At 57.0% G+C, this 57,671-nt stretch carries 33 protein-coding genes and 1 tRNA gene (2 of these 34 cut by a window edge); 27 read left to right on the top strand and 7 right to left on the bottom strand.

Annotated elements, in window-relative coordinates:
• The 4 genes from G547_RS0111785 to G547_RS21180 form a co-directional block, all read right to left on the bottom strand.
• Positions 1–1,273, bottom strand: partial view of a TonB-dependent receptor gene (locus tag G547_RS0111785; RefSeq protein WP_027330032.1) — the 5' end (the start) only. Its footprint begins 1,793 nt before the window's first position; 1,273 of the gene's 3,066 nt are visible here — the first part of the coding sequence; the start codon lies at positions 1,271–1,273; the stop codon falls past the left edge of the window.
• A 357-nt stretch (positions 1,274–1,630) separates the two neighbouring features.
• A complete protein-coding gene (locus tag G547_RS21185) occupies positions 1,631–2,569 on the bottom strand; it encodes a glycoside hydrolase family 43 protein (protein WP_051235345.1) in 939 nt (312 codons plus the stop codon).
• A gap of 108 nt (positions 2,570–2,677) precedes the next feature.
• A complete protein-coding gene (gene manD / locus G547_RS0111775) occupies positions 2,678–3,886 on the bottom strand; it encodes a D-mannonate dehydratase ManD (RefSeq protein WP_027330031.1) in 1,209 nt (402 codons plus the stop codon).
• Positions 3,887–3,936: 50 nt separating this feature from the next.
• Positions 3,937–6,807 (bottom strand): glycosyl hydrolase 115 family protein, encoded by a 2,871-nt coding sequence (locus tag G547_RS21180; protein ID WP_036188275.1) that lies wholly within the window; start codon positions 6,805–6,807, stop codon positions 3,937–3,939.
• Positions 6,808–7,322: 515 nt separating this feature from the next.
• On the opposite strand from G547_RS21180, the gene G547_RS0111765 reads away from it, so the two are divergent.
• The 4 genes from G547_RS0111765 to G547_RS0111750 all read left to right on the top strand — a co-directional run bounded on the left by G547_RS0111765 (position 7,323) and on the right by G547_RS0111750 (position 14,483).
• The gene (locus G547_RS0111765) at positions 7,323–10,442 is read left to right on the top strand and encodes a TonB-dependent receptor (RefSeq protein ID WP_245573472.1); all 3,120 of its coding nucleotides are present in this window, start codon (positions 7,323–7,325) and stop codon (positions 10,440–10,442) included.
• A 56-nt stretch (positions 10,443–10,498) separates the two neighbouring features.
• Positions 10,499–12,055 carry a tryptophan halogenase family protein gene (locus G547_RS0111760; RefSeq protein WP_027330029.1) on the top strand — a complete coding sequence of 519 codons (1,557 nt, stop codon included), beginning with the start codon at positions 10,499–10,501 and terminating at the stop codon, positions 12,053–12,055.
• Complete coding sequence (locus tag G547_RS0111755; RefSeq protein ID WP_051235326.1) at positions 12,052–13,614, top strand: tryptophan halogenase family protein; 1,563 nt, start codon at positions 12,052–12,054, stop codon at positions 13,612–13,614. The genes G547_RS0111760 and G547_RS0111755 overlap by 4 nt, the downstream gene beginning before the upstream one ends.
• A gap of 152 nt (positions 13,615–13,766) precedes the next feature.
• Positions 13,767–14,483: a GntR family transcriptional regulator gene (locus G547_RS0111750; protein ID WP_027330027.1), complete on the top strand. Its 717-nt coding sequence runs from the start codon at positions 13,767–13,769 to the stop codon at positions 14,481–14,483.
• 142 nt (positions 14,484–14,625) lie between these two features.
• On the opposite strand, the gene G547_RS0111745 is transcribed toward G547_RS0111750, so the two are convergent.
• Positions 14,626–15,363 (bottom strand): NUDIX hydrolase, encoded by a 738-nt coding sequence (locus tag G547_RS0111745; RefSeq protein ID WP_425411499.1) that lies wholly within the window; start codon positions 15,361–15,363, stop codon positions 14,626–14,628.
• 572 nt (positions 15,364–15,935) lie between these two features.
• Between G547_RS0111745 and G547_RS0111735 the strand changes: the two genes are divergently transcribed.
• The 8 genes from G547_RS0111735 to G547_RS22715 all read left to right on the top strand — a co-directional run bounded on the left by G547_RS0111735 (position 15,936) and on the right by G547_RS22715 (position 29,104).
• Positions 15,936–19,244, top strand: coding sequence for a TonB-dependent receptor (locus tag G547_RS0111735; protein WP_342664691.1), 3,309 nt, complete (start codon positions 15,936–15,938; stop codon positions 19,242–19,244).
• Positions 19,245–19,317: 73 nt separating this feature from the next.
• Complete coding sequence (locus G547_RS0111730; RefSeq protein ID WP_027330024.1) at positions 19,318–20,856, top strand: tryptophan halogenase family protein; 1,539 nt, start codon at positions 19,318–19,320, stop codon at positions 20,854–20,856.
• Positions 20,846–22,318, top strand: a complete 1,473-nt coding sequence (locus tag G547_RS0111725; RefSeq protein ID WP_027330023.1) for a tryptophan 7-halogenase — start codon at positions 20,846–20,848, stop codon at positions 22,316–22,318. Before G547_RS0111730 ends, G547_RS0111725 begins: the two co-directional genes overlap by 11 nt.
• A 5-nt stretch (positions 22,319–22,323) precedes the next feature.
• Complete coding sequence (locus tag G547_RS0111720; protein ID WP_027330022.1) at positions 22,324–23,835, top strand: tryptophan halogenase family protein; 1,512 nt, start codon at positions 22,324–22,326, stop codon at positions 23,833–23,835.
• Positions 23,836–23,983: 148 nt separating this feature from the next.
• Positions 23,984–25,015 carry an ABC transporter substrate-binding protein gene (locus tag G547_RS0111715; protein ID WP_027330021.1) on the top strand — a complete coding sequence of 344 codons (1,032 nt, stop codon included), beginning with the start codon at positions 23,984–23,986 and terminating at the stop codon, positions 25,013–25,015.
• Entirely contained in the window at positions 25,012–26,919 is a 1,908-nt protein-coding gene (locus G547_RS22720; RefSeq protein WP_051235321.1) for a sensor histidine kinase, read from the top strand. Before G547_RS0111715 ends, G547_RS22720 begins: the two co-directional genes overlap by 4 nt.
• 34 nt (positions 26,920–26,953) lie before the next feature.
• Complete coding sequence (locus G547_RS0111705; protein ID WP_027330020.1) at positions 26,954–27,364, top strand: response regulator; 411 nt, start codon at positions 26,954–26,956, stop codon at positions 27,362–27,364.
• Between the two features lie 72 nt (positions 27,365–27,436).
• Positions 27,437–29,104 (top strand): diguanylate cyclase domain-containing protein, encoded by a 1,668-nt coding sequence (locus G547_RS22715; protein WP_051235319.1) that lies wholly within the window; start codon positions 27,437–27,439, stop codon positions 29,102–29,104.
• 77 nt (positions 29,105–29,181) lie between these two features.
• On the opposite strand, the gene G547_RS0111695 is transcribed toward G547_RS22715, so the two are convergent.
• Positions 29,182–29,268, bottom strand: a tRNA-Leu gene (locus G547_RS0111695).
• A 317-nt stretch (positions 29,269–29,585) separates the two neighbouring features.
• On the opposite strand from G547_RS0111695, the gene rnr reads away from it, so the two are divergent.
• From rnr to G547_RS0111645, 10 genes are all read left to right on the top strand, one after another.
• Entirely contained in the window at positions 29,586–32,177 is a 2,592-nt protein-coding gene (gene rnr / locus G547_RS0111690) for a ribonuclease R (RefSeq protein ID WP_027330019.1), read from the top strand.
• A 61-nt stretch (positions 32,178–32,238) separates the two neighbouring features.
• Positions 32,239–32,979, top strand: coding sequence for a 23S rRNA (guanosine(2251)-2'-O)-methyltransferase RlmB (gene rlmB / locus G547_RS0111685; RefSeq protein WP_027330018.1), 741 nt, complete (start codon positions 32,239–32,241; stop codon positions 32,977–32,979).
• A 262-nt stretch (positions 32,980–33,241) separates the two neighbouring features.
• On the top strand, positions 33,242–34,984 hold the full coding sequence (locus G547_RS0111680; RefSeq protein WP_027330017.1) for an IlvD/Edd family dehydratase: 1,743 nt from the start codon (positions 33,242–33,244) through the stop codon (positions 34,982–34,984).
• A gap of 149 nt (positions 34,985–35,133) precedes the next feature.
• Positions 35,134–36,801 (top strand): ribulokinase, encoded by a 1,668-nt coding sequence (locus tag G547_RS0111675; protein WP_027330016.1) that lies wholly within the window; start codon positions 35,134–35,136, stop codon positions 36,799–36,801.
• The gene (locus tag G547_RS0111670) at positions 36,798–37,490 is read left to right on the top strand and encodes an L-ribulose-5-phosphate 4-epimerase (protein ID WP_027330015.1); all 693 of its coding nucleotides are present in this window, start codon (positions 36,798–36,800) and stop codon (positions 37,488–37,490) included. Before G547_RS0111675 ends, G547_RS0111670 begins: the two co-directional genes overlap by 4 nt.
• A 32-nt stretch (positions 37,491–37,522) precedes the next feature.
• Positions 37,523–39,025 (top strand): L-arabinose isomerase, encoded by a 1,503-nt coding sequence (gene araA / locus G547_RS0111665; protein ID WP_027330014.1) that lies wholly within the window; start codon positions 37,523–37,525, stop codon positions 39,023–39,025.
• A 91-nt stretch (positions 39,026–39,116) separates the two neighbouring features.
• Positions 39,117–40,487, top strand: coding sequence for an MFS transporter (locus G547_RS0111660; protein ID WP_027330013.1), 1,371 nt, complete (start codon positions 39,117–39,119; stop codon positions 40,485–40,487).
• A gap of 81 nt (positions 40,488–40,568) precedes the next feature.
• Complete coding sequence (locus G547_RS0111655) at positions 40,569–41,519, top strand: glycoside hydrolase family 43 protein (RefSeq protein ID WP_027330012.1); 951 nt, start codon at positions 40,569–40,571, stop codon at positions 41,517–41,519.
• A gap of 34 nt (positions 41,520–41,553) precedes the next feature.
• The gene (locus tag G547_RS0111650; RefSeq protein ID WP_036188270.1) at positions 41,554–42,594 is read left to right on the top strand and encodes an arabinan endo-1,5-alpha-L-arabinosidase; all 1,041 of its coding nucleotides are present in this window, start codon (positions 41,554–41,556) and stop codon (positions 42,592–42,594) included.
• Between the two features lie 122 nt (positions 42,595–42,716).
• Positions 42,717–45,104 (top strand): glycoside hydrolase family 127 protein, encoded by a 2,388-nt coding sequence (locus G547_RS0111645; RefSeq protein ID WP_027330010.1) that lies wholly within the window; start codon positions 42,717–42,719, stop codon positions 45,102–45,104.
• Positions 45,105–45,229: 125 nt separating this feature from the next.
• Here G547_RS0111645 and G547_RS0111640 read toward each other — a convergent pair whose 3' ends face one another.
• The gene (locus G547_RS0111640) at positions 45,230–45,895 is read right to left on the bottom strand and encodes an SDR family oxidoreductase (RefSeq protein WP_027330009.1); all 666 of its coding nucleotides are present in this window, start codon (positions 45,893–45,895) and stop codon (positions 45,230–45,232) included.
• A 425-nt stretch (positions 45,896–46,320) separates the two neighbouring features.
• Here G547_RS0111640 and G547_RS0111635 point away from each other — a divergent pair, with 425 nt between their 5' ends.
• The 5 genes from G547_RS0111635 to G547_RS0111615 form a co-directional block, all read left to right on the top strand.
• Positions 46,321–49,029: a TonB-dependent receptor gene (locus tag G547_RS0111635; protein ID WP_027330008.1), complete on the top strand. Its 2,709-nt coding sequence runs from the start codon at positions 46,321–46,323 to the stop codon at positions 49,027–49,029.
• Positions 49,030–49,372: 343 nt separating this feature from the next.
• Positions 49,373–52,153, top strand: coding sequence for a TonB-dependent receptor (locus tag G547_RS0111630; protein ID WP_245573471.1), 2,781 nt, complete (start codon positions 49,373–49,375; stop codon positions 52,151–52,153).
• A gap of 189 nt (positions 52,154–52,342) precedes the next feature.
• Entirely contained in the window at positions 52,343–53,422 is a 1,080-nt protein-coding gene (locus G547_RS0111625) for an aldose epimerase family protein (RefSeq protein WP_027330006.1), read from the top strand.
• Positions 53,423–53,774: 352 nt separating this feature from the next.
• Positions 53,775–56,561: a TonB-dependent receptor gene (locus tag G547_RS0111620; RefSeq protein WP_036188266.1), complete on the top strand. Its 2,787-nt coding sequence runs from the start codon at positions 53,775–53,777 to the stop codon at positions 56,559–56,561.
• A 64-nt stretch (positions 56,562–56,625) separates the two neighbouring features.
• Positions 56,626–57,671 carry the 5' portion of a glycoside hydrolase family 97 protein gene (locus tag G547_RS0111615; RefSeq protein WP_027330004.1) on the top strand. The gene runs 901 nt beyond the window's last position, so only the first 1,046 of its 1,947 coding nucleotides appear in the window; its start codon is at positions 56,626–56,628; its stop codon lies beyond the right edge, outside the window.

Below are 57,671 nucleotides of genomic sequence, written 5' to 3'. Positions count from 1 at the left end.
CCATATAGCTGTTCAACTGGGACTGCTCGGCGCTGCCGCTGATCAGGCGAGCGCTCCCGGTAAAGGCGCCACCGTTGTCGTAGTTGAGCTCCACGTTGACATTCGTGGAGTTGGCTTCGTTGGCGGCGACCGAAGCGTAGGATTTAAAGCGGCGGCCATTGCCGGTGTATTCCTGCACGGTGTGCAGGTCGCGCTCGTTGGCAATGGCGTCTTTGGCGGTGTACTGGGTGGGGTCAAACCAGCCCCAGCGCTGCCACTTGTCCGAGTGCGCCATGCCCATGATGCGGTCGAAGCCTTCCATGTCGGTGTAGAAGGCTTCGGTCACCAGCTCGAAACCGTTGCCCAGGTCCGCCTGGAAGGCCAGGTTGATGCCGTTGCGCTCGCGCTCTTCAAAGCGGTTATAGGCCACGTGCCCCTGGTAAGCCCAATAGGCGTCGCCCAGGTCACCGTCCTGGTTAGCGTCGACGCCGCCATCAACCACCTGGCCACCCAGGTCCCCCAGAGAGGCGTCAGGAGTGACCCAGCCGTAGGACCAGTCTTCCCCGGCAAAACCCGTCCAGCCGGCACTGCTGCCACCGCCGGCCATACCGGAGTAGTAGTTGGCGAGGTTGGCGGACTGGTGGGACACCGCTGCCAGGAAGCCGATGCGGTCATTCTGCCAGTTGATCAGGCCGTTCATGGACGGGTCGGTTTCACCGCTGTCCACGCCCTGGCTCGCCTGAACGGCGCCGGAGACGGTCAGGCCCTGGTCAAAGGAGAAAGGCCGGTAGGTTTTCAGGTCGACCACCCCGGTAATACCGCCGGAGTGCTGGGTGGCGGTCTGGGATTTGACGACTTCCGCACCGGAAAACAGCTGCGAAGGGATGTCGGTAAAGTTGGGCTGAACAGTGGTCAGGGAGTTCGCTCCGAGGTAGGACTCCCCATTCAACATGGTCAGCACCTGAGGCATGCCGCGCACGTTGATCGCGGCGCCTTCACCGGCGGAACGACGGACCTGGACCCCGGTGATGCGTTGCAGGGAGTCGGCAATGGTGACGTCCGGCAGCTTGCCGATGTCCTCGGCGGAAATGGCATCCACAATCGAGGTGGCATCGCGCTTAACGTTCAGCGCGGTCTCCTGTGCGCTGCGGATGCCGACGACCACGACTTCTTCAAGCATCGACATATCGTCATTTTGTGTTTGAGCCGAGGCGGTGGTAGCGGCCAGCGCCAAGGTGCAGGCGGAAATGCTGCTGGCGAGTAGCTGCCGTTTGAACAGGCGAGGGTTTTTCATGGTTCATTCTCCTAGTATTTCATTATTGCTTTAGGGGCGGGTATTGGCCGCCTGTTTGTAACCGGTTACTTTCTTGGTGACTATTAGCCCCTACGCGAAATAATGATTGAAGGGGGTAAAACGCGGATAAATCAGACAAATGAGGGGATCTTTATCGAGATGGGCCTCTCAAAAGCCTGTTTGAGATCGTCACCTTATTAGTGGTTTGAGCATTTTTGTAATCGGTTACAGGGAAAATAATGCAAATCTCGGGCGATTGCAAGAGGGGGAGAGGTTTCTTTACTGGTGGGCGGAGGGGCCTGAGCCCCTCCGGTGCGTCGAAATGACCCACCCTAGGCAAGCGTGTGCCAGGGCGGTTTACTTTTCGAAAGCGCTGATGGTCTGGATGGTGCCGTCATCGTTGTGAATCAGTTCGGCCATCTTGATGTTGCGCAGGTGGGTGACCCCTTCAGACAACTCGCAGTCGTGGTAGAACAGGTAATACTTCCCGTCCTTTTCCACCACAGAGTGGTGGTTGGTCCAACCCAATACCGGCTCCAGCAAGGTGCCACGGTAGGTGAAGGGCCCGTAGGGGCTGTCACCGGTGGCGTAGGCGATGCAGTGGGTATCGCCGGTGGAGTAGGAGAAGTAGTAGGTTCCGTTGTGGGTGTGGACCCACGGGCCTTCGAAGTAGCGGCGCTTGTTGTCACCGGTTTTCAAAAGCTCGCCGTTTTCGTCCAGCAATTCGATATCGCGGGGTTCTTCCGCAAACTCCAGCATGTCATCCCGCAGCTTGGCGACTTTGGCGCACAGGGCCGGTTCGTCGTCGGCCGGGTACTGGTCTTCCTGGCTGAATTCACCCGTGGTCCAGCGCTGCAGCTGGCCGCCCCAGATACCACCCCAATACAGGTAGTAGTCATCCCCGTCTTTATAAACGGCCGGGTCGATACTGAAGCTGCCTTTGATGGCTTCGGGTTGCGCGGTGAACGGGCCCTCGGGGCGATCGCCCACAGCCACGCCCAGCTTGAAGACGCCTTCGGCGGTTTTGGCCGGGAAGTAGAAGTAATACTTGCCGTCTTTTTCGGTGCAGTCCGGCGCCCACATCTGGCGTTCGGCCCAGGGCACGTTCTCAACGGTCAGCGCCACGCCGTGGTCGGTGACTTTGCCGAAGGGCTCGTCCATGGAGAAGACGTGGTAGTCCTTCATCTGGAAGTGCGCACCATCGTCGTTGAAGGCAACGCCGCCCTCCACATCGTGCGAGGGGTAAATGTAGATTTTACCCTCGAAGTTGTGGGCCGAGGGGTCGGCGGTGTACATGTGGGTCACCAGTGGGGAACTGGAGAATTTGTGCTGGGTTTTTGGGTTGCTTTCTGTCACGTTAACTCTCGCTTTTTCCAGTCAAACGTTGAATAGGGTGGGGCACGGTCACCAGTGCCATAAGGTTCCATCTTCGAGCCGGTTCACCGGCAGGCTGGCTCGTTTGTACGGGTGCTTCGCCGCTTCTTCTTCGTTGATATCCACCCCATGGCCAGGCGCGTCGCCGGGGGTGAAAAAACCTTGCTCGAACCGATAGTCGCGGGTGAATACGGACTCCATCAGTTCGCTGTGAGGCATATGCTCCTGAATGCCGAAGTTGGGCACCCAGTAATCAAAATGCAATGCGGCGCCCATGCACACGGGGGAGAGGTCGGTGGCACCGTGGCTACCGGTACGTACGCCCCAGAGGCTGGCAAAATCTGCAATGCGACGCATTTGGGTGATGCCGCCGGCGTGAACCACGCTGGTACGGATATAGTCGATCAGTTGGTTCTGAATCAGCTCCCGGCAGTCGTGAATGCTGTTGAACACTTCGCCCACCGCAATGGGTGTGGTGGTGTGCTGGCGGATCAGCCGGAACATTTCCTGATTTTCGGCTGCTACGGCGTCTTCCATCCAGAACAGGTGGTAGGGTTCCAGCTCTTTGCCCAGCCGGGCCGCCTCGATGGGCGTCAGCCGGTGGTGCACGTCATGCAGCAGGTGCAGGTCCGGGCCGAACTCCTTGCGGATGGCTTCGAACACCGACGGAATAAAGTTCAGGTACTTGTGGGTGGACCAGCTTTCTTCCGAGGGCAGGTCGGCATCGGCGGGCTCGTAGTCTTTGCCGCCCTTAGGCACGCCGTAGACTTTGTCGATGCCGGGAATGCCGCACTGGACCCGAATGGCCTGGTAGCCCTGCTTCCGGGCCTTTTCTACGGCTTTCAGGGTGGCGTCCAGGTCTTCCCCGTTGGCGTGGGTGTAGGTCATGATGCGGTCGCGGCTGCGGCCGCCGAGCAGTTGGTACAGGGGCATGTTGGCCGCTTTGGCTTTGATATCCCACAGTGCGACGTCGACCCCGGCCAGGGCGGTCATGCCGATGGGGCCCCGGCGCCAGTAGGGCCCGCGATAGACGAACTGCCAGATGTCTTCAATGCGGCGGGCGTCCCGGCCGATCAGTGCCGGCAGGACGTAGTCCTCCAGATAGGAGACGACGGATTTCTCCCTTCCGTTGAGGGTGGCATCGCCAATGCCATAGAGGCCGTCTTCGGTCGTGATTTTCACGGTCACGAAGTTGCGGCCCGGGCAGGTAACGATGACCTTGGCGTCTGTGATTTTCATATCAATCCTACTTACCGTTGTCCTACTTGATCGTTGCCATTTACTGTCGCTTAGCGCCGCTGGCTTTCCGGCGGTCCCAGGTAGCTGGGCTTCAAGTTGCCGGTGTCGATCATGATTTTTTGCAGAGTCACCGCCGGGTCGACTCGGTAGATCCTGAGGGTGTGAAGCCCCGGTTTCTCAATCGTGTGAGTGCTTACAGACTGGCGAACCCCGTCACTGACCGCAGTTTCCCAGGCTTTCTGGCTCTGGTCTTCGAGGATGTCGATGACTTGAGGTTCCTCGCCGTCGAAGGCGATGCCGTAGCGTAAGCCGCGACCTGGCACTATATTCAGGCTGGGCGCGAAGAGCGAGTGTACCTCGAACGCCCCGGTAGAGAAAAAGTAAATGTCATATTCAACATAAGGACCGTGGGTCGGATCTTCAAACGTTCTGTCTGTGACCGGAAAGCTGCTGATGGAGGAGAGGGTGCGACCGTGCTGGGGGATCACTGCCCAGTGGTGGCCGTTCCGGTCCTCTTTACGGTCAAAATGCGCGGCCTCGATGCTGACATAACCGTTGGCTTCCAAGAAGCCTTTCACCTTGCGGGCGACTTTGTCCGTGGGCTTGAACGTTTCTACTTGAACGCGGGCGCCGCCCCAGCCGGTGCCTTGCACAAAAACATGGCCACTATGGTTGCCCGCTGGCGCTTTGTTCCAATCGATGCTGACGTCGATGGTGGCTTCGCCGTCTACCGTGCCTTCGCTCTGGCTGAGCTGAATCCAGTCATGGCTGGGCTCGGCGGAAAAATCGAAGGGCGCCTCGCCCTTGGTGTAGACGGTGATTTGGCGGCTTTCGCGCCCGTACGGGCTGAAGGTGGGCAGCCGGTAGGTGCCGGGGGTGGGCCAGGCGCTTGCCATGCCTTCTACCGCGACGCCCATATCGGGCTTGCTGTGAGGCTTGTAGTCGTAAATCAGCGGCGCGGTGTTTTCCGGCGGATTGTTCCAATGGGTGTAGCCGATGCGCGGCTGGGACATGAAATGGTTCCACTTCCCGTCACTGATCTCGGTGTGGTAGTGCTCCTCCAGCATGCCGTCTTTCTCAAAACGCTCGCGTGCCAGCGCGCCGATGTCGTTGGCATAGGAACGCCCCTGCTTGGCGTAGAGCTGGTTACGGGCCTGGGCGATGTACATCTGGGTAATGTTGCCGCTGGCGCGCACCGGGTGGCGCACCAGTTGGTCAAAAGCGTCCCGCTTGGCCTCGGGCATTTGCTCATAAAGCGCATTGGCGCGCTCGATCATGTCTTCCATTTCCGCCTCAATGCGGTCCGCCTCACGGTAGTTGAGCAGGCGGTAGGTGTCAGCGCTCTGTTGCTCCGGCTTGCGCCGGCCGTTGTGGCGGGTGTAGTCGGTCATCAGCTGGGCAATGGCGTCGGCGTGTTCGGGGCCAAATTCGCGCTCGGCCCAGCGGGGGCCGAATTCAGCCATGCGCTCGCGGTTCCAGTACTCAGGATCCCAGGCCATACGCAGGAAGAACTCGATCGGGTACTCCATGGGCTTCAGGTCGCCCACGTTGACGACCCAGATGCGATCGGCTTCGTACTCATAGGCGAGGTTCATCTGTTCCCAGATTTTGGCCACGGGTACGGTGTTGATCCAGCGGTAGGAGCGGGGGCCTCCGACGTAATCGAAGTGATAGTAGACTCCGGCGCCGCCAGCGCGGTCGCGCTCTTCGGGCGTGGGCAGCCGACGAATGTTGCCCCAGTTGTCATCGGCCCAGAGCAGGGTGACATCGTCGGGCACGCGCATGCCGCTTTCGTAAAAGCCCTGCACCTCTTTATAAAGCGCCCACACTTGGGGCACCTCTTCAATCGGCTTGTCGAAGACGGTATCGAGAATTTCGCGTTGGTCGTGAACGACTTTTTCCAGCAGCCCGATGTTCTGGCCCTCGCTCATGGGGGTGTCTTCCTGGCCGCGCATGCCCAGGGTGTAGATACTTTCGTAGGGCTTGTTGCGCTGGGCGCCGTCGAGCCAGAAGTCGTAGAGGTTTTCCGGGTTGGTGGAGTATTCCCAGGCCCCTTTGCCATAGCGGTTCCACTCTTTATCGGCCCGCATCATGGGCTCATGGTGAGAGGTGCTCATGACGATGCCGTACTCGTCCGCGAGAATCATGTTCTGTGGGTCGTCGTCGGCAAAGGCGTTGTTCCACATGGCGGGCCAGAGGAAGTTGCCTTTCAGGCGCAGAATCAGTTCGAAGACGTGTTCGTAGAATTCGTGGTTGTAGTCGCCGTAGTTTTCCTTCACCCAGCCGGTCAGCGCTGGCGCTTCGTCATTGAGGAAGATGCCCCGGTACTTCACCTTGGGCTTGTCCTGAAGCTTCAGGTCCCCGTCCACATACAGGTGCTCCTGCTGGTCCGCAGGCACGTCGGCCCACCAATACCAGGGAGAGACGCCGATCTCTTCGGATAGATCGTAGGTGCCATAAATAGCACCGCGCTTGTTGCTGCCGGCGATGATCAAAGCCCGGTCGAGTCCGGGGGTGGGGTTTTCCACCACTTCCATATGGTAGGCGTCCCACTCGCCTTCAATGGCGCTGGGGTCGAGCTTGCCACTTTCCACCAACTGATCGAGTAACTCGCTTTGACCCAGCACCCCAATGATGACGCCCTGGGAGCCGAGACCGCCAGCGGTGCGCACAATCTGTGGTTGCTGACCGGTGACCCGCTCGATGTCGTCTCGCAAGTCGTGCACCGCCCGGATGACGCCTGGGTCATCTTGTGGGTCCACATAGAGGTTGGACAGGTGCTCTTTGCCCACCAGGCTCAAGGCGTTCGTCGATACGCTGGATTGAACGTAGTTCGGCCCTTCCAGTGCCGACGAAAGGGCGGGAACTGCGACAAGGAAGCTTCCCAGTAGGGCGCACGTCAGATTTCGGTGAAAAGACATACAAAAACCATTTATTAAAAATGTAGAGTTCGCCGCTCAATCATCTTCTAGTCAAATAAACAATAAGATTAAATGAGTCGACCCTGGATTACAAGGGGGTGAAAAGAGAATCAGGGGTGAAAGTATCTTGCGAGCGCTGGCTCAAGAACCCACCTCCGCCTGTGCTTCACCCCTTGTTGCTCAGCAGTGGCTTCACCGAATGATCGATTGATGATGGTCGGGAGAGTCACGTTAATTATCCTTTAAATGCTGCCATCTTCTGCGAAATTGTTGCAAAGTATCAAAAATGTCAATTTTTTTGGCTGGCAAAGGCTAGTATATCCACCTTGCATACAAGAGTACAAGAGCACAAGTATGTTGACTTGCAGAAATAGTCTGTGCAACTATTTGCTGGTCGCAGTATCAAGGCCCGGGCACTCCGGTAAATCACTAATAATTACGCCGCCACGACGTCCTCCCCAGGCATTTCATAATGGCGAATGGCGGCGAACAGCGAAGAGGAGGAGCCGTCAATTGTGGCGGCTGTAGAAATAATGAAAGCGAACCCCTTTTACTCTCGTATAAGCCAAGCCAGTGTCAATCGCACCAGCCCTGCCTTCCGGCGCTCCATGCTGGCGGTTGCCATCATGAGCTGCTCTTCACCGTTATTGGCCCAGGAAACTGAAGACCCGTCTACGCGCCTGGAGGAAATCACGGTTACAGGACAGCGAAGCGCGCTGGAAAGCGCGGCACAATTGAAGCGTGCATCGGATACCATTGGGGACTCGATCGTTCTGGATGAGGCGGGCAAGGTGCCCAGTACCTCGCTTCTCGAAATTCTGGAGCGAACGCCAGGGGTTACCATGAATCGTATCCGCGCCGGTAGTGAAGGTTCCCCGGACGGCTTTGCGTTCGAAGGCTCGGGGGTTCAGGTGCGCGGTCTGAACAAGACCAAGACACTGATCAATGGGCGTGAAGTCTTTTCCGCAAATGGCGGGTCAGGTCTCAGTTGGGCGGATGTCGGGCCGGAACTCCTTTCGGCGGTTACCGTTTACAAGGCGAGTCGTGCGGACCTGATCGAAGGTGGGGTGTCCGGCACTGTCAACCTGCAGACGCACATGCCGTTCGACTTCGATGGCTTTCAGGCCAACGCGGCGATTTCAGGTAGTTATGGGGATTTCTCGGAGGAGTTTACTCCCGCTGCTTCGGGTATGATTTCGAATCGTTTCGATACGGATATGGGCGAATTTGGTGTTCTTCTCGATGTGGCTTACTCGAAGATCGCCTCTCACGACAGCAACATTATTGTTCCGCCTTACTACGCAACCGAGTATAACGACGAGCGGGTCTACGCGCCTGGCGGCGTTCGCTATACGCAGGACCAGTTCGAACGCGTACGGGATGGATATTACGGCGCCCTTCAGTGGCGGCCGAACGACAACCTGGAGCTCTTCCACACTACTTTTATCTCAGAGCGTGAAAGCAACCGCCACAGCCAGATCCTGTCATTGGCAGAAGCCCCTGTCGGCGTTATGCCCGGCGCCGTATTCGATAACGGGGTATTCGTCCGGGGTGCAATCTCGAGCCCGAACCTTACGTCCGGTCTTAATGTGTCTCCGAACTCAAGCTTCACGCCCTCCTTCAGCCGGACTGCGGATTACAGCACAGGTTTCAAGTATGAGGATGAGGGTTGGGATCTGAGTGGTAGCTATCAATATGTTGAAGCCGAGTCGCGCTCGGGTAAGTATAGCCTTGGCGGCACGGTTATCCCGGCAATCGTTCAAACCAACCTGGATATGTCCGGTGACCGGCCGGTAGCCAGCTTCCAAACTCCGCTTTCGACAGATCCGGCGGATACTGGGCTTTCCCGAATCAACTGGTTGAATATGTCGAACGAAGGCGAGGCGCACGCGGCCCAACTGGACGCAAACTTCGAAATTGGTGACGGCTTCTTTAAAAAGCTTGCTATCGGCGGACGCGTCGCGGACCGTGAAGAATCTGATAGTTTTGTCGGGACTTGGTGGTCGGCGACTGGACGCGGTTGGAATGGCGTGCCAAGACCTTTCGTGGATACGGCTCCTGACGGTGATTTTTATCTCGAAGAGTTTTCGGATTTCTTTAAAGGAGATATTCCACCGCTCGGTGGTGTCTGGGTTGGAACCGATCAGGTCAATTCAGACGAGCAGTTCGAGCGCGTCGTCAACACCTACGCGGCTTGCGCACCGGACCTTTACTATCAGTGCAGCGACCCGGAGGCGAGCACATACATCTATGGTAACCCCCCTGACCGGAACTTCGATCAGTTGCCGTCCTTCTACGAGACAAACCACAAAACGCAGTCGGCCTATGCCATGCTGGGTTTCGAGAACTTTGGCGACTCGTGGTTCCAAAGTTTCAGCGGTAATGTCGGCGTGCGTTGGGTCAACTACGACATTGAAAGTGAGGGTAACTTCACCTTCAGTGGTGGTTCTCGCTACTACGCGAGCCTGGCCGATGCCGAGGCCTCTGTCGACGCAATGGGCGGCATTGAGAATGTAGCCACCTGGCAAGAAGAGAACGAAGGCCAGCAGCCTCCGTTGACTCAAGAGAGTGTTGGTTACGAGAAACAACGCATGGGAAGTCTGGAGAAGGATTACTTCCTGCCGTCGTTCAATATCAAGTTCGAGCCAGCCGAGGACTGGGTGTTGCGCTACGCTTTGACAAGAACACTTACTCCGCCACGATACCCCGATATCAGAGCGCAGGGGACGGCGGGCGTTCAGACGACGGAAAACCCCATCAACGATGAGTTGGCCGCGGAATACCCTGACGAGGACGTGTCGATCCCCGCGCTGTTCTCTGGCTACACCAATACAACGGGCAATCCGTTCCTTGAGCCAGAAATATCATTGAATCACGACATCTCGCTCGAGTGGTATCCACGCAAGGGGGCTTCGATGCACCTTTCGCTGTTCCACAAGACGATCGACAACTACATTACCTTCAACAACTTCTCGGCCCCAGCGAGTGAGTTCTTTTCTGAGGAGGATTACCCGCAATCGGCATCGGTGGACGGAAACGGTACCACCTTCCTTGAAGGGGCTGTTTCCAGCCGGACTAACTTCAATGCCGGGGAAGACACGATTATTAGCGGCTTTGAGTTCGGCGGGAGGACGTATTTCGACACGCTCCCAGGCTGGTGGAGTGGATTCGGTGTCGATGCGAACCTCACCTACATCGACAACGACTCGCCGGACGCCTTTGCCCAGGACATCAATGGGGGCGAGCTCAACGTGCCGGTCATAGGGCTGTCGGAATGGTCTTACTCGACGACCCTGCTGTACGATTGGGACAAGTTCAGTGCGCGTCTGGCGTGGAATTGGCGTGATCGCTACTTGACGACCACGAACGATTCGGGCACTACTAACGTCTATACTGATCCGTTTAGCGGCAATGAGGTTCAATTTGGATTGCCGGTCTATGCGGCGGAGTCTGGCCGGCTTGATGGTAGCATCTCCTATCAATTGACCGATTCGGTCAATATCAAGCTGAATGTACAAAACATCACCGATGAGGATCAGAGAACCGAGATGGAAATCCTGGACGGACGGTATGTTGACCGTGCGGTCTTTGTGACGGACCGCCGCATCAGCTTGCACTTGGGGGTTGACTTCTAAGCGAGCGGTGAAGGACGCTCTTGAACAGACTTGACTATATATAAAGAGGAGCCGAGATGAGCAAGAGTGTCCTGATCGTCGGGGGTGGAACCGCAGGATGGATTACCGCGGCCTACATGGCGCGGATGTTAGCGGCGGACACCCCGGGCGGGGTTTCCATTACCCTGGTTGAATCTGATGAGATTGGTACTGTCGGCGTAGGCGAGGGTACCTTTCCCATCATCCGTAAAACGATGGGCCGGATTGGCCTTGATGAAAGCGAATTGATTCGTGAGGCGGATGCCACCTTTAAACAAGGCATTCGGTTCAATAATTGGAAAAAGAATCCGGCGGATGAGCCGGATGACACCTATTTTCATCCTTTCCAGGTCAGCTCCCAGCACACGGATATGGACCTCTTGCCCTATTGGCTTCTCGGCGTTGCCGGGGACGTACCGTGGGCGGAGGCGTGTACGGTTCAGGAGCGGGTCGTGGATGCGAAACTTGCTCCAAAACTCATTACCCATCCCAATTACAATGCGCCGTTGAACTACGCCTATCATTTCGATGCCGGAAAGCTTGCCCAGGTCGTTCGCCGCCGCGCAATGGAAATGGGAGTGAAGCGGCTGATTGATACAGTCGATGATGTGAAACTAGACGAACACGGCGCTATCGCCTCCGTGCAGGGTCGTGATCATGGAGCGCTCAAGGCCGACCTGTACATCGATTGCACCGGTTTCCGGGCGCGGTTGATCGGGGAGACTCTGGGGTCTGAGTTTACCTCGTACAAGGATCAGCTGTTCTGCGACCGCGCTGTGGCCATGCAGGTGCCCTACGATCGGCCCGATGCGCCGATTCCCTCCTGCACCTACGCCACTGCGCAGGAAGCCGGGTGGACGTGGGATATCGGCTTGCATAATCGCCGCGGCGTCGGTTACGTCTATTCGTCCCGCCACTGCAGTGACGATGCGGCGCTGAACACTTTGAAGCGTTATATCGGGCCGGCGGCGAACGAACTGAAGCACCGGCAGCTGTCATTTGAGGCCGGGTTTCGAAAGGTCCAGTGGCACAAGAACTGTGTGGGAATAGGCCTTTCGGTAGGGTTTATTGAGCCGCTGGAAGCGACCGGCATCAGCTTTGCTGAGGTGGCTGCGCTCATGCTCTGCAATCTTTTTCCCTGGTCCGGGGATACCGAGCGCTCGGCCAAGCAGTTCAACGAGGCCATGACGAAGCGCTTCGAGCATGTTGTCGACTTTATCAAGCTTCACTATTTTTTGAGCCAACGGACGGACACCGGTTTCTGGCGAGACAATCGTGACCCCGCGTCGGCGTCCGACTACCTGAAAGGAAAGTTGGAGCAGTGGCGGCACAGGCCCCCATCTTTTCTCGATATTGATGCCAGTCACGATATCTTTGATGAGAATAGCTGGCAGTACATACTGTACGGCATGGAGTTCAAGACCGACATCACGGCACGCGCCGGTGCGTTGCGTTTTTACGAAGATGCGAAAAAGGAATTCGAAAGTATTCGCCAACAGAGCCAAAATGCCATGAATGCCGTCCCGCCCCATCGGGATTTGGTGCGCGAGGTGGTTGAGCGGGGCTTTCGCCCCAAGAGCACCGCGCGCGCATGAAACCTGACACCGAGTCCAAGTCCGCGAAGGCAGGTGACACGCCGAGGATGAACAGCGTTGTTATTGTTGGTGGCGGCACATCGGGCTGGATGAGCGCGGCGGCCATTGCCCGCATAGCGCCGCCAAATGCGTCCGTCACGCTCGTTGAGTCCGATGAGGTCGGTGTCATCGGTGTCGGCGAAGCGACCATCCCGCCGCTGATCGAGTTCAACGAATTTCTTGGTTTGAAGGAAAACGACATTCTGCGTGAGTGTCAGGGGACCTTTAAGCTTGGTATTGAGTTTGTTGACTGGCTGAATATCGGTGAGCGTTATTTCCACCCGTTCGGCTTTTACGGACGCGATACCCCGGAGTTTGCCTTTCATCAATTATGGCTTCGCTTGAAAGCACTATCTGATGAAGGTAAAACGCCCTCTGACCTTCCCGGAGATATCAATCAGTACAACCTCTGCGCGGTTGCCGCCGGCCTTGGGCGCTTTTCTCCTCCGCAGGGTGGTGGTGAGGCGATTTTGTCTACCATGCGTTACGCCTATCATCTGGACTCCAAGCGTTACGGTCAGATGCTCCGCCGGTATGCGGAGCAAAGAGGCGTTCGTCGTGTAGAAGGTCTGGTGGAGAGCGTTCAACAAAACCCGGATCATGGCACGATCCAGTCCGTAACGTTGCGCAGTGGTGAGGTACTCGCGGGCGATTTGTTTATCGATTGCAGCGGCTTCAAATCGCTGCTGATTGAGGGTGCTATGGGAAGCGGCTTCGTGGACTGGAGCCACTACCTGCCCTGCGATCGGGCGCTTGCCCTGCCCACAGCCGGAATTGGGCCGACAAAGCCTTTTACGCGCGCTACCGCCGACGTGGCGGGCTGGCGTTGGCGCATTCCTTTGCAGGAGCGCCAAGGCAACGGTTATGTGTACTCAAGTGCTTTTGCCGAAGAGGACGATGTGCACCGGCGACTCGTACAGGGGGTCGACGGGGAGGCTTTGGCCGACCCTTTGCCGTTGCGCTTCCGTACCGGTCATCGCCGCGCCTTTTGGGAGAAAAACTGTGTCGCTATTGGCCTGGCAGGCGGCTTTATCGAGCCGTTGGAGTCCACCAGTATCCACCTTGCTCAGGTGGGCATCCAGCGACTGATTAACTTGTGGCCGGGTCGTGGTTGCAATTCGGCCGAGATCGCCCATTACAATAAAGCAATGACGGCGGACTATGAGAGGCTTCGGGACTTTATCGTCCTGCATTACAACGCCACGCAGCGCGAGGATACGCCTTTCTGGCGTTATGTAGGCAATATGGAGATTCCGGAGACTTTGGCCGCAAAGCTGGAGATGTTCCGTGGTAGTGGAAGGATTATTGCCTCGCCGGAGGACTTGTTCACCCCTCATAGTTGGTTGGCGGTTATGCTGGGGCAGGGGGTACGCCCGCGCAGCTACGATGCATTGGTCGACCGTGTTCCTGAGGACACGCTGATTCAAAATATGCGCCTGCTGAAACAGGCTGTGGCCAAAACAGCGGCCGCCCTGCCGCCCCATGAAGACTACATCAGGCGTCGATGCGCTACCCAATGACGTGATACCGGCTCAGTGCCCGGGCCCGATGTGTCAATCGATCTTTACCGTTGCCGTGCTTGGCTTTTCACCTTGTAATCTCTGGATGCTCCGTGGTGTTAAATCCATTAGAATGGGTTTAACCGAATCGATTTAAAGAAGGAGATGCGGTTTTGTCTGAAGAATCCGTTCCATTTTTAGAAAAAGCCGCAGAGTACGGGAAGCAAATAGACTATAACCGACCGGCCAGTGGCCAAATTTATGGTTTTATTCGCGACGCCATCGTCAGCATGCAGTTGCAGCCAGGCCAGCTTATCTCGGAAACCGCATTGGCAAACAAGTTTGGCGTCAGTCGCACGCCAGTGCGTGAAGCGCTGATTAAATTATCCAATCTGGGGTTCACCGAGGTTCGGCCGCAACGGGGTACTTATGTGTCTCGCTTCAGCTTGGACAAAATACTGGAAGCGCGGTTTATAAGAGAGGCACTGGAAGTTTCTGTGGTTAGTGCTTTGGCCGAAAAGCCCAGCGCCTCTCTGGTCCTCGAAGCTGAGGAGGTCGTTGCGAAGCAAAAAATGGCGGCCGAAGCAGACGATGCACTTCTATTTCAAGCACTTGACGACGAGTTTCATCAATTGTTGGTGGGTTCTACCGGCTACCTAAGGGTGGCAGCCATGATTGACCAAGAAAAAGCACATATGGACCGCGTTCGCAATTTGAGTTTGCATATGACCGGACAATATACAAGGGTGCTCACGCAGCATCGGGCCATTATTCAGGCGATTAAATCCGGCTCGGTTAGTGATGCTGTAGCGGCAATGAGTACCCATTTACGGGAAATCTATAAAGTGCTGGATACTTTGCCCTCAGATCACCCTGAATACTTCCAATAGCTCCTATGAAACACCGCTAAATTAGGATGAGTTGTCTAGGCCCTATCCATCCTCACTGCTCTTTCCAGAACGCCAGGGGTTTAACCGCTGGTCTGGTCTGTCTAGTAGGCGAACCGTTTTGGTCGGCTAAGAACGCTTCGGTTCAGAATTCAAACGAGAACCCTTTCTCTGTAAGCCGCTCGTAGGCCGCTGAGTCAAACCGGTACAGGTTGGCGGCCCGGTGCGGTACGCCCTTCTGCTTTTCGTTGCACGGCGCCAGCAGGTTCATCTTCATCATCTTTCGGCGGAAGTTGGGCTTGTCCAGCTTCACGTCCAGTATGGCCTCATACAGCTCCTGAAGCTGCAGCAGAGTGAACTTCTCGGGGAGGAGGTTGAAGCCGATAGGCTCGTGACAGACTTTGTGGCGCAGGAAGTGTAGGCCGTGATCCACGATTTCCGAGTGGTCGTAGATTAGTTCCGGTAGGTCCTGAGCGTCAAACCAGACGGCATCGGTGGTGTTGCGGCCAGCCACGACGGTGTAATCCTCGGCGCTGACCAGAGCGTAATAGGCGATGGTCACCACCCGCTCGTTGGGGAAGCGGTCCACCCGGCCGAAGGTTTTGAGCTGCTCCAGAAACAGGTCGCGCACCCCGGTCAGCTCCTCCAGCAGGCGGGAGGCGGCGTCGCGCAGGTTCTCATCCCGGTGGATAAAGCCCCCCGGCAACGCCCAGTGGCCTTTGCCGGGACCGACGTTATGTTTGACCAGAAGGATTTTCAGCTGGCCATGGTCCAGGCCGAAAATCACGTTGTCGATGGACAGTCCCGGCAGGACGTCTTCCGGCTGGTTCAGCGGCTCGACCCGGCTGTGTGGTCGCTTGGAGGGCGATTTATTAGAGGCCACGGCGCACATCCCAATGTTTGAGTTGAAAGTTTGGCGATCTTCCGAAAACAGCCCGTGATTCGCTCAGAACCTGACGCGCTAATGGAAGCGGCGATTATATCGATGCTGACCATAAAGGTCGAGCCTAGCCATAATTTGTATGACATTTTCTATGTGAAAGCCCGTTTTTGCCCCAGGGACAGCCGTCAGCAGGCGGCGTGAAAAATGTTGGGTAAGACGACAGTTTTTCGTCTAATTTACTATTTGACTATTAGTTGAACATGATGCACTATCAATATAGTGGTCTGAATGACTATTACAGGACAGGGGTCGCCGTAGTGGCACTTATGGTCCAGGCTGAACAGTAATGATAAAGCCGTAATGGGATTCAGGTGCTTTTATGACTCACGAGTCAGGTAATACCAATAATTAGGTGAGTGTTTACAGGCAGTTCCTGCATAACACGTGTGGAAAGCTGCCGGTCGATGCTGTGTTACATAATAACAACGGGGTAAAGCGCTATGGTTTATCGCGACAACGTTAAGAAAGGTGTCACTTTTAAAAAGTCGATGCTTGCCATGTGTGTTATGGCAATGGGATCCCCTTCCCTTGCGCAGGATGCGTCTGAACAACAACCGCTTCTGGAAGAAATCGTCGTCAGCGGCGTGCGTCAGAACCTGGAGAACGCCCAGGACATCAAGCGCAATGCAGACACCTTTGTGGATGCGATCTCCGCCGAGGACATCGGTTCGCTACCGGACCGCAGTGTGCTCGAAGCCATGCAGCGTATGCCCGGTGTCTCGATCGAGCGCTTCCAGGCACCTGAGGACCCGGATCACTTCGGGGTTGAGGGCAGCGGCGCTGTTATCCGTGGTATGAGTGCGACGCGGAGCGAATTCAACGGCCGCGACTCCTTTACCGCCAACTCCGGGCGGGGTCTGAACTTCCAGGACGTGCCCCCCGAGTTGATGGCCGGTGTAGACCTGTACAAAAACCAGACCGCCGACATGATTGAAGGTGGTATTGGCGGTACCGTGAGTCTGCGCACCCGCAAGCCCTTTGACCAAGACGGCCAGATGATCGCCTTCACCGGCGATGTCTCTTACGGCGATATGGCCGAAGAGAGCTCCCCGACCTTCTCCGCGCTGTACAGCAACCGCTGGCTGACCGAAGACATGGGCGAGTTTGGCTGGCTGCTCAACGCCTCCTACTCTGAGCTGATTGGGGAATCCAACGGTATTCAGAGTGACGCCTTTGTGAAATACAATGCCGATACTCTGGGCGCGCCCTCCAGCGTGGCTGATGCTGATAACCAGGTGTGGATGACCAACGGCTCCAACTTCTTTACCAAAGAAGATGAGCGGATCCGTAAGGGTTTCGCAACCTCCTTCCAGTGGGCAAGCCCCAACGAAGAGTGGGAAGCCACCGCAGAATTTATCCGCTCCGACGCCCGCTTGAGCTGGAAAGAAAATGCCGTCAAGTACCAGGGTGGCTACGGCGAAGAGAACGATGATGGTTCCGTCAGCGAAACCCGTCGGGCTCGTCCGTACCCCGGCACCGAGTTTGCTTTTGATGAAATGGGAATCTTTGAGTCTGGCTACATTACCGATGGTGGTGGCTGGCGCGGCGGTGAAGGTCGTGTGCCACGCGGCTGGTCCGGCGAAGGTGACGCTCCTGAAGATTACGTAACCCAGAACGATTACTTTGGTCAGAAGTACCAGGCAGATACCCGCTATAAGGATACTCGCACCATCGTTGATGACCTGAGCTTCAACGTGAAGTGGACCCCGAGTGACGCCTGGGAATTCGAGGGTGACTTCCAACTGGTGGAAGCGACCACCGAAGACGACGATCTGCAGGTCGCCAATGGCTTCTATGCCCTGCAGAACTTCGACATGTCGGGTGACGACACTCCGCGCCTGGCGGTGGTTGAGCCCTGGGACGGCCGTCGTGATGCCAACCCCGAGTACTATACCGAAGATTTCCCCGGCTTCTCCAATGACCCCAATGGTGACAGCAACTACTTCCAGGACCTGGACTCCTACTGGTGGCGTTCGGCGATGGACCACTACGAGCGCTCCGAGGGTGAGTCCAAAGCCGCCCGGTTCGATGTGACCCATTTCCTGGATAACTCGGATTTCTTCCGCTCCGTGAAGGCTGGTGTTCGCTTTGCGGATCGTAATCAGATCGTTCGCACCACGCCTTATAACTGGGGTAGCATCGGTGCGGAGTGGGCTCCCAATGGGGGTGAAGGCGCGCTTTGGCTGTCTGAAACCGAAGAGTTGCGCGATGCCTACGAGTACGTGGACTGGTCCGACTTCCATCGCGGTGATGTGGTTAACATTCCCGGTGACGGTTTCATCTTCCCGAAAGAAGAGTTTCTGAAGGAAGTGATTGCCGGTCGCACCGTGCCGCAGAACAACCCCGGAGCCGAAGGCGCCTGGGATCCGGCCAACCTGCGCCCGGAAGTAGATGGCAATAACACCTACTTCACCGACGCGGAGATCTACGATACCACCGAGACCAACAAGGCGGCCTACGTTCGTGTGGACTTCGGTTCCGATGCCACCGCCCTGCGCTTCTCGGGTAACGTCGGTCTGCGTTATGTCGAGCTGACTCGTGATGCCATCGGTTCTATTCAGTATCCGGACATGATCGGCCAGGCGTACCCGGAAGGGGCGCCCACCGACTTGGCCGACAGCGGTGCCATTCGCAAGTGGGCGGAAGAGGAAGTGGGTCCGTTTGATCCCGGCCTGTTCCCCAGCGAGCAGGACTGGCTGGATGAGGTGAACGACCTCATGTCCTACTCCCGCGATGCCAATAACTGGTTGTCCGAGACTGAACAGAACTTTGGCAACAACGTGGACGAGTATCAGGAAGACAGCGCGTCTTGGGACGGCGTTCTTCCCAGCTTCAACCTGAAGGTTGAGCTGACCGACGACCTGATTTCCCGTTTTGCGGTTGCCAAGGCCATCGCTCTACCGGATATGTCGGAGGTTCGTAACCAGGCGGTGCTCGGCGCTCGGCAGTTGGTGGTGACTCGTGAAACCGACACCAGCGAAACGGTTGAGCCCGGTCCGGTGGATGACGGTGTCAACATTCTGGATGTGAATGACGTGGTCTGGACCGGCAGCGGTGGCAACCCCGCGCTGCAGCCGATGGAGTCCATTCAGTACGACGCGTCTCTGGAGTGGTACTTCGCACCGGTCGGCTCCTTGACCGCCAGCATCTTCTATAAAGATCTGAGCAACTTCTTTATTGAGGGGGCGCTGCCAAGAACCTTCACTAACCCGTCAACCGGAGTGAGCCAGACCGTGGACTTCACTACCACCCGTAACGGTGAAGAAGGCACGATGCAGGGTATCGAAATTGCGTACCAGCAGTTCTACGATATGCTGCCCGAGCCCTGGGATGGTTTTGGTGTTCAGGCGAACTACACCTTTATTGATTCAGAAGGTGTACCGAACTTCTCCGGAAGCGGTATTGCCACCGAAGCGGAAGAGGAAACGGAAACTCCTCAGCCCGGTCTGGAAGTGGTTGACTTGAGCCTGCTCGAAGGCCTGCCGCTGCGCGGTCAGTCCGAGCACACGGCCAACCTGGTGTTGATGTACGAGAAGAACGACTGGGCAGCCCGTCTGGCCTACAACTGGCGCTCCAAGTATCTGGTGACCACTCGTGATGTGATCAGTGGCCAACCGATCTGGAACGACGATGCCGGCTTCCTGGACGGTTCTGTGTCCTACAACCTGACCGATGAGATCACTCTTGGGTTGCAGGCCACTAACTTGCTCAACACCGAGACGAAAACATTGATGACACTGGACGAAAATGGTCGCGAGACCGGTCGTTCCTGGTTCGTCAGTGACCGTCGCCTGGCCTTCACGGTGAAATACGTCTACTAAGACGGATTGATCTGAGGCCAAGAAAGGCGCAACCTCCGGGTTGCGCCTTTTTTTTGGAAAAGCAGAGACGCCCATGGTGACTTCACTCGAAAAGCAAGTCGTGATTGTTGGAGGCGGCACGGCCGGCTGGATGACGGCCGCCGCATTCGCCCGCCTGCTTCCCTCGGGCTGTTCGATTACGCTGGTGGAGTCCGAACAAATTGGCACGGTGGGCGTCGGCGAAGCCACCATTCCCCATATCCGCTACTTCAACCAGCTACTGGGTATTGACGAGCGGCAATTTATCGAGGCGACGCAGGCCACTTACAAGCTGGCCATCGAGTTTGTCGGCTGGGGCGAGGCCTCGAGCCGTTACATGCATCCCTTCAGCGCTTTTGGCCCGGATATGGGCGGCGTTGATTTTCATCATCACTGGCTGAGCGCCCGAGGGGCGCTGCCCAATCTCAGCCTGGATTCCTTCTCGCTGGCCGCCCAGCTTGCGCGCGCCGACCGTTTTGCGCCACCGCCTCCGGATTCTGACCTTGGCTACGGCTATGCCTTTCACCTGGACGCTTCGCGCTATGCGCTGTTTTTGCGCCGCTATGCCGAGGCGCGCCATGTGACCCGTCGGGAGGGCAAAGTCAGTCGCGTTGTTCAGGCCCCGGAGGACGGTCGCATTGAAGCGGTGGTGCTTGAGTCGGGAGTGCGAGTTGAGGGCGATCTGTTTATCGACTGCTCCGGTTTTCGCTCCCTGCTGCTGGGCCAGACGCTGGGCGTGCCTTTCGAGAGTTGGAAGCGATGGTTACCCTGTGACCGCGCGGTGGCCATGGCCAGTGAACCCCTCGACACCCCGCCGTCGTATACCCGCTCCACGGCGACCGCGACCGGCTGGCAGTGGCGCATCCCTCTGCAGCATCGCACGGGTAACGGTCAGGTCTATGCCAGCGATTTTCTCGGCGACGACGAAGCCTGCGAGCAACTGCGCCAGTCGCTCAACAGTCACCCCCTGTCAGAGCCGAACCTGATTCGCTTTGAGGCGGGGTGCCGGGCCCGCAGTTGGGAGAAAAATTGCGTTGCCATTGGGCTGTCCAGCGGCTTTCTGGAGCCGCTGGAATCCACCAGTATTTACTTGATACAAATGGCGATTATCAAGTGTGTGGAGTTTTTTCCCGCAGCGCGGGATCAGACGTTCAGTCGCGAGGCCTTTAACCGGTGGATGGGGTTGGAGTATCGACGGGTCCGGGATTTTTTGATTCTGCATTATCATCTGAACCGCCGCACTGACTCGGCGTTTTGGAACGGCTGTGCGTCAATGGACATCCCTGACGGACTGAAGCGGAAAATCGACCTCTTTCGGGAGTCCTCCACGGTGGAACATTACGAGCAGGGGTTGTTCGCTCAGCCGAGCTGGTTGGCAGTATACCTCGGACAAGGGTTGTCGCCAGAGGGGTGGGATTCCCGCGCGATGCCGGCGGCGCAGACGACCATGGTTCGTTCGCTTGAGGCCATGGCCGCTCGATTACGCGAGCTGGCGCGGGGTGCCCCCGAGCACCGCGAGGTCATTCTCCGCGGCGGCTTGAAGCGGGAGCCACCAGCGGCGATGAATCTATACGGAGAGCGCCATGGGCAGTGAACCGAGAGCGCTTCAGCGCCTTGTGGTGGTCGGCGACGGGCTTGTGGCCGCCGGCGCTGCCGTCACACTCGCGCGCCTGCTGAGGCCGCACGCCTGCCAGGTGATGTGGGTACGCCCCGAGACCGGGCGAGGCTCTCAGGAGGGCGGCGTCGAAGTGGCCGATCCCGCCCTGGGACGCTGGTTGGCCATGATGGGGTATCCCGAGAGCGAGTTGGTTCGGGCCTGCGAGGGGCTCTACAGTCTGGGCACAGAGTACCGGACGGGAGCGGGAACCTTCTTCCTGCCCTATGGTACCCACGGTATCCGGCCCTCGCCCGCGCCTTTCGAGCAGGAGTTTTTCAAGCGGTTTCAGGGCGCGGAGCAGCGTGCGTTCGCCAATCACTTCCTGGCGACTCAGGCGGCCCGAAGAGGGCGGTTTGACTTCCCGGTGGATGACCCGCGCTCGGCAAAATCGACCTTGCGCTACGGCTTACACCTGGACCGCGCGGCACTGGCTCGGTGTCTGGGCGAGTTCGCCCGCTCGCTGGGGGTCGAGTGTCTGCACTGCAAAACGTTTGAGGTTAATGGAGACCCTGACAGCGGCATCCGGCATTTGAGTGTTGATGAAGGCACCGAAGTCGCGGGTGACTTTTTTGTGGATGCCACCGGGGAGTCGGCCTTATTGCTGGGCGAGGCGCTCGGGGTTCCGTTCGAGCAGAGCGGGGTAGCCCCTTGGCGCTACCGCCTGACCTATCAGGAGGCCGCGGAGCACCCGTGGCAACCGCGCGCGCAGATGAGCCGTGAGCCCTGGGGGTGGCGGCGCCGTGCCGGTTTGCAGGGTCGCCGGGTGGTGGACTGCTGGGTGCGTGATGAGGCGGCGCTCGAGCAACTCCAACAGGAGCTGGGAGCCTGCGGCGAGGCGGCGACGGTGGAGGTGCTCGGAGCCGGTCGTCGTGCCAGTGGTTGGGCTCACAATTGCCTGGCGTTGGGTCACGCCGATGCCCTTCCGGGGGAGTTGGCTCTGTCGGAATGGTTCTGGGCCTCTCGCTGTCTGTTGCTGTGGCTGGAGTTGTTACCGGACGCTACCGGCCGGCCGGCACTGAGAGCGGAGTACAACCGACGCCGGCAAGGGCTCTATGAGATTCTGAACGAGGTGCACTGGATGCACGCGGCGAACGTCGAATGCGACGAGGCGTCACTGCCCGAGTCGTTGCAGTGGCGCCTGTCGGTGTTTCGTACTTTCGGCCGACTTTGGCGTCGGGACGACGAAGTACTCAGCGACGAAGCCTGGGTGGCGCTGGCGCTGGGTCTGGGGTGGCACCCCAAGGGTTACGACGTGACCCTGGCGGATATCGGGGTTGAGCGCTTGCAAGACAAACATGACACAATTTATCGGACGCTGGTGAAAGTGGCCGAGACGATGCCGACACTGACGTCGGTGTTAAAAGGCTCTGACAAAGGCTTGGGCAACGAGGTTAAATAGGTGTAATGACAGACAACCGAATTCGAAAAATTTTGATCGTCGGCGGCGGCACCGCCGGTTGGATGGCGGCCGCGGCGATGGCTCGGGTGCTGAAGAATCAGTATTGCGACATTCAACTGATCGAGTCTGATGCCATTGGCACTGTCGGTGTCGGTGAGGCGACCATCCCGCAGATCCAGCTGTTCAATCAGATGTTGGGGCTGGATGAGAACGAGTTCGTTCGCAAAACCCAGGGGACCTTCAAGCTGGGTATCCAGTTCGTGAACTGGGGGCATCTTGGTGAGAAGTATCTTCATGCTTTTGGCGGTGTCGGCAAGGATATGGAGGGCATTTCCTTTTATCATTATTGGTTGAAAATGCATCAGGCGGGCGAAGCGCCGGATATTGATCAATATACGCTCAACTGCCTGGCGGCCGAGCAGGGGCGTTTCATGCGGCCCGTGGATGCCGGCAATTCGCCGTTGTCGGACATCGCCTACGCCTTTCACTTCGATGCCGCCCTCTACGCCATGTTCCTGCGGGACTTCGCCATGGAGCGGGGGGTGCGTCGGCGCGAGGGGAAAATTGTCGATGTACAACTGAACCCGGACGATGGCTTTATCGAATCCGTTACTCTGGAAGACGGCGATACCGTCGATGCCGACCTGTTTATCGACTGCTCCGGTTTCCGGGGGCTGTTGATCGAGGGGGCGCTCAAAACCGGCTACGAAGACTGGACCCACTGGTTACCGTGCGACCGAGCCGTCGCCGTGCCGTGCACCAAAGTCGCGGACCCCACCCCCTATACCCGTTCCACCGCTCACAAGGCCGGTTGGCAGTGGCGTATCCCATTGCAGCATCGCACCGGCAACGGTCACGTCTATAGCAGCCAGTACATCAGCGAGGACGAGGCCACCCATGTTCTGCTGAATAATCTCGATGGAGAGCCCCTGGCGGACCCTAAACCCTTGCGATTTACCACCGGAAAGCGCAAACGCTTCTGGAACAAGAACTGTGTCGCCCTTGGGCTGGCGGGTGGTTTTATGGAACCGCTGGAGTCCACCAGTATCCACTTGGTCCAGTCCGGCATTGCGAAATTGATGAGCCTGTTCCCCAACCGCCACTTTGATCGGGAAGACATTGACGAATACAACCGCCAGGTCAATTTTGAGTACGACCGTATCCGGGACTTTCTGATCGCCCACTACTGCATTACGCGGCGGGATGATTCCGAGTTCTGGAACTACTGCCGCACCATGTCGATTCCCGACACGCTCCAGCAGAAAATCGACCAATATCAGAAAAACGGCCGCATCTTTCGCACCAACGAGGAACTGTTCAACGATCTGAGCTGGCTTGAAGTCATGCACGGCCAGGGCCTGCGCCCCCGCGCCTATCACCCGCTCGTGGATGCTCTGCCCAAAGAGGAGATCGCTCATCGCCTGAAGAACATCCGCCAGGTCATTCAGCGCTCAGTGGAGTATATGCCTTCGCACGCGGACTTTATCGCCCGTCACTGTCCAGCGGAGAAAGGCTAGAGCTCGTGTATCCGTAAGGCACGTGGGACCACTGCCACGCGTTTGGACTCATTGCGGTATTTGTTCTACGCTGAAAGCATGGCAGTAGGTCTCGTGGTTCTTGGTTTCTGTTGAACCATGTGTCAGCGTTTTGAGGGGCAGGTTCAGCATGACTAAAAACACCAAAATAGTCTCATCGGTGTTGGCCGCCGTCGGCGCGGTGATGGCACTTGCCCTTTTGTTGTCTTTCCCCTTTCAGGGAGCGGAAAGAGCCCAGTCCAAAGACCCCATGCGCATTGCCACCTATTACTGGCCCGGCATGTACTGGATAGATATCGCGCGCTATAAAGGCTGGTTCGAAGAGGCCGGCTTGGAGGTCACTTTTATTGATGCCAACCAAGACTATTATGGGGCCGTGGCCGGTGTGGTGGACGACCGCGTAGATACGCTGGCGGTCTGGCTTTTTGACGTGATGCAGATGAGTCAGGAGGGGGCGGAGGTGGTTATGGTGTTGGCCACAGACGAATCCCGGGGATCGGAGTCTCTAGTGGGGTCTTCCGCCATCAATACCGTCGAGCAGCTCAGGGGCAAGCGTATTGGCGTACCTGAAGAAACGGCCCTGGTCTATGCCCTCGACGTTATGCTGTCACGCTTCGGCATGGGCGTTGAGGACGTAACGTTGGTGGATATGGACGCGGAAGAATCCGCGGAGCGCCTTTCCGCCGGAGATGTGGACGCAGTGATGACCTGGGAGCCCTATGCCACCGCCGCCGCGAAGAATGGCAACCCTCTTTACGACACTGCGCAGACACCGGGTCTGATCAGCGCGGGCATGATCTTTCGCCGGGAATTTATCAAAGAAAGGCCGGAAGACATCAACCGCCTGCTTCAGGTTTGGTGGCGCGCCACGACCTTCATTCACTCCCACCCTGAGGCGGCCTTTGAAATTGTGGCGGAGGCTCAGAAAGTGTCGCCGGAGGAGGTCAAAGCTTTTGCCGAGCTCAATCAGATTCTGGGGCTGCGTGATAATGTGCAGGCCTTTACTTATGCCTCTGGCCTGGAGTCGCTATTCGGCTCTGCCCGAAAAATCCAGCGTTTTCTGACCGAACGATACGGGGAGGGCGCGCCGGTCCAGACGCCGGAAGATGTTCTGGAGGGGCGGTTTGTGCGGGAGCTGGCTCGCGAAGAGAATTCACCGTGAGACTGGGTTTTACTCATAAGTTGATCCTGATAACGGCTCTGGCCAGCGGGCTGGTGTGGCTCGTTTTTGGCGGCGTGTTTTATCAGGTCGCCAAACACAGCCTCGAAGACCAGCTTGCCAAGCAACAGGTTGCGAAGGCACGGGACCTGATGCAGGACGTCGATCGCAGCCTGTTTTCGGCCCGTCAGGGCATCCAGGTAGTGGCTCAGGAGCGCCCGCTGATTCAGTTCCTGTCGGCGGGTGGTACTGAGTCGACACCCCAGGCTTCAGAAATGTCAGATGATCTGGAAAGCATCAGCCTTCTCACGGGACCCTGGAAAATTGTCAGTGTTCTGAGCGATCAAGGTCGTCTGCTGGTTTCCAATATGCCTGAAAGAGCCGGGCGCCTGGTTCAGGAGCACCCCGAGTTCAATGCCGCTTTCCAGGCGGCCAAAAAGGGAGAGATTTACTCCTCTGAACTGAGGTTCGTGGGCGAGGGGGCAGCAGCGTCTCTTATATTCACCGCGCCCGTTTATTCCGGCGGCCTGGAAGAAAGTGATGTTATCGGCGTTGCGCTGGGCAAATATGCGTGGCCCGCCGTTAACCAACTGCTCGATGACGTGGATCGTGATGTGGGGGCGCAGCTGCTGCGCTCGGATGGCGTCGTTATTGCGGCCTCATCGCACTACCGTGACCGGGTCGGTTCAAAAGCCTCGGAATGGCCGATTTTGCAAAAAGCCGGCTTCAGCTCCCGTTCGGGCAGTATCGTGCTGGACAATCGGGATGAGCCCGAGGAAGTTTCGAGCATAATGGTAGCGGTCCACCAGAAGGGCCATCTGGGTTATGAGGGCCAAGACTGGACCCTGGTCTTGGAGGTGCCTTTTGAGTCAATGTTGGCGCCGGTTTATCGGCTTGCTTACCAGCTGGCGTTGCTGGCACTGGTGGGCGTGTTGGTTCTGTGCGGGGTGCTGTACGTCAGTGTCACTTACCTGATGCGCCCCCTGGTTGAAATGAGTGGCAAGGTGAGAGCCTTTGCTCAGGGAGACTTCTCGGCCAGGCTGGATCTGGGCTCCAGGCCCGACGATGAGATCTCCCGCGTGGGCGAGACCTTCAACACCATGGCGGAAGACATCAGTTTCTATATAGAGCAGGTTCAGGAAAACAGCGAGGAGGTACGTGCTTTCGCCTACATTGTGTCTCATGACCTGCGGGCCCCGCTCGTCAACCTGAAAGGCTTCGCCACCGAGCTCGGTTACTCCAACGATGAACTCAGGGCGCTTTTGGAGCCAACGCTGCAAACACTGCCACAGGCAACTCGGGATGAGGCGGCCGTTATATGGGAGCAGGACATTCCCGAAGCATTGCAATTCATGCACTCCTCCGTTGCCAGTATGGATCGTCAAATTCAGGCCATTTTAGCGCTGTCGCGGTTGGGTCGTCGGGAGCTGGTGTGGGAGTCAGTCGATAGCAAAGCGGTAGTCACTGAGCAGCTCGCCTCCCTCAAGCATCAACTGGAAGCCAAGGAGATTGAGGTGGACATCGGCGAACTGCCCGTCGTCACGGCAGATGTATTCGCGCTGGAGCAGGTTTTCCGCAATCTCCTGGACAACGCTGTTAAATACATGGACACGACCCCGGGGCATCTGGTCATTCGAAGCGAGGACAACAACCTCTACTGGACCTTCCATGTCAGTGATAACGGGCCGGGAATTGACCCCAGTAACCTTACCAAGGTATTTGAACTGTTCCGACGCGTCGGTAATACGGAAGTCGCTGGCGACGGTATGGGGCTGGCGTATGTCAAAACATTGGTGCGCCGTCACGGGGGGCGAATCTGGTGTGAATCCGTGGTCGGCGAGGGCAGCACCTTTAGCTTTACTCTGGCGAAGAACGCGAGCGAACGGGCGGCTCGCAGCCACGGCTGATGGCTACGAGTGACCAAAACACAGGAGAAGCTCTATGCACGATGTAACGATTGCCATTGTCGAGGACGATGATGGGCATGCTCATCTCATCAAGAAAAACCTCCGCCGGGGAAATATCAACAATACGGTGGAGCGGTTTTCTAATGGCCAGCTCTTTCTGGACTACCTGAAAACCGAGCAAGCCAAGGCGCGGCATCATCTGGTTCTGCTGGACCTGAATATGCCGGTACTGGATGGCTATGAGGTTCTTAACCGGATGAAGGCGGACGAACGTTTCAAACGCATCCCGGTGGTGGTTCTGACTACCACCGACGATCCCCGGGAAATCGAGCGTTGTTACGATGCCGGCTGCAACGTTTACATTACCAAGCCGGTGGAATACGAGAAGTTTTCGGCCGCGATCCGTGAGCTGGGGTTGCTACTGAATGTCATGGCGGTGCCCTGAGTATGACTATGATCTCTCGCCAGAAGAGTTTGGCCAGAGGCCAGTAAATGCATCATTGGAGTCATTTCCGAGATGAGTGATCGTAAAATCCGCATACTCTGCATGGAGGATGATGCTGGGCTTGCGCAACTGATGAAGAAGCGCTTGCACCGCAGTGGCTACGAAATGGAATGGGCCACGGATGGTGGAGCCGGGCTGGAGCGCTTGCAGCGGGATGCGTTCGATGTGGTCGCCATTGACTACGAAATGCCGGTAATGAACGGTCTTGCGGTACTGGAAAAAATACAGGCCACCGGGGATACGCCCCCTGCCATCATGATATCTGGCGCTGGAGATATGGATACGGCCATCAAGGCCATGAAAGCCGGAGCCGCCGATTATGTCGTGAAGACAGTGGATGGCAGCTACCTTGAGTTGTTGCCCCGCACGATTGAGAAAGTGCTTGAAAAGCAGCGGCTGCGGGAAGCGGCGGCAACCGCACAGCAAGAGTTGCAGGAGAAAACTGAACTCCTCTCCCTTACTCTCGCCAGTATTGCGGAAGGGTTAAGTGTATTTGACCGGGATCTTCGGCTAAAGGCCTGGAACCAGGTTTTGGTGGACCTGCTGGGGTGCCCAGAGGATCTTGCCGTGGTGGGCACGCCTTTGTCGTCATTCCCTTTACTGAACGCCCGATCTATGAGCCGAAGAGATGGGCCCGGCGTGGCTGAAAATATCCTGCTGGCTCGCGACGGCAAGGAGCAGAGTGGCGAATACGTCCTGGCCGACGGCAGGGCTCTGGAAGTTCGCTCCGGGCCGATGCCCAACGGTGGTGTGGTCAGCACGTATACCGATATTAGTGCAAGAAAGGCCGGAGAAGAGGAGCAGCGTGTGGCTGCCGCTGTGTTTCAGACATCGGCCGAGCCAATGCTGATCATGGACCCGCAGATTGGAATCCAGCGTTGCAACCCGGCGTTTGAAGCGTTGCTCGGGTACTCGATGGATGAACTGTACGGCAAGACACCGGCGCAGCTCGCCTCGGACCGTCATAACAACGCGTTTTTCGAAGAGCTCGCGTCGACATTGCGAAAAGAGGGTCGTTGGCGCGGAATCATCTGGAATCGCCAGAAGAATGATGCGCTATCGGCTCAGCAGGTCTCCCTGTCGGCAATCACCGATGACATGGGCCAAGTAGAGCATTTCGTGGCGGTGTATACCGACGTCACAGAGCAGATCGAGCGCGAGGAAGGGGCCCGCTACGAAGCGTACCATGACGCCCTGACGGGATTGCCCAACCGCAGCCTCCTGTTTGACCGGATCGGTCATGCCATTGAGGTAGCCAAACGGGACAAAAAGGGGTTTGCGATCCTGTTTCTGGATCTGGATGGATTCAAACCTATTAATGACAACTATGGTCATCGGGTTGGCGACCTGCTGCTGCAGGAGGTGGCAAAGAGATTGAGATACCGGTGCCGTGACAGTGATACGGTTGCTCGTTATGGCGGCGACGAGTTCGTCGTACTACTGCGAGATTCCGATAGCGCCCATGCGGTTGGCGGTGTCGCGCAGTCGTTGATTGATGATGGGGCCGAGTCCGTGACGATTGATGGAGTGGACCATAGCATCAATCTCAGTATCGGCAGCGCGCTTTACCCTCACCATGACACCACGCCTGAGGGACTTCTCAAGAAGGCCGATGAAGCCATGTACGATGCCAAGGCCGCGGGCAAGGGCTGCCATAGACTTTATCACGAACCGGATTAAGGTCGGCCGGTGCGCTCTTCGGTACTGAGTAGATCCGACATAAAAAAAGCCGAGCGAATGCTCGGCTTTTTTAAAGATGGTGCCCAGGAGAGGACTTGAACCTCCACGGCCTTGCGGCCACTAGCACCTGAAGCTAGCGTGTCTACCAATTTCACCACCTGGGCATATAGCGGTCAGCGTCTTTAGCTGAGCTGTGCTTTTCTCGGCTGTCGTGAGCTGAGGCCGCGCACTATAATGTCAGATTGGAACCTTGTCAACGGTTCGGTTGTCGGATTTTCAGAATATTTTGAGGGAATTCCGGGCCATCCATGGGTTTATTGGTTTAACTGGCCTATAATGTCCGCGAAAGATCAACTAACGGTCCCAAAAAGGGCCCTTCCAACGCCTACCTTTCTTATTCAGATGTCCTTCAAACTTCGCGGTAGGCGAACACGAAGCCCTCAAAAGGGGCTCACATTTTCCGTTACAGGACAGATACGTTTTGAGTAAAGAGAAACATCCCAAGCAGGACCCCCACGCCGAGCGCGAGGCGCAAAAATACGACAATCCGGTTCCGAGCCGAGAGTTCATTCTTGAACTGCTCGATAGCGCCCAGGGCCCTGTCACCCATCCCGAAGTCTGCGACATGCTGAACATTCAGGATGAAGACCAGGTAGAGGCCGTGCGCCGGCGACTGATCGCCATGGCGCGCGATGGCCAACTGGTCAGCAACCGGCGCGGCGCCTTCGCCCGCCTGGACAAAATCGACGTCATCCGCGGGCGCGTACAGGGGCACCGGGACGGTTACGGCTTCGTCATTCCCGCCAAGGGCGGCAATGACCTCTATCTGCACAACCGGCAGATGCGCCGGGTTTTCGATGGCGATGAGGTGCTGGTCCGGGTGACGGGCTCCTACCGCGGTAAGGACGAGGCGGCGATCGTTGAGATCCTGGCCCGCAACACCCAGCAAATCGCGGGTCGTTTTTTCCGGGAAGACGGCGTTCAGTTCGTCTCCCCCGAGAATGCCCGCATTACCCAGGATGTGATGATTCCTCCCGGCGCCGAGGGCAAGGCGGAACCCGGGCAGATCGTGGTGGTGGAAATTACCCAGCAGCCGGAGAAGAAGCGGCCGCCCACCGGTCGTGTCATTCAGGTGCTGGGCGACCATATGGCGCCGGGCATGGAGATTGAGCTGGCGATCCAGTCCCACGGCATCCCCAATATTTGGCCGGAATCCGTCACGGAGGAAGCCAAAACCCTGTCGGACAGCGTTCGGGAGGAAGACAAGCTCAATCGCATCGACTTGCGCGATCGGCCGTTTGTCACCATTGATGGTGCCGACGCCCGGGATTTCGATGATGCGGTGCTGTGTGAAAAACGTCGTGGCGGCGGTTGGCGCCTGTTTGTCGCTATTGCCGACGTGTCCCACTACGTGCCCTGCAACAGCGCGCTGGATACCGAGGCGCGCAAGCGTGGCAATTCGGTGTACTTTCCCGATTATGTGGTTCCCATGCTGCCTGAGGCCCTGTCCAACGGTCTCTGCTCGCTGAACCCGAGCGTCGACCGGCTGTGCATGGTGTGCGAAATGACCCTGAGCGCGGATGGCACCATCACCGGTTACAAGTTCTTTGAAGGGGTCATGCACTCCCACGCGCGTCTGACCTATAACCAGGTCTGGGAGATTCTCGAAGCCGAGGGGGATGATCAACACCCCTTGCGCAAGGAGTTTTCCGAGGTTCTGCCGCAGCTACACAACCTGCACAAGCTGTACAAGGTGCTGCGTCAGGCTCGGGATGAGCGCGGCGCGATCGATTTTGAAACCACCGAAACCCAGATTGTCTTCAATGAAGACCGGAAAATCGACCGAATCGTGCCGGTCAAGCGCAACGATGCCCACAAACTGATTGAAGAGTGCATGCTGTGCGCCAACGTGTGTACCGCGCGCTTTCTGGAAAAGCACAACCTCACCTGTCTGTACCGTGTGCACCAGGGGCCGACTGAAGAAAAGCTGGCCAACCTGCGCGAGTTCCTGGGCGAGCTCGGACTGGGATTGGGGGGTGGCTCGGAGCCGACCTCGGCGGATTTCCAGGCCCTGATGCAACAGATTCAGGACCGCTCGGACAGCCATCTGATCCAGATGGTCATGTTGCGTACCCTGAAGCAGGCGGTTTATCAGGTGGAGAACCAGGGTCACTTCGGCCTTGGCTTTGACGCCTACACCCATTTTACCTCCCCCATTCGCCGTTACCCGGACCTGCTGGTTCACCGGGCTATCCGCTCGGTCATTCGCAGCGAACGGCCCTCGAGCCACGTGGCCCGTGTGGAAGGCGCCAAGCCGCTGGCGGTGAAAGACATCTACCCCTACGAAACCGGCGATGTGGTCGCCCTGGGCGAGCACTGCTCCATGACCGAGCGGCGCGCCGACGACGCCACCCGGGATGTGGTCAGCTGGCTCAAATGCGAGTACTTGCAGGATCATGTCGGGGAAGTGTTCGATGGCGTGGTGGCCTCTGCCGTGGGCTTCGGTCTGTTTGTGGAGCTGAAGGATCTGTACGTCGAGGGCCTGGTACACATTACCGCGTTGCCACACGACTACTACCGCTTTGACCCCGCGCAGCACCGCCTGGTGGGTGATCGCACCCGCAAGGTGTTCGGTTTGGGGGATGAGTTGCGCGTTCGGGTTGTTCAGGTCGACCTGGACAGCCGAAAAATCGACTTTGAGCTGGAGTCCGTCACGGCCACCCGTCGCGGAAAGGGGAAGGCAAACGCCAAGCCACCGGCTGAGACTAAAGCTCAAGGCAAAGGCAAAGCCAAAACCCAAGGCAAAAACCAGGAGAATGCCCAGGGTACAAAAGGATCCGGCAAACCCGGTCAGGGCCGTAAAGGCCGAGGCAGAGGTCGAGGCCGTCGGGACCAACAGGAGGCACCGTCGAAACGTTATGATCAAACACAAGGCTCGAACACTTCGGAGTCGACGAAAGCTGGAGCAGTTCGATCGGAGAAAAAGGATGTGGCGCCTGCGGGCCGCTCTCTATTTGCGACGGCGGCAGCTGGTGTCAAAAAAGCGCTGGCTAAATTTAAAAAGAAGAGATAAAGGTTGGTTTGAAACCCCGGGAGCGGTCTGTGCCGCTCGCCAACAGGAACAGGATTGATGGGTGAGTAAAAAAGAGTGGCTATTTGGCCTGCACTCGGTGCAGGCCTTGTTGAAAAGCTCGCCACAGCGAGTGCTTGAATTGTACTGTTTGCAGGGTCGCGACGATCAGCGTCTGAGTAAGGTGCTGAAACTCGCCGAAGGGCAGGGGATTTCCGTTCAGACCATGGGGCGCGCAAAGCTTGACGCTATGGTTGAGGGAGAAAATCATCAGGGAATTGTAGCGGTTTGTCGCCCGGGTCCGGTGCAGGATGAAGCGTTTTTGCTTCGTCATATCGAAGCTCTGGACCACCCGCCATTACTGTTGGTACTGGATGGCATTACTGATCCCCACAACTTGGGGGCTTGCCTGCGCAGTGCCGAGGCTGCCGGGGTTGATGCGGTCATTGCCCCCAAGGACAAGTCCGCTGGCCTCAGCCCTGTGGCCCGCAAGGTGGCCTGCGGCGCGGCCGAGGTGCTGCCCTTCGTCACCGTGACCAACCTCGCCCGAACCCTGAAAAAGCTCCAGGAGCAGGGGGTTTGGCTGGTGGGCGCTGCGGGTGAGGCCGAGGCCTCCCTCTACCAAAGTGACCTGAAGGGGCCGCTGGCTCTGGTGATGGGGGCCGAAGGCGAAGGGCTCCGCCGGCTCACGCGGGAAACCTGTGACTACCTGATCAAAATCCCGATGGCGGGAACGGTGAGCAGCCTGAATGTGTCGGTGGCGACCGGCGTCTGTTTGTTTGAGGCGGTTCGGCAAAGAGGTTGAGCGACGCGAAGAGGGTTTTTCCCTTTGCAGAGAAGAATTTTCTTTTAAAAAAGTGGCTTTAATCGTCTTATGATTTTAATGACTATAAGGTGATTTTTGGCAGCCAGTTTGTGCTTTTTCGCGGCCTGAACGGGTATTTTTGTGGATGGAAACGACTTTTATACGCCTTTTCCGGCCCGCAACGCGCTGATTTACTTGCAGTTCCGGGTGGTGCCGATTATATTATAATACTAATCAGAGCATCGAACTCGAGCTGTCTGCCATGAGCGATAATAAACAAGGCAAGCGACCTCTGCGTTCCGCCCAGTGGTTTGGCGAGCGCGACAAAAACGGTTTCATGTACCGTAGTTGGATGAAGAACCAGGGCATCCCGGAGCACCATTTTCAGGGCAAGCCCGTTATTGGTATCTGCAATACCTGGTCCGAGCTGACCCCCTGTAACTCTCACTTTCGCGACCTTGCGGATCGCGTCCGCCGGGGCATCCTCGAAGCCGGAGGCGTGCCGGTTGAGTTTCCGGTGTTCTCCAATGGCGAGTCCAATCTGCGCCCGACGGCCATGCTGACCCGCAATCTGGCAGCCATGGACGTCGAGGAATCCATTCGCGGTAACCCCATTGACGGCGTCGTGCTGATGACCGGCTGTGACAAAACCACTCCGGCCCTGATGATGGGCGCCGCCAGCTGTGATCTGCCGGCCATTGTGGTAACCGGAGGCCCCATGCTTAACGGCAAGCACCGGGGGCGGGATGTTGGCTCGGGTACTCTGGTCTGGAATCTGCATGAAGACTACAAAGCCGGCCGAATTACCCTGGATGAGTTCATGGACGCCGAGGCCGGCATGTCTCGCTCCACCGGCACCTGCAACACTATGGGTACGGCTTCCACCATGGCCTGCGTGGCCGAAGCCATGGGCATGTCGTTGCCCGGTAGTGCGGCCATTCCGGCGGTGGATTCGCGCCGTTATGCCAACGCGTATGTTAGCGGCATGCGCATCGTGGAGATGGTGAAGGAGGGCCTCAAGCCGTCCGATATCATGACTCGCGCCTCCTTTATTAACGCCATTCGCACCATTGCCGCCGTGGGCGGCTCCACCAATGCCACCATTCACCTTAAGGCGCTTGCCCAACGGGTGGGGGTGCCGCTATCGCTGGATGACTGGCAGACCTACGGTCAACCGGTGCCGACCATCGTCGATTTGTTGCCCTCAGGGCGGTTTCTGATGGAAGAGTTTTACTACGCGGGCGGCCTGCCGCCGGTGTTGCGCCGACTCGGAGAGGCGGAGCTGCTGGAAAAGGGCGCCATGACGGTCACGGGCAAGACAATCTGGGAAAACAGCCGCAGCGCCGAATGCTTCGATGATGAAGTGATCCGTCCGCTGGACAACCCGCTCTGCGTCAGCGGTGGCATCTGCATTGTGCGCGGTAATCTGGCCCCCCGAGGGGCGGTGCTCAAGCCTTCGTCGGCCTCTCCGGGGTTGATGAAGCACCGGGGGCGGGCTGTAGTGTTCGATGATTTCGAGCATTATAAGGCGCGTATCATGGATCCGGAGCTTGATGTGGACCGCAACTCGGTCATGGTCTTGAAAAACTGTGGTCCAAAGGGTTATCCGGGCATGGCGGAAGTCGGCAATATGGGCTTGCCGCCCAAACTGCTGAAGCAGGGGGTCACTGATATGGTCCGTATTTCCGATGCCCGCATGAGCGGCACCGCCTTTGGTACCGTGGTGCTGCACGTCACCCCTGAGGCACGGGAACTGGGCCCGTTGGCGGCGGTCGAGGATGGCGACTGGATTGTACTCGATGCCGGTGCCGGTGAGATGCGGGTAGAATTGTCTGACGAGGAAATTGCCCAGCGCCTTGAGTGTATACGTCAGAAGCAGCCGATCGCCCGAGTGGGCGGCTACATGCAGCTGTACCTTGAGCATGTGCTACAGGCCGATGAGGGGTGTGATTTTGATTTTCTGGTGGGTTGTCGTGGTGCTGATGTTCCCGCTCATTCGCATTGAGGGGGCATTGATCGGCCCTTGAGTGGGCCTGGGTTTTTGGCACTCCAGGCCGCGAAACTCGTTGACAATTCGCCACTTTCGCATATTATAATACAATAAATGTCGGTAACGATGAGGCCCCTATGGGCCTCGATAATTAAGGTGAACGTATGACGTCTTACGCGCTGGGCCTGGACTATGGGTCTGACTCGGTTCGAGCACTGTTGGTTGATACCGCAAACGGCGATGAAGTCGCCACCACAGTGGTCCCGTACAAACGCTGGAACCAGGGTCTGTATTCCGATCCGGCCAAAGATCAGTTCCGCCAGCATCCGCTCGATTATCTTGAGGGCCTGGAGCAGGCCGTTACGGGGCTGTGGAAAGAGGCGCCCGAAGGCGCGGCCCGTCAGGTAGTGGGCATCAGTTTTGATACCACCGGTTCCACTCCAGTTCCGGTGGACAGTGAAGGCACGGCGCTGGCGTTGAAGCCCGAGTTTGCCGAAAACCCCAATGCCATGTTCGTGCTGTGGAAAGATCACACCGCGATCAAAGAAGCCCAGCAGATTACCGCCGCGGCCGAATCCGCCGACGTCAACTACTTGAAGTATGAGGGTGGTATTTATTCCTCTGAGTGGTTCTGGGCGAAGGCAATGCACGTCATGCGTGAAGACGCCTCTGTGCACAAAGCCGCTCACAGCTGGGTCGAGCATTGCGACTGGATGCCGGCCGTACTGACCGGTACCACCCACCCGAGCAAGTTCCGCGCTGGCCGCTGCGCCGCCGGCCACAAAGTCATGTGGCACGAAAGCTGGGGTGGTTACCCCCCCAACGATTTCTTCACCGGCCTGGATCCGGTACTGGATGGCCTGCGAGATCGCTTGCCCGCCGACACCTATACCTCCGCCGAAAGTGTGGGTCCCCTCAATGACGAGTGGGCCGATAAACTGGGCTTGCCCGCTGGCATCCCGGTGGGCTTTGGCGCCTTTGACTGTCATATGGGCGCAGTGGCTGCTAACGTCAAACCGGGCGTACTAACAAAAGTGATGGGTACATCCACTTGTGACATCACGGTCGCCAGCTATGAGGACATTGGTGATAAGTGCATTCGCGGTATCTGTGGCCAGGTCGACGGCTCGGTCATTCCGGGAATGGTCGGTCTGGAGGCGGGTCAGTCCGCCTTCGGTGACCTCTACGCGTGGTTCCGCAATCTGGTCAACTGGCCGGTGAAAAACCTGCTGGCCACCACCGACAAGCTGGATGAGGCGACCCGCAAGGCATTGGTGGAAGAGATTGAAGACAAAACGCTGGCCGCCCTGGGCGCGGAAGCTGATCGAGTGCCGCTGGGCGCCAATGGTATTACCGCCCTGGACTGGGTCAACGGCCGCCGCACGCCGGATGCCGACCAGACCCTGAGTATGGCCATCAGTGGTCTGAAAATGGGCAGCCAGGCACCGCAGATTTTCCGGTCGCTGGTGGAAGCGACGGCCTTCGGTGCTCGCGCCATTATTGAGCGCTTCAAAAGCGAAGGTGTCGATATCAGCTCCGTGGTGGTGATCGGCGGTATTTCCAAGAAATCGGACTTTGTCATGCAGGTCTGTGCCGACGTCTGGAACTGCCAGATCGACGTGCTGGAAAGTGAACAGAGCTGCGCCCTGGGTGCGGCAATTTTTGCCTCCACTATCGCCGGCGTGCACGGTTCCGTGGAAGAGGCGCAGAAAGTCATGGCTTCTCCGGTTTGTAAAACCTATACCCCGAATGCCGGCAATGCCAAGCAGTACGACGAGCTGTATCAGAAGTATCAGGCTCTGGGAGCCTTTGTAGAAGGAGATTGCGCATGAGTTACCGTGAGCTCAAAGAGCAGGTGTACGAAGCCAATATGCAACTGCATCACCGCAACCTGGTGGTGTACACCTGGGGCAATGTTTCCCAGATCGACCGCGAAAAGGGGGTTGTCGCCATCAAGCCCAGCGGTGTCGCCTATGAAGACCTGACGGTTGATGACATCGTCATCGTCGACCTGGACAACAATGTGGTGGAAGGGAAGATGCGTCCGTCCTCGGACACCAAGACCCACACCCACCTGTACCGTCACTTTGAAGACATCGGCGGTGTGACCCACACTCACTCCACCTATGCCACGGCCTGGGCCCAGGCTCAGGAGCCGATTCCCTGCCTGGGCACCACCCACGCAGACTATGCCTACGGGGATGTTCCCTGCACGGCCGTGATGAGTGACGCTCAGATCGAGAGAGATTACGAAGAAGAAACCGGCGTTCAGATTACCGACTGCTTTAAAGACAGAAACCCGGTGGAAACCCCGATGGTGATCATCGCCGGCCACGCCCCTTTTACCTGGGGGAAAAACGCGGCGCAATCGGTCTACCATGCGGTGGTTCTGGAAGAAATGGCGAAAATGGCCTACTTGACTCGCACCTTGAAGCCCAACGTGCAGCCGCTCAAGCAGGGCATCATGGACAAGCACTATCTGCGTAAGCACGGCAAGAACGCTTACTACGGGCAGAATTGATTTAACTTGATATATTTTTGCGGGATACAGACATGAAAATTTACGGTGAGAAAGAAATTTGGTTCGTCACGGGCTCTCAGCACCTGTACGGCCCCAAGGTCCTGGAGCAAGTGGCGGCCAACAGCCAGGAAATTGCCGACGGCCTGACCGGCTCCGACAAAATCTCCGCCAAGATTGTGGCTCAGCCGACGGTGAAAACGCCGGATGAAATCCTGGACGTTTGTCTGCGCGCGAACAACGACAGCAACTGTGTCGGCCTGATTCTGTGGATGCACACCTTCTCTCCGGCGAAGATGTGGATCGCCGGTCTGAAAGCCCTGAACAAGCCCTATATGCATCTGCATACCCAGTTCAACGCCGAGCTGCCCTGGGCCGACATCAACATGGACTACATGAACCTGCACCAGAGTGCCCACGGTGACCGCGAGTTCGGCTACATCGGCACCCGGCTGCGCCAGGAGCGTCGCGTGGTGGTGGGTCACTGGAAGCAGGATCGCGTTCAGCAGGAAATCGATGACTGGTTGCGCGTGGCCATGGGTTGGGCCGAGTCTCAAAGTCTGAAAGTGGCTCGTTTCGGCGACAACATGCGTCAAGTGGCTGTGACCGAAGGTGACAAGGTCGCTGCGCAGATTCACTTCGGCTATGAAGTGCATGCTTTTGGCCTGGGTGATCTGGCTGAAATCGTCGACGCCGTGAGCGACGACGATGCCAACGCCCTGGTGGACGAATACCTGAAGACCTACGAAGTGGCCGAAGAGGTGCTGAAAGATGAGCACCAGATGGCCATGATCAAGAACGAAGCGCGTCTGGAAATCGGCATGGAGCGCTTCCTGGAAAAGGGCGGCTTCAAAGCCTTTACCAACAACTTTGAAAACCTGACTGGCCTGACTGGCCTGCCCGGTATGGCCACCCAGCGCCTGATGGCCAAAGGCTATGGCTACGGCGGTGAAGGCGACTGGAAAACCGCGGCCATGACTCGCATCGTGAAAGTGATCAGTCAGGGCAAAGAAGGTGGCACTTCTTTCATGGAAGACTACACCTACAACCTGGGTGCTCGCGATCAGGTGCTGGGTGCCCACATGCTGGAAATCTGCCCGAGCATCGCGGCGGAGAAACCCCGTCTGGAAGTGGCGTTGCACACCATCGGCATTCGCAAAGACATCGCCCGCCTGAAGTTTACCGGTAAGCCCGGGCCGGCCATGAACATCACCACCGTGGATCTGGGTACCCGGTTCCGTATCGTGGTGAACGAGCTGGACACCGTCGCGCCCCCGGCCGACCTGCCCAACCTGCCGGTTGCCTCCGCGTTGTGGGAGCCGCGCCCGAACCTGGGTATTGCCGGCGCCGCCTGGATTCACTCCGGTGGTGCTCACCACAGTGTTTACAGCCAGGGTGTGACCACCGAGCAGATCATCGACTTCGCCGAAATGGCGGGCGTCGAGGCCGTGGTGATCGACGAGGACACCAAGGTCCGCAAATTCAAAGACGAACTGCGTCAAAACGCCGCTTACTACCACTTGAAGCAAGGCGTATAAGGCTGAACAGCCGGCGAGTGTCTTCGGACACTCGCCGGTTTTTTCTATCTGGGCCACTCCACTATAAAACCCCGCAAAAGGCTGCCCGATTATGAAAACGAATAAACTGACGATTCTGGAGAAAGTGGGTTTTGGTAGCGGCGATACCGCCGTGAACCTCGTGATCTCCTCGATGTTCCTGATCGTCTCTTATTTCTATACCGACATTTTTGGTCTCAAGCCCGCCCATATGGGTATCCTGTTTCTGGTGGCCCGGTTGGTGGATGCGGTAACCGACCCGTTGATGGGTTTGATTACCGATAAGGTCAACACCCGGTGGGGTCGCTACCGTCCTTACTTCCTGTTCATGTCGATCCCCTTCGGCTTGTCCATCTTCCTGATGTTCTCCACGCCCGATTGGAGTTACAACGCCAAGCTGGTCTGGGCTTACGCGACGTACATCCTGGTAACGGTGATGTTCACCTCGGTGACCATTCCCTATATCTCCCTGATCGGTGTGCTGACGCCCGACCCGAAAGAACGTTTGTCCGCTAACGGGTATCGGTTGTTCTTTGCCAAAGTGGCGGCCTTTCTGGTGACCATCATTGTTCCCATCATGGCCGAGAGCTGGGGCGACGGTGATCTGGCGGTCGGTTACCAGGCGTCCATGGGGCTGATGGGTATTCTGGGTACGCTGCTATTACTGTTCTGCTTTTTCACCACCACTGAGCGAGTGAAGCACCAGGTACAAGATAAAACCCTGGGCGAGCAGTTCAAAATTCTGATCAAAAACGACCAATGGTTGATTCTATGCGCCGTCTGTTTCACCGGAACGCTCGGATACGTCGTCCGAAGCTCCGTCGCCGCGTACTACGCCAAGTACTACTTGGGCGCCGACGCCACCATGCTGTCCGCTTTTATGACGACCGGGGTGACCGGGGCACTGCTGGCGATGATCGCCTCGACCTGGATCACGAAACGGTTCTGTAAGATCCAGCTGTTCCGCTGGACCCAACTGGCTGTTGGCGTTCTGAGTGTGATTATGTTCTTCGCCGTTCAACCGGGCGATGTCTGGTTGGCCTTTGCGCTGTATTTCCTGATCTCCTTCGTCGTTGACCTGCATGCGCCGGTTTTCTGGAGCGCCATTGCGGAGGCGGTGGACTACGGCCAGGCCAAGACTGGCAAGCGGGTATCCGGCCTGGCATTCGGCGGTATCAGCTTCTTCCAGAAAGCAGGCATGGGCGCGGCCGGTTTCATCGTCGGTCTGCTGCTCACCTACTTCAACTATGAAGCCAACGTTGAACAGAGCCCGTTCACTCTGACCGGCATCGCCCTGATGTTGTCCGTGATCCCGGGCGTTTTCCACGCGATCATGGGTGGCCTGATGTTCAAGTACAAAATTACCGACAAATACTACGAAGAAATGAAGCGGGAGAGCTTGGCAGATACCGCTCTGGCTGAGGCTGACCCGAACGTTTCATAGATTGGTGACGGCGGAGCCGAGCGCAGCGGTCTGTACCGCTGCGCATCCACCATTGCCACGATTACCGAACTGGAGAATGAAATGGCTGAAATGCTGACCCCCCTGATCGAACAGCGCGCGGACCCTTACATCCACAAACACACCGACGGCTACTATTACTTCACTGCCTCGGTACCGGCTTATGATCGCCTGGAGCTGCGCCGCGCCAAAACCATTGCCGGCCTGCCCGATGCCGAGCGTGTGGCCGTGTGGCACAAACCGGAGACCGGTCCGTTGAGCGAACTGATCTGGGCGCCTGAAATTCACTTCAATCAGGGCGCCTGGTACATCTACTTTGCGGCGGCGCCGACTCGCGAAATCAAAGATGGTCTGTTCCAGCACCGGATGTACTGCATCAGCACCGAGGCGGCCAATCCTCTGGAAGGGACCTGGACCGAACCCAAGCAGATCGAGACCGGCATGGACACCTTCTGCCTGGACGCGACCACCTTCACTCACAAAGATCAGCTGTACTACGTCTGGGCCCAGAAGGAAGAGGGGATTCCCGGTAACTCCAACCTTTACATTGCCCCCATGGATACGCCCGATGCGATTGCCGGTGAGCCGGTGCGCTTGACCGTGCCCGAGCTGGAGTGGGAAACGCGAGGCTTTCTGGTCAACGAAGGCCCCGCGGTGTTGATTCGCAATGGTCGTATCTTTCTCACCTATTCCGGCAGCGCGACTGATGAGAACTATTGCATGGGCATTCTTTGGGCGGATCAGGATGCGGACCTGCTCGACCCAAACAGCTGGACCAAATCCCAAAAGCCGGTGTTCCAGAGCGATATGGAAAACGCCATTTATGGTCCGGGCCACAACAGCTTTACCGTGGCCGAAGACGGCGAGACCGACATGCTGGTTTACCACGCGCGAACCTACACCGAGATTGAAGGTGACCCGCTGTGGAACCCCGATCGCCATACCTTTATTAAACCCATCAAGTGGGACAACGACGGTTTCCCGGTTTTCGGCAAACCGTCCATGGTGGAATAAGCTAGACCACGCTCTCTGAATGAGGTACGAGATAATGAACGTAACACAGTGGTTAAAAAACACGGCGGTTTCTTTGATGGCGCTGGTCGCTCTGGGCTGTCAGGCAGAACAGGGCAAGCAGGTCAGCATTCACGATCCGGTGATGGCCAAAGAAGGGGATACCTATTACCTGTTCAGTACCGGTCCGGGTATCACCATCTACAGCTCCGAGGACATGGTCCATTGGCAGCGTCAGGGCCGAGCCTTTGAAGGGCAGCCGGACTGGGCAAAAGACGTCGCGCCTGAGTTCAACGGCCACCTGTGGGCACCGGATATTATCTACAATGAAGACGAGAAAAAGTGGTACCTCTACTACTCGGTTTCTGCCTTTGGCAAAAACACCTCGGGTATGGGGGTCACTACCACCAAAACCCTGAACCCCGAGTCCGACGATTACGGCTGGGAAGACCAGGGTATGGTGATCCAGTCTGTCCCCAATCGGGATATGTGGAACGCCATTGACCCCAACGTCATCGTCGACGAGCAGGGAGAGGCCTGGTTCAGCTTCGGCTCTTTCTGGGGCGGCATGAAGATGTTCAAGCTCAACGAAGACTGGACCGCTCCGGCCGAACCTCAAGAGTGGTACACCATTTCCAAGCGCGAGCGCTCCATTCTGGTGGATGACACTGAAGCCGGTCCCGCGGAAATCGAAGGGCCCTTCATTTTCAAACACGGGGACTACTACTACCAGTTCGTCTCCTGGGGTCTGTGCTGCCGCGGTGCTGACAGCACCTACCATATGGTGGTGGGTCGTTCCAAGAACGTGACCGGCCCCTACGTGGATAAAGAAGGCACACCGATGAACAAGGGCGGTGGCACCGTCATTCTCGAAGGTAACGATGAGTGGTACGGTCTGGGCCACAACAGCGCGTACACCTTTGATGGCAAGGACTACCTGGTATTCCATGCCTACGAGGCGGCGGATAACGGCTTGCAGAAACTCAAAATCGCCGAAATCCAGTGGACCGACGATGGTTGGCCGGAAATCGATCCCGCTGTACTGAACGAGTACCAGAGCGTTCTGATCGAGGAATAACCGCCGAAAACCTATGCCCTGCGCGAGCGCTGGATCCCGCGTAGGGCACGGTAAGGCGATAGCCGCCACCTGCCATAAATAACCAATCGTCCCACCACGCCTAAAATAACTTGGTGAGCTCTATGCGAAAACTCCTCCCCACACTGCTGGCCGCCACCCTGATCGCCGGCTGTACCCAAACCAACGAACGCACAGAACCGACCTCCGCGGCCGTTGAAACGTTTCCCTTGAGCAGCGTCCGTCTCCTCGACGGCAGTCCGTTTAAAAACGCTGAGCAGACCAACCTGCAATACATCTTCACCATGGATCCGGACCGCCTTCTGGCGCCGTACCTGCGCGAAGCGGGGCTGGAGCCAAAAGCGGACACCTACGGTAACTGGGAAGGGTCGGGCCTGGACGGTCATATTGGCGGGCACTATCTGACGTCACTGGCGTTGGCCTACGCCTCCACTGGCAACGGCGAAGCCTTGAGCCGCCTGAACTATATGCTCGACGAGCTGGAGCGGGCGCAGAAGGCCAATGGCAATGGCTATCTGGGTGGCGTGCCGGGGAGCACGGCGCTGTGGGAAGAGATTGAAAGCGGCAATATCGATGCCGACCTGTTTGCGCTCAATGGCAAGTGGGTACCCTGGTACAACGTTCACAAGGTGTTTGCCGGTTTGCGGGATGCCTACCTTTATACAGGCAGTGAACAGGCCAGACGGATGTTGGTAAACCTGTCCGACTGGGCGATTGATCTGGTGGATGGTCTGAGCGATGAGCAAATTCAGGCCATGCTGCGCACCGAATACGGCGGCATGAACGAAGTCTTTGCCGATGTGGCCGAGATTACCGGTGAGGATAAATACCTGAGGTTGGCCGAGCAGTTTTCTCATCATTTGATTCTCGATCCCCTGCTGCAAGACGCGGATGAGTTGAACGGTCTACACGCCAATACCCAAATTCCAAAGGTCATCGGCTACAAGCGTGTGGCCGAACTCAACGGCGATGAAAGCTGGAGTGAAGCCGCCGACTTTTTCTGGCACACGGTGGTTTACGAGCGCTCCGTCGCCATCGGCGGCAACAGTGTTCGCGAGCACTTCCATCCCACTGACGACTTCAGCTCCATGGTCAGTGACCGGGAAGGGCCGGAGACCTGTAACACCTACAACATGCTCAAGCTCTCCAAAATGCTTTACGACGATGCGGCGGAGCTTGAGTACATTGATTACTACGAGCGTGCGCTCTACAACCACATCCTGTCCAGCCAGCATCCCGAGCACGGTGGTCTGGTGTATTTCACCTCCATGCGCCCGGCCCATTACCGCATGTATTCCCAGCCGGAGCAGGCTATGTGGTGCTGCGTCGGCTCGGGTATCGAAAATCACTTCAAATACGGTGAAATGATCTACGCCCACCGGGGTGAGAATCTGTTCGTAAACCTGTTCATACCCTCTCGGTTAACGTGGGAAGAGCAGGGTATTTCTTTGGCTCAGGAAACCGCGTTCCCTGACTCCGACACCACGCGATTTACGCTTGAACAAGGCAGTGGCGATTTCGCCCTGAATCTTCGCTACCCCGTTTGGGTTGCTGAAGGGGCGATGCAGGTGAGCGTCAACGGACAGTCCGTCCAGGTGAATGCCGAACCCGGTGAATACGTGACTGTCGATCGGGACTGGCAGGCGGGTGACAAGGTTGAAGTGACCCTGCCGATGACCACGCGTCTGGAACAGCTGCCGGACGGGTCGGATTATTACGCCGTGCTTCACGGCCCCATCGTTCTGGCCTCTAAAACCGATGTGTTCGAAAACGAGACTCTGAACTTTCTGAGCGACGACAGCCGCATGGGGCATATTGCCCAAGGCGCCCTGTGCCCACCGGAGGCGACTCCCGTCATGGTGTCGGAGCCGGAAGAATTTCTGGCTCAGTTGAAACCTGTGGCGGGCCAGCCGTTGACGTTTTCCGCGAACGCCGGTCTGGATGTGCCGAATCAGGAAACGGTAAAGCTGGTGCCTTTTTTCCGGGTCCACGACAGCCGTTATACGGTTTACTGGCCTCAGGCGGGCGGTGAGCAGAGTGAAGCGCGTATCAAAGAGGAACGGGCCCGGCTTGCGCTGGAAGCTCTGACCATCGACAGCGTGGCTCCAGGTGAGCAGCAGCCTGAAGCAGACCATTTCTTTGACGGCGAGGATACCGAGGCCGGTGTACATCTCGGCCGGCACTGGCGGCACGCGGCCGGTTGGTTCAGCTATGACTTGCGGGACCCACAGCACCAAGCCAAGTTTCTGCGCATCACCTACTTCGGGCCGGACGCCGGACGTGAGTTCAGTATCAGCATCAACGACCAGAAAGTGGCGGATGTTCAGCTGGAAGAAGGTAAAGGGGCCAACTTCTATTATGTCGATTACCCCTTACCGGTTGACCTGGTGCGTAAGGCGGAAGACGGTGTCCTGACGTTGAAGTTTGAAGCCAAGCCGGGCTCGATTGCCGGGGGCATCTACGGCGTCCGCCTGCTACGCGACAAACCATAACTCAGGTGAAGGCGGATGCAGTCTCCAGCCGCATCCGTCTTCACCTATAGTTGACCTCCGAGTAGGGTTGGTAAGGCGATAGCCGCCACCTACCCCTTATCGCTCCGATCGACTCTGTCGTTTGCTTACCAAGGCAACTCCTGCCCATTCGAATGCCAAAAGGTCCCGGTATTCTCCAGCGTCAACTCATCTATCCGCTTCACCAACCGTTGGGCGGCCTCGTCCGGCGTAATGTCGCCATGCCCGCCAATCATCTCGGTACCGACCAGCCCGGGGTGAAGAATGGCAACGGCCACCCCCTGGCTCTTAAGATCCTCGCTCAATGATTTACCGGCCGCGTTCAAGGCGGCCTTGGACATACGATAGCCATAGCGGCCACCACTGGTATTGTCGGTGATAGACCCCATGCGGCTGGTAATCAGAGCGACTTTTGCGTCGCCGGCCAGGTTGCCCCGAAGCGCATCGGTGACCAGGAGCGGCGCTAAAGCGTTGGTTTCAAACTGCGCCCGTATGGTCTCGGTACTCAGTGAACCCAAAGACTCGTTCCGCAGAATGCCCGCGTTGTTGATCAGAAGGTCGATAGTGACTCCTTCCAACGCTTTGGTCAGCCGGGCAATGCCCTCCTCGGAGCTGACATCCACACCGTCAATGATATTGGCGCCGCTGTCTGCCAACGCGTCCGAGGCTTGGCGGCAGGCCGCATAAACAGTATCGCCCCGCGCCAGATAACGTTTTACGAACGACAGGCCGATACCCCGGTTGGCACCAGTGATTACCACAGTCTTGCTCATACAGCTCTCCTAAAACAGTTAAGTATGACTAGGAATGGGGTAATTCCGTCTCATTTCAACCCTGGCAGGGTTATGGTTTTAATGAATATAAGCATATTTTATGACTAATTACTGGAAGAGTATGTACTTTGGAGCTATAAATACCCTTGAGAGTGCAGGGGGATATATTGATTTTATATTATATATAATCTTATTTTTAGAGTAAAAAGATGAATATGGCGACAATTGACGAGTGTTATGGCTATGATTCTGTAATTTAAATCAAATTCAGGTGACAAATGTAATACAAAAGTATTGATGGTACTTTTATATTACGATAGTATCCTTGATACTCCGATTTAAAAATAACCAGGTGCCTCGAAAGCAAGCCGAAATATGTCGGTCCCTCTTCGGGGTACGTACGCAAACCGCAGGAGAGTTGCAATATGTTTAAGCGTTCCCTACTGAGTCGCAGTATCGCTGCCTCAATCGCCCTTTCAGGGCTTCCTATCTTGGCGCACGCTCAAGACACCCAAGACAATCAAGATCAATCCGAAGCACAGCCTCTTCTGGAAGAGGTTATTGTTCGCGGCGTTCGTAGCAGTGTTATGAGCGCACAGAACATCAAGATGGAATCCCAGCAAGTCGTTGATTCCATTGTGGCTGAAGACATTGGTAAGCTGCCAGACAACAGCGTGGCAGCTGCTCTTCAGCGTGTTCCCGGTGTGCAGATAACCCGCGCTAATGGCGAAGCCAGCCAGGTTCTGGTGCGCGGCTTGCCGAATGTCGTGACCACGATCAATGAAAGAAACATTTTTACTACAACGGGTCGTGGTATTGCGCTCGCCGACATCCCTGCCGACTTGCTGGCCCGAGTAGACGTCAAGAAATCTGCCAGTTCCGATGATTTGTCTGGCGGCCTCGCGGGTGTGATTGATGTGTACCTGCGCCGCCCCTTCGACTTTGATGACGGCTTGACCGTTGCTGGTGGTCTCCGGGCCGTGCGGAGCGAAAAGGCTGACGCGACCGACCCGATCGGCAGTCTCACTGTCAACAACAACTGGAGTTCGTCGGCAGGCGACTTTGGCGCTCTGTTGAGTGTGTCCTATCAAGATCGTCAGTACATGGATCAGGTCAATTTCAACACCGCGCCGGAGCTGCAGAACGTTACCGATCCGGGCTCCTTGACTCCTCCGAACCCGGACGAGCCGGTATTGATGCCTAATGTGATCGGTTCTTATTTCCGGTATGGGGATCGCAACCGTACGTCTGCAAATGGTGCCTTCCAGTTCAGTCCTGATTCTGGCAGTGAGTACTATGCAGAGTTTTTCCATGTGTCCTACGAACAGGACTCGCAGCTTAACTTTTGGGTACCTCTCCCGACTTGGGGCGGCCCAGCAGGACGCGTGACAGAATTCAAAGGCGACACCAATGTCGTGAAGGAGTTCGAGCGAGATAACGCGCCCGGTACGATTACAAGTAATCAGGCGTTCTTTAACAGCTCAGACACAACCCAGGTTGCTGTCGGTGGTGAATGGTTTTTTGACAATATGACGGTGTCCTCTGACCTGGCTTACACCACTAGTGAAGCTGACAACCGTTCTTTTATTTTGGACTTGGTGTTCTTCGCGCCTCAGATCACTTATGACTTTTCCCAAAACGGAAGTGGTGCCTCTGACGTAGAGATTCGTAACGCGGATGGAACGCCATACAACCTTTTTGACCCTTCCCAGTATGAGCTCAATCAGTTCTTTGACCAGCGCAGCCGGCAAGAAGGTGAGGAGGTTGCCTGGAAAACAGACTTCAACTACGAAATAAACAGCAGCTTTATCAATACCGTGGACTTCGGTTTCCGCGTTGCTCAGCGTAGTGCGTTCAATCAGGAAGCGGATACGGGCGGTAGCCCGAACATCTCCGGTTCTGTTGTGCCTTTGACGGACTTCCCTGGCTTGGAAGATCGGACACCCGCCGGTTTCTTGGATGACGTGGTAGACTTGGAAACTACTCAGTGGTTAACACCAAACCGTGAGTATCTTCTGCGCAATCGTGAAGATATTCGAGAGGCGTTGGGGTACGACCGGTTGCCTGAGGGGCCGGAGTATATTCCAGAGTTGTTTTTTGACAACGAAGAGAATAACTACGCACTCTATGCAAAAGCCAACTATGAAACCGAGTTGGCTGGACTGCCGCTGGATGGTCAGTTTGGCGCACGCCTGGTCCGCTTAGACTCCAGCTTGAGTGGTACCAGCACCGTTGATGGTGAGGTTCAGCCTGTAAACGAAGATTCTACCGATGACCGGTTGCTCCCAAGTGCAAGTGCCCGTCTTGAATTGACTGAAGACTTGTTCCTTCGCGGCGCGGTCAGTCAGACCATTACCCGCCCGGGCTTCGCTCAGTTGAACCCGTCGACGGCGTACTTTCAGCCGACGCCAACACAGCCTGACTTTGGGACAGGCACTGGTGGTAACCCGGAGCTCGACTCTGTTGAGTCGGATAACTTCGACCTTTCTCTTGAGTGGTACTTTGATGCGGCCGGTTCTTTAAGCGGCGGATACTTCTATCGTGATATTCAGGGGTACATTCAGTCGTACGCCTCTGAGGAGATGCGCGATGGCGTTCCCTATCAAGTAACTCGCCCGCAAAATACCGGCGACGGTTTCTTGGAAGGGTTTGAGTTCGCTTATACTCAATTCTTCGACAGCCTTCCGGGAGCCTGGTCCGGGTTTGGTATTCAGGCAAACGCCACCTTTATGGATGGCGAGGCTGAGACACCGCCCGATGCGGAAGGCAACACAGAGATGCAGCCGTTGCAGAATGTGTCGGACGAGTCCTATAACTTTATCGTTCTCTACGAAAAAGGACCGTTTAACGCGCGTTTGGCATACAACTGGCGCAGTGAGTATTATCTGAGCTTTAATGCTGCGGGCGCCCAACCGGGTAATTCCGTTGTGGTGACAGAGACTGATTCACTTGATCTGGCTCTGAACTATGACTTCAATGACAACTTGACCTTCTTGGTCGAGGGTACAAACCTGACTGACTCTGTATATAGCGACTACTTTGGTGGCGATTCCGCCGCCGATGAGTATCTCTACCCCAGAGACACGTTTGCTCGCGAACGTACTTACTCGGTAGGTGTACGTTTCCGTTACTAAGGGCAATGGTTAGCTGAATCCAAGCCGAAACTTGGCCAACCCTTCGGGGTTGGCCTTTTTTTTGCCAAAATTGTTCTCCCTTGGGGCTGGACCGCCCCCGACGCGTTAGCTCGTCCTCCGAAAAGTTCCCTCTCCTGTCTCACTGCCCCACTCCTTCTTGTGACGCCCATCACAAACCGTGCAATCGGTTGGGCGTCAAATACAACTTGTCTTCTAAATATCATTTTATATGACTAAAATCCGCACGGAACCGGTTTCACGAACGGTTCTGTAGGACACCCACAAAGTGAACGAGCGGCACACCAAGCCGCTAAAAAACGGATTCCAGGAGATGTACCCAAGTATGAAGCGTTCCTATCTGAGTCGCAGTATTGCGGCCACCCTCGCGTTCGCGAGCACTCCCGCCCTGACCCAAAGTTTCCCCGACGAGCCCTTGTTGGAAGAGATTGTGGTCACCGGCATTCGCGCCAGTTTGAATAAAGCCATCAGTATCAAGCGTGACTCCATGCACGTCATGGATTCCATCGTGGCAGAGGACATCGGCAAGCTACCTGACAACAACGTGGTCGAGTCCCTGCAGCGTGTCTCTGGCGTACAGGTCACCGACCGCGGAGCCGGTGAAGCCAATGCGGTCTCCATCCGCGGTTTGACCGATATCAGTACCACCATCAATGGACGGACGGTATTCATCTCTGCCGGCAGGGCAGTGGCCCTGGCCGATATGCCCTCCACACTGGTTTCCCGGGTGGATGTGATCAAGAATCGTGGCGCTGAACATTATGAAAATGGCATTGCGGGCTTGATTGATGTGCACACCTTCCAGCCATTCGACTTCGACGGAGCCCATGTTTCTGTCAGTGCTCGTGGCGTCTATATGGAAGAGTCGGAAAAAACCAACCCCAACATCAGCGCGCTGTTCAGCAACCGGTGGAGCAGTGAGGCCGGTGAGTTTGGTGCGTTGTTGAACGTTTCGTATGCCCGCACAGAGTCTCGCGATCAGTTGGTCACGGCAGGAGCGCAAGTTCCCTTCATGTCCGAAAACCCGGTAGCGCCCTACGTGGCTCTGGAGCGTATCTTTCTCGATCATCCTGACGTGAGTGAGTCTCCTATCTGGGCGTCGGGATTGGAGCAGGGGCTTCCCACCGAGGCGGGTTCTACGCTGAGCATCAATGGCGAGGAGGCGGAGTATTACCTCTCCCGCGATGCCTTTATTCTCAACGACATCACCGGTGATCGTGAACGCCCGGCGGCGAACCTTTCTTTGCAGTTCGCGCCCAACGACAGTTCCGAGTACACCTTCGAGGCGTTTTACAATGGCTATCGCAACGAGGGCTTGAACTCTCAGATGTTCAGCTACGTTGATAGCTGGTGGGCCCTGGGTTCCAGCCCTGAGGAGACCTTCGAGACTTACGAGGGGACCAATATCATCAAATCCCGTACCGTTGGTGCCAACGGGACCTTTGGCAGCGGAGATTACACCAAATCGGAGACTGACAGCTTTCTGTATGCGCTCGGTGGCGACTGGCAGCTGGCCGATGACGTCTACCTTGAATCGGAGGTGGTTTACCAGAAAAGCGAGTACGACACTCATTTTGTGGCCATGCGCAACGATACGGCCCGTTACATGACCAGCGTGAACTTTGATGGTATTCCGGGCATTGAGTTTGCCGATGATCCCGCCACTGAGAGCGTGGACGAGGGCAATCTGGCGGATGCCAGTCAGTACACCATGGGCGTAATGTACGACAACGCCGCGAAAGACCAGGGTTCCGCCGTAACGTTCACCACGGATGGTGAATACTTCCTGGATAACGAAGTGTTCACTCTGGTGAAGTTTGGTGTTCGCTACGACGATCGTGACGCCGAGGAGTTCGGCTATTCGCAAACCGGCGCTTGTGCTCAGCCCAGCCAGTGCAGCTTTGACCTCTATGAAGGCATTGCGCATATTAACAACGACTTTTTCGGTGGCGAAGCCGACGTGCCCCGCTCCTGGATGGTTGCGGACAGTGCCTATATCGCGGATAACCGCTCCGAATTCCTGGGTCTTTATGGGTTGAACCCGGAGCAGACTCTGCGTCAGGAGTTCGCCGTTGAGGAGGCCAATCTGGCCCTTTACGCCAGCTCTGAGTTTGAAACCCGTCTCGCCGGGCTTCGGCTGGATGGTGAAATCGGCCTGCGCTACGTTGATGTCCAGACCGATACCCAGTTTCATGACAGCGTCTCGGGGGACGTGACCGAGGCGACCACGGACACCGATGAGCTGCTGAAAACATTGGCGCTGCGTTATCATCTGCGCCAGGATGTCCTGCTTCGTCTGAGCTACGGTGAAACTCTGCGTATGCCGAACTTCGGGGACCTGAACCCGACCATCACCTACCTGGACGACACCACCAACGTGGGCTATGGCACTGCCACCAGCGGTAACGCCAATCTTCAACCGACCAGCTCCCAGAATATCGACCTGTCTCTGGAGTGGTACATTGGCGACGCCAGCTCGGCGTATCTGACCTGGTTTGAGCGCGATATCGAAGGGTTGGTGGTCAGCTACCGCAGTGTGCTGGAGCGCGACCTTGATGGCTTCGAGGCCGATACCTTCGTTTTGACCCGGCCGGAGAATGCCGGTGAGGGCACGCTCTCAGGTGTGGAAATTGGTTTTAACTACTTCCCCGAAAACCTGACCGGCGCCTGGGATGGGCTGGGGCTGCAAAGCAGCGCCACCTTCCTGGACACCGAGCAAGTTAACCCCGTAGTGGATACTGACGGTGAAATCACCGGCTACACCGAAAGCGATATGTTCGGTGTGTCTGATGAATCCTACAGCGTCACGTTGGCCTACGAGCGCCCGAGCTTTGATACCCGCCTGTCCTACGTCTGGCGCAGTGACTTCCTGTTCACCAATGACTCGGGGCAGTTCGCCAACCCCACCGGCATTTATCGCGATGCGCAGGGGAGTCTGGACTATCAGTTCAGCTACAACGCCACCGATGGCCTGACCTTCACCTTTGATGCCACCAACTTGACGGGTGAGGTGTATCAGAGCCGTTACGGTAATAGCGAGCTGCATACCGCCAGTACCTGGCAGATCAGCCGCACCTTTGCGCTGGGGGCCCGATACACGTTCTGATGAGTGTGTGCTAGAGGCTGGAGCTCGGCTCCGGCGGAATGCGCTTGGCCAACTCTGAAATAGGGGTTGGCCTTTTTTTGGCTTATCAAAAGCATCGCCTTACGGTACCATTTCCCCCTAAATTGACACTGCCTTTTTGCGCCGTTTGGCGCTTCACGAGTTTAGCGCCCTGCGCTCAGGAATTGCACCATGACAGATATTACGACGGCCAAAGGTTCGGTCTCTCATCGGGTATTCGGAACCCTGCCCGACGGGCGGGAGGTTACCCAGTTTTCACTGCGCAACGCCTCCGGTGCTGAAGCGCGCATCATCAACTATGGGGGCATCATCACCCACCTGTTCGTTCCCGATCGGGATGGAGCGATGGCTGATGTCGTGCTGGGCTTCGATGAGTTTGCGCCGTACCTGACGGACTCTCCCTATTTTGGCGCGTTGATTGGTCGCTTCGGCAACCGTCTTGCCGGTGGACGCTTTAAGCTGGACGGTATGACCTATTCTCTGGATCAGAATGACGGTAATAATCACCTGCACGGCGGAGTGGAAGGGTTCGACAAAAAACTCTGGGAAGCCGAGCCAGTAGAAGGTGACCTCGGGGTAGGGCTTCGCCTGAAACTGATCAGTGTTGACGGTGATCAGGGTTACCCCGGCACCCTCTCAGTGGTGGTGGAGTATTGGCTCACGGAGGACAACCAACTGATCACGGATTACACCGCCACAACGGACAAAGCCACGCCGGTCAACCTGACCCAGCATAGTTACTTCAATCTCGCCGGCTCCGGTACCGTGCGGGATCATCAGTTGCAACTGAATGCCCGGCAGTATACCCCGGTCAATGAGGGGCTGATTCCTGAAGGGCCTTTGGAGGCGGTGACCAACAACGCTTTTGATTTTACCCAGCCCAAGGCAATTGGTTCTGATATTGATGCGGATGAGACTCAGCTCAAGCGGGCGAACGGCGGGTACGACCACAACTTCGTGGTCGATGAGCGCGCCAGCGAAGGTGAGAGCTTGGCCGCCAGAGCCATAGAGCCCGTCTCGGGGCGCGTGCTTGAAGTCTGGACCGAGGAGCCTTGCTTTCAGCTGTATAGCGGTAACTTCCTCGATGGTTCGACGGAGGGCAAAGGCGTTCGCCATGTCCGCCACGGCGCCTTCTGCGTCGAGCCGCAGCATTTTCCGGACTCCCCCAACCAGGAGCGCTTTCCCTCCACCATTCTGCGCCCGGGCGAGCGCTACCATACGCGAATGAGTTTTCGCTTCTACACCGACTAAAAACGCCCGCCCCCCCCTCCGCCCGCTAATCAGCGGGCGCTAGAGGCCCTTCCCGCCCCACGGTTTGCACCCGGCAAGTCCTCGGTCTCTCTCGCTACCTGTTCAATCGCCTGCGCCAATGCCCGGATTGGCGGATCATTGGCCCTCGTTGCTGCTTGTCGAAAAAATACAACTTTGAATCGACAATATACAAGACGGCCTCCTTTGTCCGTAATAGTCTACTTGGTAGCAACCAATTTCTAATTCTTAAGGTTGCTGTCGCCTGAAGCCTCGTTTGTGAGTCTCAGGCGATTTCGTGGCACAACGACGTCTGTCAATAATCCAATAATACAATGCTCTGGAGAGACATAACATGACTGTCAAAAAATCCATTTTAAGTAGCACCATTGCGACCTTAATTCTGGCCGGGACACAAGTCTCCGCGCAGTCAACCGCTCAAGACGCGGGGGTCGAAGAGGTGGTGGTCACCGGTATCCGTAGTAGTCTGCAACAGGCCATGGACATCAAACGCAGCTCCGATGCTATCGTGGACTCCATCGCCTCGGAGAGCCTGGGCAAATTTCCCGATACCAATATTGCCGAGTCTCTGCAGCGCATTACCGGCGTTGCCATTGATCGCAGTGGCGGGGAAGGGCAGAGTGTGACGGTGCGAGGTTTTGGCCCGCAATTTAACCCGGTACTGCTCAATGGCCGCCGTATCGTCTCTGATACCGGCAGCCGCGCCTTCAACTTCGATGCCTTGCCCGCCGAACTGGTCTCCCGAGTGGATGTGTACAAAAGCTCGGCCGCTCATTTGCAATCCGGCGGTATCGGTTCCACCATCGTTATGCACACGCCGCGGCCGTTGGATATTGGCAGTTTCAAAGCGGTCGGGTCCGTAAAGGGGCTATATGAAGAGCTCTCCGGTGAGTTGACTCCCGAGCTTTTTGGTATGGTCAGCAACACCTTTGCTGATGATAAGGCCGGGTTCCTGCTATCTGTCACCTACGAGGAACGTGAGAATCGCATTGAACGCTTCTTGACCGACGGCATTTTAACGTCGCCGCGCGACGGCATGGCGTTGATCGCTGATGACCTGGCTGCTCAAGGCTATTCGGCGGACGACCAGTTTTTTATCCCCCAGGTCTTCAATATCAGCCCGATCGATGAACAGCGTGAACGGGTCAACGTCAACTCCACGTTTCAGTATCAGCCCAATGACGATCTGACGCTGACACTGGATGGTATGTACAGCAAATTCGACGTTCAGACCCAGTCCAATACGCTGACCTTTTTCGTGACACCTTCTATCATTACCGATGCCACGTTCGATGAAAACCGAACGGCGGTTGAGTTTACTCAGAACAGCGATGCCGCGACGGACTTTACAATGTCTGAGCGCAGCCGCCCAACCGAGTCCCACGCGCTGGGCTTCAATGCCGACTGGGATCTCGCGCCGGGCTGGAACCTTGCCGTGGATACCAGCTATTCGAAGGCCGAGTCCGGGGGCGCCAGCGGAACCAACGTCGCGGTGATGGGCTTTCGGGATGACGGTTTCACCCTTAGCTACGATGAAAACGGCTTTCCCTCGTACAGCGGCGTGACCGATGCGCAAATCAATAACCCCGACCTGACCCAGGCACACTTTACCATGCGTGGTATTGGGGGTGGCCCCCTCGGCGGCGCCTCCGACATTGAGCACGAACTCTTTGAGCAGCGAGTGGATGTGGAGTGGGAGGCGGACTTCGATCACCTGAAAACCGTTAGCTTCGGTGCGCATTACTCTGACGAGTCCGAAAGCACCACCAACCGCTCTACCGATGACCGGACGCTCTGCCTGTACTGTGGGTATTTCGTCGGTGTGCCGAACGAGCTGATTCAGACCGCCTATGAAGGTGCCGGTTATTTAGACGGTGAAATTTCCGTGCCGGATACGTGGCAGACCGCCAACCTGGATGATCTGATTACCTTCCTGGAATCGCCCGAGGCCGCGGCGGCCCGGGACGAGGCGCTGGGGCTGGACCCGGGCACAACGGCGGCGGCGCTGGAGGAAACCAATGGCTTTGAAATTATTAAAAAGCCGGACTCCACTGAGATCGACGAGCAGGTCACATCGCTCTATGTGAACCTGAACTGGGAGGGACAGTTGGTCGATATGCCCTGGACCATGAATACCGGGCTGCGTTACGTGGATACCGAAACCACGGCTTACGGTATTTCCCGTCCGCTGCAAGATCTGGTGGATAGTGGTGACCCGACGCTGTATCTGTCCGTTCTGGGTGATCCGACCACGGTGGAGCAGACCAATACCTACGATTACCTGCTGCCCAACCTGGATTTCCGGCTCAACATCACGAATGATCTGATTGGGCGCTTTGCGGTATCGCGCACTATGACCCGTCCGCCTTTCGGCGCACTCTCACCCCGGACCATCGTCACCACGACACGGCCTGGAAACCTGCGTGCTTCCAGTGGTAATCCGGACTTGAAGCCTTTTGTGTCAGAGAACCTGGACCTTGCCCTGGAGTGGTACTACCAGGAAAGTGGCTACCTCACTTTGGGTTTCTTCCGTAAAGACGTGGAGAACTTCCTGGTCAGCACGGTGACCAACCGAGCCTTCCCGATTGAAGATTCCGATGACCTGTTCGAAGGCGACCCGGTGTTTGAAGTCAGCCTGCAAGACAACCTGGAGGAGTCGACGGTTGATGGGATTGAAGCGGGGTTCCAGCATACCTTTGATTGGCTCCCGGGGGCATGGAGCGGCTTTGGTTTCACCGCCAATGCCACCTTGGTGGACAGCAACGCCGAGCTGGATCTTAACGACCTGACTCAGACATTTGCGCTGGAAGGTTTGGGCGACTCCTACAACTTTGTTGGCTTTTACGACTACGGCAACTTCGAGGCGCGTCTGGCCTGGAATAGTCGGGACCGCTTCCTGCAGACCGCCGTCGGCTTCGGTGGCGAGCCAACCTACGTGACCGACTACGAGCAGATTGATGCGCGTGTCAGCTACGCTATCAACGACGCGGTGTCAGTTTTCCTCGAAGGGGTCAATATTACCGACGAGAAGTATCAGAAAGTCGGTCGTTACGACAATCACGTGCTATTGCGTGAACAGACAGGGCCGCGCTATACCGTCGGTCTGCGCGCTGAATTCTGACCCCAAAAACCTCAGAAAACAACCGAGGCCGGGTGCGCCCGGCCCATTGATCGGAGTAAAGAAAATGAGACGATCGACACTGAGTCTGACGATAGGCGCGCTGTGCCTGGTGGGCTGCTCAACCTCCGAACCACCCGGAGACGGTAGCGCGATCCTGGAAAGCCCCGATGGCAGTGTTCGGGTGGCTTTGGAACTGACGCCGGCCGGCGAACTTCAATATCAGGTGTTCCACGAGGGCGTAGCGGTGTTGGAGCCCTCGGATCTGGGAATAAGCCTGGAAGACGCTCAGTTCAGTGAAGGACTCAGCTGGTCCAGCATGTCTTCCCCGGAAAAGATCGAAGACCACTACCAGATGCTCCAGGGCAAACAACGGGATATCTACACTGCGGCCAACGAGCAGACCGTGCGGCTCACCAACCCTGATGGAGAAGAAATTACCTTGCGTCTGCGGGCCTTTGATGATGGTGTCGCGTTTCGCTACGAGTTTCCAGAGAACGACGGCGCGCTTCAGCGGTTCGAAAGTGAACGTACCTCGTTTGATTTTCCCAAATCGGCGAAGGCCTGGATGCAACGTATGCAGGTGGTGAATACCGGTTGGGAAAGTACCAATCCCGCTTATGAAGAACACTATGAAATGGCCATTCCGGTCGGTACCGAATCGCCCACCGAGGCCGGCTGGGTGTTTCCCGCGCTGTTCAAAAACGACGCCAACTGGGTGTTGTTGAGTGAAGTCGGAATGCAAAGCAACTTCCACGCCGCCCGCTTACAAACGCAATCGCCCGAGGGCGAGTACCGCGTCGGCGTGCCGATGAAAGGTGAGGTATTCACCGGGGGCGACCGCCTGGCAAACGACACCGGCGCGTTTCATTCGCCCTGGCGGACGATTACCGTTGGCTCCTTGGCTGACATTACCGCCTCCACGATGGGAACCGATCTGGCCGAGCCGGCTGTGATTGAGAATACTGACTTCGTCGAACCCGGTGTGGCCAGTTGGAGCTGGGGCCTGCTCAAAGATGAGTCCATTACCTACGATATCCAAAAGTGGTACATCGACTACGCCGCGGATATGGACTGGGAATATACACTGGTGGATGTGAACTGGGACCAGAA

This window comes from Marinimicrobium agarilyticum DSM 16975, from assembly GCF_000423345.1.
Taxonomy (GTDB): Bacteria; Pseudomonadota; Gammaproteobacteria; order Pseudomonadales; family Cellvibrionaceae; genus Marinimicrobium; species Marinimicrobium agarilyticum.
The sequence above is the reverse complement of the archived record's forward strand: the minus strand, read 5'-3'. Positions and strand labels throughout refer to the sequence as shown.

What these genes read in the sequence shown, in the direction of transcription:
- G547_RS0111635 (WP_027330008.1), top strand. Translation starts at nt 46,321, where the DNA reads ATGTTTAAGCGTTCCCTACTGAGTCGCAGTATCGCTGCCTCAATCGCC.
- G547_RS0111620 (WP_036188266.1), top strand. Translation starts at nt 53,775, where the DNA reads ATGACTGTCAAAAAATCCATTTTAAGTAGCACCATTGCGACCTTAATT.
- G547_RS21185 (WP_051235345.1), bottom strand. Translation starts at nt 2,569, where the DNA reads ATGTACACCGCCGACCCCTCGGCCCACAACTTCGAGGGTAAAATCTAC.
- G547_RS0111715 (WP_027330021.1), top strand. Translation starts at nt 23,984, where the DNA reads ATGACTAAAAACACCAAAATAGTCTCATCGGTGTTGGCCGCCGTCGGC.
- G547_RS0111655 (WP_027330012.1), top strand. Translation starts at nt 40,569, where the DNA reads ATGGCTGAAATGCTGACCCCCCTGATCGAACAGCGCGCGGACCCTTAC.
- G547_RS0111730 (WP_027330024.1), top strand. Translation starts at nt 19,318, where the DNA reads ATGGTGACTTCACTCGAAAAGCAAGTCGTGATTGTTGGAGGCGGCACG.
- araA (WP_027330014.1), top strand. Translation starts at nt 37,523, where the DNA reads ATGAAAATTTACGGTGAGAAAGAAATTTGGTTCGTCACGGGCTCTCAG.
- G547_RS0111735 (WP_342664691.1), top strand. Translation starts at nt 15,936, where the DNA reads ATGGGATCCCCTTCCCTTGCGCAGGATGCGTCTGAACAACAACCGCTT.
- G547_RS0111630 (WP_245573471.1), top strand. Translation starts at nt 49,373, where the DNA reads ATGAAGCGTTCCTATCTGAGTCGCAGTATTGCGGCCACCCTCGCGTTC.
- G547_RS0111640 (WP_027330009.1), bottom strand. Translation starts at nt 45,895, where the DNA reads ATGAGCAAGACTGTGGTAATCACTGGTGCCAACCGGGGTATCGGCCTG.
- G547_RS0111705 (WP_027330020.1), top strand. Translation starts at nt 26,954, where the DNA reads ATGCACGATGTAACGATTGCCATTGTCGAGGACGATGATGGGCATGCT.
- G547_RS21180 (WP_036188275.1), bottom strand. Translation starts at nt 6,807, where the DNA reads ATGTCTTTTCACCGAAATCTGACGTGCGCCCTACTGGGAAGCTTCCTT.
- G547_RS0111670 (WP_027330015.1), top strand. Translation starts at nt 36,798, where the DNA reads ATGAGTTACCGTGAGCTCAAAGAGCAGGTGTACGAAGCCAATATGCAA.
- G547_RS0111725 (WP_027330023.1), top strand. Translation starts at nt 20,846, where the DNA reads ATGGGCAGTGAACCGAGAGCGCTTCAGCGCCTTGTGGTGGTCGGCGAC.
- G547_RS0111660 (WP_027330013.1), top strand. Translation starts at nt 39,117, where the DNA reads ATGAAAACGAATAAACTGACGATTCTGGAGAAAGTGGGTTTTGGTAGC.
- G547_RS0111645 (WP_027330010.1), top strand. Translation starts at nt 42,717, where the DNA reads ATGCGAAAACTCCTCCCCACACTGCTGGCCGCCACCCTGATCGCCGGC.
- G547_RS0111675 (WP_027330016.1), top strand. Translation starts at nt 35,134, where the DNA reads ATGACGTCTTACGCGCTGGGCCTGGACTATGGGTCTGACTCGGTTCGA.
- G547_RS0111755 (WP_051235326.1), top strand. Translation starts at nt 12,052, where the DNA reads ATGAAACCTGACACCGAGTCCAAGTCCGCGAAGGCAGGTGACACGCCG.
- G547_RS0111680 (WP_027330017.1), top strand. Translation starts at nt 33,242, where the DNA reads ATGAGCGATAATAAACAAGGCAAGCGACCTCTGCGTTCCGCCCAGTGG.
- G547_RS0111760 (WP_027330029.1), top strand. Translation starts at nt 10,499, where the DNA reads ATGAGCAAGAGTGTCCTGATCGTCGGGGGTGGAACCGCAGGATGGATT.
- manD (WP_027330031.1), bottom strand. Translation starts at nt 3,886, where the DNA reads ATGAAAATCACAGACGCCAAGGTCATCGTTACCTGCCCGGGCCGCAAC.
- G547_RS0111720 (WP_027330022.1), top strand. Translation starts at nt 22,324, where the DNA reads ATGACAGACAACCGAATTCGAAAAATTTTGATCGTCGGCGGCGGCACC.
- G547_RS0111650 (WP_036188270.1), top strand. Translation starts at nt 41,554, where the DNA reads ATGAACGTAACACAGTGGTTAAAAAACACGGCGGTTTCTTTGATGGCG.
- G547_RS22715 (WP_051235319.1), top strand. Translation starts at nt 27,437, where the DNA reads ATGAGTGATCGTAAAATCCGCATACTCTGCATGGAGGATGATGCTGGG.
- G547_RS0111625 (WP_027330006.1), top strand. Translation starts at nt 52,343, where the DNA reads ATGACAGATATTACGACGGCCAAAGGTTCGGTCTCTCATCGGGTATTC.